This is a genomic window from Paragemmobacter straminiformis, assembly GCF_014243445.1.
GTDB lineage: Bacteria > Pseudomonadota > Alphaproteobacteria > Rhodobacterales > Rhodobacteraceae > Paragemmobacter > Paragemmobacter straminiformis.
Map to the genome: position 1 here is coordinate 219,664 of NZ_JACLQD010000005.1, position 56,115 is coordinate 275,778.

The 56,115-nt window shown below is 65.8% G+C and carries 54 protein-coding genes and 1 riboswitch (2 of these 55 cut by a window edge); of the genes, 29 read left to right on the forward strand and 25 right to left on the reverse strand.

From position 1 onward, the window contains the following. Positions 1–1,020: the 5' portion of a DUF2793 domain-containing protein gene (locus tag H7F16_RS16640; protein WP_185798752.1), read on the reverse strand. Its footprint begins 390 nt before the window's first position; only the first 1,020 of its 1,410 coding nucleotides appear in the window; the start codon lies at positions 1,018–1,020; its stop codon lies off the left edge, out of view. 146 nt (positions 1,021–1,166) lie between these two features. On the opposite strand from H7F16_RS16640, the gene galE reads away from it, so the two are divergent. Then, positions 1,167–2,144: a UDP-glucose 4-epimerase GalE gene (gene galE, locus H7F16_RS16645; RefSeq protein ID WP_185798926.1), complete on the forward strand. Its 978-nt coding sequence runs from the start codon at positions 1,167–1,169 to the stop codon at positions 2,142–2,144. 103 nt (positions 2,145–2,247) lie between these two features. On the opposite strand, the gene H7F16_RS16650 is transcribed toward galE, so the two are convergent. The 9 genes from H7F16_RS16650 to glpD form a co-directional block, all read right to left on the reverse strand. Beyond that, a complete protein-coding gene (locus tag H7F16_RS16650) occupies positions 2,248–3,387 on the reverse strand; it encodes an iron-containing alcohol dehydrogenase (protein ID WP_185798753.1) in 1,140 nt (379 codons plus the stop codon). A 314-nt stretch (positions 3,388–3,701) separates the two neighbouring features. After that, positions 3,702–5,186, reverse strand: a complete 1,485-nt coding sequence (gene glpK / locus H7F16_RS16655) for a glycerol kinase GlpK (RefSeq protein ID WP_185798754.1) — start codon at positions 5,184–5,186, stop codon at positions 3,702–3,704. Positions 5,187–5,339: 153 nt separating this feature from the next. Further along, on the reverse strand, positions 5,340–7,070 hold the full coding sequence (locus H7F16_RS16660; RefSeq protein WP_185798755.1) for an ABC transporter substrate-binding protein: 1,731 nt from the start codon (positions 7,068–7,070) through the stop codon (positions 5,340–5,342). Positions 7,071–7,156: 86 nt separating this feature from the next. Beyond that, entirely contained in the window at positions 7,157–7,558 is a 402-nt protein-coding gene (locus H7F16_RS16665) for a DUF2160 domain-containing protein (RefSeq protein ID WP_185798756.1), read from the reverse strand. A gap of 1 nt (position 7,559) precedes the next feature. Continuing rightward, positions 7,560–8,363, reverse strand: coding sequence for a carbohydrate ABC transporter permease (locus H7F16_RS16670; protein WP_185798757.1), 804 nt, complete (start codon positions 8,361–8,363; stop codon positions 7,560–7,562). Between the two features lie 2 nt (positions 8,364–8,365). After that, positions 8,366–9,238, reverse strand: coding sequence for a carbohydrate ABC transporter permease (locus H7F16_RS16675; protein WP_185798758.1), 873 nt, complete (start codon positions 9,236–9,238; stop codon positions 8,366–8,368). Further along, positions 9,238–10,317, reverse strand: coding sequence for an ABC transporter ATP-binding protein (locus H7F16_RS16680; protein WP_185798759.1), 1,080 nt, complete (start codon positions 10,315–10,317; stop codon positions 9,238–9,240). Before H7F16_RS16680 ends, H7F16_RS16675 begins: the two co-directional genes overlap by 1 nt. Before the next feature lie 11 nt (positions 10,318–10,328). Continuing rightward, the gene (locus tag H7F16_RS16685) at positions 10,329–11,417 is read right to left on the reverse strand and encodes an ABC transporter ATP-binding protein (RefSeq protein WP_185798760.1); all 1,089 of its coding nucleotides are present in this window, start codon (positions 11,415–11,417) and stop codon (positions 10,329–10,331) included. Between the two features lie 7 nt (positions 11,418–11,424). Next, a complete protein-coding gene (gene glpD, locus H7F16_RS16690; protein ID WP_185798927.1) occupies positions 11,425–13,014 on the reverse strand; it encodes a glycerol-3-phosphate dehydrogenase in 1,590 nt (529 codons plus the stop codon). Between the two features lie 297 nt (positions 13,015–13,311). On the opposite strand from glpD, the gene H7F16_RS16695 reads away from it, so the two are divergent. Continuing rightward, positions 13,312–14,076, forward strand: a complete 765-nt coding sequence (locus tag H7F16_RS16695; protein WP_185798761.1) for a DeoR family transcriptional regulator — start codon at positions 13,312–13,314, stop codon at positions 14,074–14,076. Here H7F16_RS16695 and H7F16_RS16700 read toward each other — a convergent pair. The 7 genes from H7F16_RS16700 to rimO all read right to left on the reverse strand — a co-directional run bounded on the left by H7F16_RS16700 (position 14,068) and on the right by rimO (position 19,853). Continuing rightward, positions 14,068–14,676: an alpha/beta hydrolase gene (locus tag H7F16_RS16700; protein ID WP_185798762.1), complete on the reverse strand. Its 609-nt coding sequence runs from the start codon at positions 14,674–14,676 to the stop codon at positions 14,068–14,070. The two genes, H7F16_RS16695 and H7F16_RS16700, sit on opposite strands and share 9 nt — an antisense overlap. Next, entirely contained in the window at positions 14,673–15,617 is a 945-nt protein-coding gene (locus H7F16_RS16705) for a glutathione S-transferase family protein (RefSeq protein WP_185798763.1), read from the reverse strand. Before H7F16_RS16705 ends, H7F16_RS16700 begins: the two co-directional genes overlap by 4 nt. A 2-nt stretch (positions 15,618–15,619) precedes the next feature. Next, complete coding sequence (locus H7F16_RS16710; protein ID WP_185798764.1) at positions 15,620–16,402, reverse strand: VOC family protein; 783 nt, start codon at positions 16,400–16,402, stop codon at positions 15,620–15,622. A 31-nt stretch (positions 16,403–16,433) separates the two neighbouring features. Beyond that, a complete protein-coding gene (locus tag H7F16_RS16715; RefSeq protein WP_185798765.1) occupies positions 16,434–16,853 on the reverse strand; it encodes a DoxX family protein in 420 nt (139 codons plus the stop codon). A 105-nt stretch (positions 16,854–16,958) separates the two neighbouring features. Next, positions 16,959–17,870, reverse strand: coding sequence for a LysR family transcriptional regulator (locus H7F16_RS16720; protein WP_185798766.1), 912 nt, complete (start codon positions 17,868–17,870; stop codon positions 16,959–16,961). A 126-nt stretch (positions 17,871–17,996) separates the two neighbouring features. Next, positions 17,997–18,368 carry a cytochrome-c oxidase gene (locus tag H7F16_RS16725; RefSeq protein ID WP_185798767.1) on the reverse strand — a complete coding sequence of 124 codons (372 nt, stop codon included), beginning with the start codon at positions 18,366–18,368 and terminating at the stop codon, positions 17,997–17,999. Between the two features lie 105 nt (positions 18,369–18,473). Next, entirely contained in the window at positions 18,474–19,853 is a 1,380-nt protein-coding gene (gene rimO / locus H7F16_RS16730; protein ID WP_185798768.1) for a 30S ribosomal protein S12 methylthiotransferase RimO, read from the reverse strand. A 396-nt stretch (positions 19,854–20,249) separates the two neighbouring features. Here rimO and H7F16_RS16735 point away from each other — a divergent pair, with 396 nt between their 5' ends. Then, a complete protein-coding gene (locus H7F16_RS16735) occupies positions 20,250–21,278 on the forward strand; it encodes an NAD(P)-dependent oxidoreductase (protein WP_185798769.1) in 1,029 nt (342 codons plus the stop codon). Between the two features lie 73 nt (positions 21,279–21,351). Next, positions 21,352–23,301 (forward strand): AsmA family protein, encoded by a 1,950-nt coding sequence (locus H7F16_RS16740; RefSeq protein ID WP_185798770.1) that lies wholly within the window; start codon positions 21,352–21,354, stop codon positions 23,299–23,301. 175 nt (positions 23,302–23,476) lie between these two features. Here the strand turns inward: H7F16_RS16740 and H7F16_RS16745 are convergent, their stop codons facing one another. Continuing rightward, positions 23,477–24,340 (reverse strand): DMT family transporter, encoded by an 864-nt coding sequence (locus H7F16_RS16745; protein WP_185798771.1) that lies wholly within the window; start codon positions 24,338–24,340, stop codon positions 23,477–23,479. 338 nt (positions 24,341–24,678) lie between these two features. Between H7F16_RS16745 and H7F16_RS16750 the strand changes: the two genes are divergently transcribed. The 7 genes from H7F16_RS16750 (at position 24,679) to H7F16_RS16780 (ending at position 31,941) form a co-directional block, all read left to right on the forward strand. After that, a complete protein-coding gene (locus tag H7F16_RS16750) occupies positions 24,679–25,470 on the forward strand; it encodes a 3-methyl-2-oxobutanoate hydroxymethyltransferase (RefSeq protein ID WP_185798772.1) in 792 nt (263 codons plus the stop codon). 69 nt (positions 25,471–25,539) lie between these two features. Next, positions 25,540–26,538, forward strand: coding sequence for a LacI family DNA-binding transcriptional regulator (locus H7F16_RS16755; RefSeq protein ID WP_185798773.1), 999 nt, complete (start codon positions 25,540–25,542; stop codon positions 26,536–26,538). Between the two features lie 415 nt (positions 26,539–26,953). Next, positions 26,954–27,958: a sterol desaturase family protein gene (locus H7F16_RS16760; RefSeq protein WP_185798774.1), complete on the forward strand. Its 1,005-nt coding sequence runs from the start codon at positions 26,954–26,956 to the stop codon at positions 27,956–27,958. Positions 27,959–27,995: 37 nt separating this feature from the next. After that, the gene (locus tag H7F16_RS16765) at positions 27,996–28,307 is read left to right on the forward strand and encodes a MocE family 2Fe-2S type ferredoxin (RefSeq protein ID WP_185798775.1); all 312 of its coding nucleotides are present in this window, start codon (positions 27,996–27,998) and stop codon (positions 28,305–28,307) included. Between the two features lie 76 nt (positions 28,308–28,383). Continuing rightward, the gene (locus H7F16_RS16770; protein ID WP_185798776.1) at positions 28,384–29,904 is read left to right on the forward strand and encodes a sugar ABC transporter ATP-binding protein; all 1,521 of its coding nucleotides are present in this window, start codon (positions 28,384–28,386) and stop codon (positions 29,902–29,904) included. Positions 29,905–29,920: 16 nt separating this feature from the next. Then, positions 29,921–30,925 (forward strand): ABC transporter permease, encoded by a 1,005-nt coding sequence (locus H7F16_RS16775; protein WP_185798777.1) that lies wholly within the window; start codon positions 29,921–29,923, stop codon positions 30,923–30,925. A gap of 86 nt (positions 30,926–31,011) precedes the next feature. Next, positions 31,012–31,941 carry an ABC transporter substrate-binding protein gene (locus H7F16_RS16780; RefSeq protein WP_185798778.1) on the forward strand — a complete coding sequence of 310 codons (930 nt, stop codon included), beginning with the start codon at positions 31,012–31,014 and terminating at the stop codon, positions 31,939–31,941. 155 nt (positions 31,942–32,096) lie between these two features. On the opposite strand, the gene H7F16_RS16785 is transcribed toward H7F16_RS16780, so the two are convergent. Further along, on the reverse strand, positions 32,097–33,011 hold the full coding sequence (locus H7F16_RS16785) for a LysR family transcriptional regulator (RefSeq protein ID WP_185798779.1): 915 nt from the start codon (positions 33,009–33,011) through the stop codon (positions 32,097–32,099). Positions 33,012–33,107: 96 nt separating this feature from the next. Here H7F16_RS16785 and H7F16_RS16790 point away from each other — a divergent pair, with 96 nt between their 5' ends. Continuing rightward, complete coding sequence (locus H7F16_RS16790; protein WP_185798780.1) at positions 33,108–34,097, forward strand: aldo/keto reductase; 990 nt, start codon at positions 33,108–33,110, stop codon at positions 34,095–34,097. 210 nt (positions 34,098–34,307) lie between these two features. Here H7F16_RS16790 and H7F16_RS16795 read toward each other — a convergent pair whose 3' ends face one another. The 3 genes from H7F16_RS16795 to fabA form a co-directional block, all read right to left on the reverse strand. Next, on the reverse strand, positions 34,308–35,117 hold the full coding sequence (locus H7F16_RS16795) for an enoyl-ACP reductase FabI (RefSeq protein WP_185798781.1): 810 nt from the start codon (positions 35,115–35,117) through the stop codon (positions 34,308–34,310). A gap of 30 nt (positions 35,118–35,147) precedes the next feature. Next, a complete protein-coding gene (gene fabB, locus H7F16_RS16800; protein WP_185798782.1) occupies positions 35,148–36,377 on the reverse strand; it encodes a beta-ketoacyl-ACP synthase I in 1,230 nt (409 codons plus the stop codon). A gap of 413 nt (positions 36,378–36,790) precedes the next feature. Next, positions 36,791–37,300, reverse strand: a complete 510-nt coding sequence (fabA, locus tag H7F16_RS16805; protein ID WP_185798783.1) for a bifunctional 3-hydroxydecanoyl-ACP dehydratase/trans-2-decenoyl-ACP isomerase — start codon at positions 37,298–37,300, stop codon at positions 36,791–36,793. 215 nt (positions 37,301–37,515) lie between these two features. On the opposite strand from fabA, the gene irrA reads away from it, so the two are divergent. Then, positions 37,516–37,932 carry an iron response transcriptional regulator IrrA gene (irrA, locus tag H7F16_RS16810; RefSeq protein ID WP_185798784.1) on the forward strand — a complete coding sequence of 139 codons (417 nt, stop codon included), beginning with the start codon at positions 37,516–37,518 and terminating at the stop codon, positions 37,930–37,932. A gap of 17 nt (positions 37,933–37,949) precedes the next feature. Here the strand turns inward: irrA and H7F16_RS16815 are convergent, their stop codons facing one another. Together H7F16_RS16815 and H7F16_RS16820 are read right to left on the reverse strand one after the other, a co-directional pair. Next, positions 37,950–38,552, reverse strand: a complete 603-nt coding sequence (locus H7F16_RS16815; protein ID WP_185798785.1) for a glutathione S-transferase family protein — start codon at positions 38,550–38,552, stop codon at positions 37,950–37,952. A gap of 72 nt (positions 38,553–38,624) precedes the next feature. Next, a complete protein-coding gene (locus H7F16_RS16820; RefSeq protein ID WP_185798786.1) occupies positions 38,625–39,494 on the reverse strand; it encodes a hypothetical protein in 870 nt (289 codons plus the stop codon). A 142-nt stretch (positions 39,495–39,636) separates the two neighbouring features. Here H7F16_RS16820 and miaB point away from each other — a divergent pair, with 142 nt between their 5' ends. From miaB to trmB, 11 genes are all read left to right on the forward strand, one after another. Next, on the forward strand, positions 39,637–40,953 hold the full coding sequence (gene miaB, locus H7F16_RS16825; protein WP_185798787.1) for a tRNA (N6-isopentenyl adenosine(37)-C2)-methylthiotransferase MiaB: 1,317 nt from the start codon (positions 39,637–39,639) through the stop codon (positions 40,951–40,953). A 186-nt stretch (positions 40,954–41,139) separates the two neighbouring features. Beyond that, positions 41,140–41,709 (forward strand): OmpA family protein, encoded by a 570-nt coding sequence (locus tag H7F16_RS16830; RefSeq protein ID WP_338402021.1) that lies wholly within the window; start codon positions 41,140–41,142, stop codon positions 41,707–41,709. A gap of 5 nt (positions 41,710–41,714) precedes the next feature. Next, positions 41,715–42,077 carry a hypothetical protein gene (locus H7F16_RS16835; RefSeq protein ID WP_185798788.1) on the forward strand — a complete coding sequence of 121 codons (363 nt, stop codon included), beginning with the start codon at positions 41,715–41,717 and terminating at the stop codon, positions 42,075–42,077. 238 nt (positions 42,078–42,315) lie between these two features. After that, the gene (locus H7F16_RS16840; RefSeq protein ID WP_185798789.1) at positions 42,316–43,332 is read left to right on the forward strand and encodes a PhoH family protein; all 1,017 of its coding nucleotides are present in this window, start codon (positions 42,316–42,318) and stop codon (positions 43,330–43,332) included. Positions 43,333–43,540: 208 nt separating this feature from the next. Further along, positions 43,541–44,047, forward strand: coding sequence for an rRNA maturation RNase YbeY (ybeY, locus tag H7F16_RS16845; RefSeq protein WP_185798790.1), 507 nt, complete (start codon positions 43,541–43,543; stop codon positions 44,045–44,047). 36 nt (positions 44,048–44,083) lie between these two features. Further along, positions 44,084–44,986 (forward strand): transporter associated domain-containing protein, encoded by a 903-nt coding sequence (locus H7F16_RS16850; RefSeq protein ID WP_185798791.1) that lies wholly within the window; start codon positions 44,084–44,086, stop codon positions 44,984–44,986. Beyond that, positions 44,983–46,452, forward strand: coding sequence for an apolipoprotein N-acyltransferase (gene lnt / locus H7F16_RS16855; protein WP_185798792.1), 1,470 nt, complete (start codon positions 44,983–44,985; stop codon positions 46,450–46,452). The genes H7F16_RS16850 and lnt overlap by 4 nt, the downstream gene beginning before the upstream one ends. Positions 46,453–46,483: 31 nt before the next feature. Beyond that, positions 46,484–46,533, forward strand: a riboswitch (SAM-SAH riboswitch). A 7-nt stretch (positions 46,534–46,540) separates the two neighbouring features. Continuing rightward, positions 46,541–47,710, forward strand: a complete 1,170-nt coding sequence (gene metK / locus H7F16_RS16860) for a methionine adenosyltransferase (protein WP_185798793.1) — start codon at positions 46,541–46,543, stop codon at positions 47,708–47,710. 316 nt (positions 47,711–48,026) lie between these two features. Next, positions 48,027–48,491 carry a preQ(1) synthase gene (gene queF / locus H7F16_RS16865; protein WP_185798794.1) on the forward strand — a complete coding sequence of 155 codons (465 nt, stop codon included), beginning with the start codon at positions 48,027–48,029 and terminating at the stop codon, positions 48,489–48,491. Continuing rightward, the gene (locus tag H7F16_RS16870) at positions 48,491–48,934 is read left to right on the forward strand and encodes a VOC family protein (protein ID WP_206682613.1); all 444 of its coding nucleotides are present in this window, start codon (positions 48,491–48,493) and stop codon (positions 48,932–48,934) included. The genes queF and H7F16_RS16870 overlap by 1 nt, the downstream gene beginning before the upstream one ends. 63 nt (positions 48,935–48,997) lie before the next feature. Next, on the forward strand, positions 48,998–49,726 hold the full coding sequence (gene trmB / locus H7F16_RS16875; protein ID WP_185798795.1) for a tRNA (guanine(46)-N(7))-methyltransferase TrmB: 729 nt from the start codon (positions 48,998–49,000) through the stop codon (positions 49,724–49,726). Between the two features lie 4 nt (positions 49,727–49,730). Here the strand turns inward: trmB and H7F16_RS16880 are convergent, their stop codons facing one another. Continuing rightward, complete coding sequence (locus tag H7F16_RS16880) at positions 49,731–50,708, reverse strand: MBL fold metallo-hydrolase (protein WP_185798796.1); 978 nt, start codon at positions 50,706–50,708, stop codon at positions 49,731–49,733. 319 nt (positions 50,709–51,027) lie between these two features. On the opposite strand from H7F16_RS16880, the gene aroA reads away from it, so the two are divergent. From aroA to rpsA, 5 genes are all read left to right on the forward strand, one after another. Further along, positions 51,028–52,374: a 3-phosphoshikimate 1-carboxyvinyltransferase gene (aroA, locus tag H7F16_RS16885; RefSeq protein WP_185798797.1), complete on the forward strand. Its 1,347-nt coding sequence runs from the start codon at positions 51,028–51,030 to the stop codon at positions 52,372–52,374. A gap of 523 nt (positions 52,375–52,897) precedes the next feature. Then, on the forward strand, positions 52,898–53,491 hold the full coding sequence (locus H7F16_RS16890) for a (d)CMP kinase (RefSeq protein WP_185798798.1): 594 nt from the start codon (positions 52,898–52,900) through the stop codon (positions 53,489–53,491). Further along, the gene (locus H7F16_RS16895; protein ID WP_185798799.1) at positions 53,488–54,264 is read left to right on the forward strand and encodes an SDR family NAD(P)-dependent oxidoreductase; all 777 of its coding nucleotides are present in this window, start codon (positions 53,488–53,490) and stop codon (positions 54,262–54,264) included. The genes H7F16_RS16890 and H7F16_RS16895 overlap by 4 nt, the downstream gene beginning before the upstream one ends. Before the next feature lie 163 nt (positions 54,265–54,427). Further along, on the forward strand, positions 54,428–55,090 hold the full coding sequence (locus tag H7F16_RS16900; RefSeq protein WP_185798800.1) for an SDR family NAD(P)-dependent oxidoreductase: 663 nt from the start codon (positions 54,428–54,430) through the stop codon (positions 55,088–55,090). 258 nt (positions 55,091–55,348) lie between these two features. Beyond that, on the forward strand, positions 55,349–56,115 hold the beginning of the coding sequence (rpsA, locus tag H7F16_RS16905; protein ID WP_185798801.1) for a 30S ribosomal protein S1. It continues 913 nt past the right edge of the window; 767 of the gene's 1,680 nt are visible here — the first part of the coding sequence; it begins with the start codon at positions 55,349–55,351; its stop codon lies beyond the right edge, outside the window.

Here is a 56,115-nt window from a genome sequence, read left to right on the forward strand (position 1 = left end):
CCCCGCGCCGGTATTGCGGCGGGTCCATTCGGTGGCGGTGTCCGATTGCAGCCAGCGTTGCAGGATGGTGCCGGCGTCGGGGCGCTGCACGGTCAGCAGGCCGTTGCGCAGCGCCGCGTTCGAGGCGGCGGGGGGCCATGTGCCGGTGGTCAGGGTGTCGGCGGTGCGCCAGTCGCCCGCAAGCGTGCCGGTCGCGTCGAGGCTGGGCAAGAGCGGCGCGGCCGCAGCGCCGAGGCCGAAGGCGCCCGTCGTCAGCAGGCGGCCTGCCGTTCCGTCCTGTGGGGTCGCCTGAAGGGCCGTGCCGGTGACGGGGCCGCCAAGGGTGACCGGACCTGCGAGGATGACCGGGCCTGCGAGCGTGGCCTCGCCCGCAACGGTCATTCCCTGCGGCAAAGAGGGGCGGCCCGTCGCGTCGACCGTCAGCGCGGTGGTAAAGGTGGATCCGTCGGGGCTGACCTTGACCGAAAGCTCGTTCGATCCGGCAAGCCCGATTTCGGCACGCCCCGAATAGCCGCTTTGCCACAGGATCGAGGCGGTGTCGGCAGCCGTGGCCTTGTTCAGCACCATGCGGTGGTCGGTCCCCGCATGGGTGAAGAGGCTGGCCGGAGAGACCACGGCCAGACGGTTGGTGGCATCGGGCGTGGTTCCGATGCCAAGGCGGGGCGTGGTTTCGCTGGCGGTGTCGGCGACATCCCAGATACCGCCCCTGCGGACGAGGGTGATGTTCTCGTCGGTGACGCGGGCGGTCCAGCCGTCGCGCGGTTGGAGGAAAACCCAGATGCCGCCCCAGAAGGCCGCGATGCGACCCGCCTGACCGGACCATGCGCCCGTGGGGCTTGCCGCGACGATGTAGCGGTCGCCTTCGGCAGGTGTGGCGGGCGGGGCGGCAAGGTCGCGGTCGAGGACGGCGAGTTGCACGAGGATGTCGAGCAGGCGCAACGCCTCGTTATGGGTGACGTGTTTCTGGGCCTGCGCGGGCAGGATCAGGGGTAGGCCAAGGATCGGGGTATCGTCGGGCATCGCCGCCTCTCGCTGCTGTGTGGGTTCGGGGCAGGGTAGGGGGCTTTGGTCAGCGCGGGGTTTAGGCAGCGTACGGTGGTGTTGCGGCCTCTCGCCTTTGCGGGGGCGGGGCGCTAGGCTTTGCGCGATTGGAACAGGAGTGGCCGGTGCCGGAACATGTGTTGGTGACGGGGGGCGCGGGATATATCGGCGCCCATGCCTGCAAGGCGCTTGCGGCGGCGGGATATGTGCCGGTCGCCTTTGACAACCTGTCGACGGGATGGGAGGCGGCGGTGCGCTACGGGCCGCTTGCGCGCGGCGATCTGATGGACCGCGCCAGCATAGATGCGGCCTTGGCGCAGTGGAAACCGGTGGCGGTGATGCATTTCGCGGCGCTGTCGCTGGTGGGCGAGTCGATGAAGGATCCGGGGCTTTACTGGCGGGTCAATGTGGGCGGGGCGCTGAACCTGATCGAGGCGACGATTGCCGCGGGGATCGGGGATTTCGTCTTTTCCTCGACCTGTGCCACCTATGGCGATCAGGACGGGGTGGTGCTGGACGAGGACACGGCCCAGCGCCCGATCAACGCCTATGGCGCGTCGAAGCTGGCGATCGAGCAGATGCTGGGGAATTTCCGCGAGAGCCACGGGTTGCGGACGGTGATCTTTCGCTATTTCAACGTGGCGGGGGCGGATCCGGCAGGGGAGCTGGGCGAACACCATGACCCCGAGACGCATCTCATTCCGGTGATGCTGGACGCGATCGGGGGCAAGCGCGGGGCGCTGACGGTGTTCGGATCGGATTATCCGACGGCGGATGGCACCTGCGTGCGCGACTATGTGCATGTGACCGATCTGGCCGATGCCCATGTGCGGGGCTTGCGCTGGTTGCAGGCGGGGCATGGCAGCCGCGTCTTTTGTCTGGGCACGGGGCAGGGCTATTCGGTGCGCGAGGTGCTGGACCATGCCCGCGTGGTGACGAACCGCGCGGTGCCCGTGGTCGAGGGTGCGCGGCGGGCCGGGGATGCGGCCAAGCTGGTCTGCGGGTCGGCGCGGGCAGTGACCGAGCTGGGTTGGCAGCCCGAGCGCGGCCTGGGCGAGATGATCCGCGATGCGTGGCGCTGGTCGCAAAACCCGCTTTACTGAGAGGCGGGCGATTTTTCTGCGAAAAATCGGGGCCGCCGTCCTGACACCTGCGCGCCCCGTGGCTGCGCGCGCATGAGTATTTGGGCAAGGCTGAAGGGGTGGGTCAGCCTGCGGCCTGCAGGATGGATACGAGGTCGGGCAGGTCGAGGGGGACGGGGTTGCCCTTCATCGACGAGGAGGTGCGGGCGGCTTCGGCCACCTCGGCATGGCGGGCGGCGGGCAGGCCCTGCGCGGTGAGCGGGGGGAGGCCGCAGTCCTTTGCCCATGCGGCCAGCGTTTCGGGGGCGGAAGCGGCGCTGCCGCCGAAGGTGGCGGCGACGAGGGTGCAGATCTCTTCGATGCGGCCCGAGGTCTGGCCCGTGCAGCGGGCGCGGTTCAGGCCAAGCGCGGGGCCGAGCAGGACACCGCAGATCGCGCCGTGGGCGGCGGGGGTGATGCCGCCGATCACGCCCGCAAGGCCGTGGACCACGCCGAGGCCCGCATTGGCCAGCGCGATGCCGCCGGTCAGGCTTGTCCATGCCAGCGCATCGCGGGCGGCGGGGTCTTCGGCCTGCATCAGGCGTTTCAGCGCGGCGAGGCCCGTTGCGATGGCGGGGCGGGTGATCGCGTCGGTATAGGGTGTCGCCTTGCACGACAGGTAAGGTTCGATCACCTGCGTGACCGCGTCGAGGCCGGAGGCGAGGGTGACGGCGCGGGGGCAATTGTCGGTCAGGGCGGGGTCGACGATGGCGAGCGCCGCGAACATGGCGTCGTCGCGCAGGCTGACCTTGCGCCCGTGGTCGGGCAGGCCGATTACGGCGTTCTTGGTGGCCTCGGCCCCCGTGCCTGCGGTGGTGGGCAGCGCGATAAAGGGCAGGGGCGGGGTGGCGAGGGGGAGGGCGCGGCCCACGACTTCGAGATGGTCCATCGCCCCGCCTGACGCCGGGATCAGGGCGGCAAGCGCCTTGCCGAGATCGAGTGCCGCGCCGCCGCCGAGGGCGACGACCCAGTGGGGCCGGTGGGCTTTGGCCTGCGCGGTGGCCGCGTTCAGGATGTCGAGCGTGGGTTCATGGGCGCAGGGCAGGGCGAGGATGTCGCAGCCCTGCGCGCGGAGCGCCTGTGCCAGCCATTCGGCGCGGGCGGGGTTTGCGCCATGTACCAGCACGCCGCGCGGCCCGAAGGCGGCGATCAGGGCGGGGGCTTTCTGCGCCTCGCCCCGCCCGAAGAGGATGCGGCGGGGAAGGGCGATGGCGAAGGGGGGCATGGCGGGCCTTTCGGGTTGGTACCTGCCGTGGACGGCGGCTTCTGTCTTAGCGGGAGGGTGCGGTCCGGTCAGGGTGCCTGTCGGGGCAGGCGTCGAGCGGGGGGCTGTCTGCCCCCCGACCCCCGAGGATATTTGCGCGGGTGTGAAAGGGCAAAGGTCGGTGTCCTGCTGCTTTCATGCTCGTTCAAATATCCTCGGGGGGAGGCGCGGCACGCGCCGTGGGGGGCAGACGGCCCCCCTGCGCGGCGGGTGAAGGGCGGGGTTCGGGGGAATTGCAGCCTGCCCTGTGTCGTCACGGGGAAGGGGGTGGCGCGTCATACCGACATGGTGGCGGCGACGGCGCGGCCCCAGCGGGCGTATTTCGCGCGGCGCGTCGCCTCGTCCATGTGCGGGGTGAAGCGGCGTTGCAGCGCCCATGAGCTTTGGAATTCGGCGGGGGGCGGGCAGAGGCCGGCTTGCAGGCCGGCAAGGTAGGCGGCCCCCAGCGCGGTGGTTTCCGTCACCACGGGGCGGTCGACGGGCGCGCCGAGGATGTCGGACAGGAATTGCATCGCCCAGTCCGAGGCCGTCATGCCGCCATCGACGCGGAGGACGCCATCGGCTGCGGCACCCCAGTCGGAGCGCATCGCTTCCAGAAGGTCGCGGGTCTGGTAGCCCACGCTTTCCAGCGCGGCCTTGGCCAGTTCGGCGGGGCCCGAGTTGCGCGTGAGGCCGTAGACCGCGCCGCGGCAGTCGGGCCGCCAATAGGGCGCGCCGAGGCCGGTGAAGGCGGGGACGAGGACCACGTCCTGCGCGGGGTCGGCGGCATCGGCCAGGGGCTGGGTTTCCCTGGCCTCGCGGATGATCTTAAGCCCGTCGCGCAGCCATTGCACGACCGCGCCCGCGATGAAGATCGAGCCTTCCAACGCATAGGTGGTCTGGCCGTTCAGGCGGTAGGCGATGGTGGTGAGAAGGCGGTTCTTCGACGGGACCATATCGGCGCCGGTGTTCAGCAGCGCGAAGCAGCCCGTGCCGTAGGTGGATTTCATCATGCCCGGCGCAAAGCAGGCCTGCCCCACGGTCGCGGCCTGCTGGTCGCCCGCGACGCCGAGGATCGGGATTTCGCGGCCGAAGAGGTCGGGGCGGGTGGTGCCGTAATCGGCGGCGCAGTCCCTCACCTCGGGCAGGAGGGACATGGGAATGTCGAGGAGGGCGCAAATCTCGGCGTCCCATTCGCCGCGCGCGATGTTGTAGACAAGCGTCCGCGCGGCGTTGGTGGCGTCGGTGGCGTGGACGCGGCCGCCGGTCAGCTTCCAGATGAGGAAGGTGTCGACGGTGCCGAAGGCGAGTTCGCCCCGCTTGGCGCGGTCGCGGGCGCCGGGGACATGGTCGAGCAGCCATTTGATCTTGGTGCCGGAGAAGTAGGGGTCGAGCAGCAGGCCCGTGCGGGCGGTGATCATCGGCTCGTGGCCCGCGTCTTTCAGCGCGGTGCAGGTGTCGGCGGTGCGGCGGTCTTGCCAGACGATGGCGCGGTGGATCGGCTCGCCCGTGGCGCGGTCCCAGATCAGGGTGGTTTCGCGCTGGTTGGTGATGCCGATGGCCGCGATGCTGGTGGCCTTGATCCCGGCCTTTTCGATGGCGGCGCGGGCGGTGCCTGCCACGGTGGACCACAGGTCGGACGGGTCGTGTTCGACCCAGCCCGAGGCGGGATAGTGCTGGGGGAACTCTTCCTGCGCGGAGGCGACCACGCGCAGGCCCGCGTCGAAGATGATGGCCCGCGAGGAGGTCGTGCCCTGGTCGATGGCGAGGATATGGGTCATGCTTTGCCCCCTTGGTCGTTTCTTCTTGCTGGTGGAGACACTCGCCCAAGCGCAGGGAGAGGCGCAAGCGGTTTGGCCGCGGGCGGGTGTCTCGACGAGGAAGAAGAGCGAGAGGGGGCGGGCGCCTGTGACGACGCCCGCCCCCCTTTGGCCTTAGCCCTGCTGCCAGGACTTGATCAGCTCGTCATAGGAGATCGTTTCGCCTTGCGGCTTTTCGTTCTCGAGCGGGCCGACCGGCGAGCCGGGTTCGTCGAGCCAGACCTGCGGGTCTTTCTCTTCGTTCAGCTTCGGGCCGATGTCGCCCTGAACGCCGGACTTCTCGATCCGGGCCAGGACTTTTTCCTGCTCGGCGCAGAGGCTGTCGAGCGCTTCCTGCGGGGTCTTGTCACCCGACATGGCGTCGCCGATGTTCTGCCACCACAGCTGCGCCATCTTCGGATAATCCGGGATGTTGGTGCCGGTGGGCGACCATGCGACGCGGGCGGGCGAGCGGTAGAATTCGACCAGACCGCCAAGCTTGTTCGCACGATCGGTGAAGGACTGGTGCTGGATGGTGGATTCGCGGATGAAGGTCAGGCCGACATGGCTTTTCTTCACGTCCACGGTCTTCGAGGTGACGAACTGGGCGTAGAGCCAGGCCGCCTGTGCGCGGTCGACGGGGGTGGATTTCATGAGAGTCCACGAGCCCACGTCCTGATAGCCGACCTTGGTGCCTTCGGACCAGTAAGCGCCGTGCGGCGAGGGGGCCATGCGCCACTTGGGCGTGCCGTCCTCGTTCATCACGGGCGTTCCGGGAACGACCGACGCCGCGGTAAAGGCGGTGTACCAGAACATCTGCTGGGCAATCGCACCCTGAGCCGGAACCGGGCCGGCTTCGCCGAAGGTCATGCCCTGCGCTTCCGGGGGCGTGTACTTCTGCAGCCATTCGATGGCCTTGGTCACGGCGTAGACGGCTGCCGCGTCGTTGGTGGCACCGCCACGCGCGACGCACGAACCGACCGGACGCGAGTTCTCGTCGACGCGGACGCCCCATTCATCGACCGGAAGGCCGTTGGGTTCGCCCTTGTCGCCCATGCCGGCCATCGACATCCACGCGTCGGTGTAGCGCCAGCCCAGGCTCGGGTCTTTCTTGCCGTAGTCCATGTTGCCATAGACGCCGGTGGCGGGGCCGCCCATGTAGGACATGTCGCGGCCGGTGAAGAATTCGGCGATGTCCTCGTAGGCGGACCAGTTCAGCGGAACGCCGAGGTCATAGCCGTATTTGGCCTTGAAGTCGTCCTTGGTCTTCTGGTCGTTGAACCAGTCGTAGCGGAACCAGTAAAGGTTCGCGAACTGCTGGTCGGGAAGCTGGTAGAGCTTGCCGTCCGGAGCGGTGGTGAACTTCGTGCCGATGAAGTCGGCCAGATCGATGTTCGGGTTGGTGACGTCCTTGCCTTCGCCGGCCATCCAGTCGGTCAGGTTGCGGACCTGCTGGTAGCGCCAGTGGGTGCCGATAAGGTCGGAGTCGTTGACATAGGCGTCGTAGATGTTCTCGCCCGACTGCATTTGCGTCTGAAGCTTCTCGACGACGTCGCCTTCGCCGATCAGATCGTGGGTGATCTTGATGCCGGTGATCGCGGTGAAGGCCGGAGCCAGCACTTTGGATTCGTATTCATGGGTGGCGATGGTTTCGGAAACCACCTTGATATCCATGCCGGCATAGGGTTTGGCGGCATCGATGAACCACTGCATCTCGGCTTCCTGATCGGCGCGCGACAGGGTCGAGAGGTCGCCGATTTCAGTGTCGAGGAAGGCCTTTGCGGCCTCCATATCGGCCCAAGCGGGGACCGAACCCATCGCCATCATCGCAAGCGCGAGGGCGGTGGTCGTGTGACGAAGTCTCATTGTAATCTTCCTCCCAGAGTTGATTTCGACTTCAGTTTGCCTTTCCGGCGGGTCTCCTACCCGCGTCGGTCAGGGGTCTTTCCCGTCTAGACCCAGCGGAATACCGCGATGGCGTAGACGAGGCAGAGGGCCAGCGCCCACCCGAGGGTGGGGCCGATCAGGAAGAGCCAGCCGAGGTTGATGAAGGCCGACCCGAGAAGGGTGATGAAAAGGCGGTCGCCGCGCGTCGTCTCGATCCGCAGCACGCCGGTGCGCGGGGTTTCGGGATAACGGATCGCCAGCAGCGTGAAGGCGATGAGCAGGCAGGCGATGATGAAGAAGAACAGCGCGACGGGGAAGGTCCAGGCCATCCAGCCGCCCTCGATCATCGGGTCGAACCAGAGAAAGCCGTCCTCGTCGCGCGGGGTGGCATAGACCAGCAGGCCAAGGATCGCGGCCAGAACGGCGGCGGTGGTGGCGTAGATCGTGTTCCAGCGGGTGGCGGTCATCTCATACCCTCCCGAGGGCGAAGCCCTTGGCGATGTAGTTGCGGACAAACCAGATCACCAGCGCGCCGGGGATGATGGTCAGCACCCCGGCCGCAGCCAGCACGCCCCAGTCCATGCCCGAGGCCGAGACCGTGCGTGTCATGGTGGCGACGATGGGTTTGGCGTTGACGGATGTCAGCGTGCGCGAGAGCAGCAGTTCCACCCAGCTGAACATGAAGCAGAAGAAGGCGGCGACGCCGATTCCGCTTGCGATGAGCGGCATGAAGATCTTGAGGAAGAAGCGCGGGAAGCTGTAGCCGTCGATATAGGCGGTTTCGTCGATTTCCTTGGGCACGCCGCGCATGAAGCCTTCGAGGATCCAGACCGCGAGGGGGACGTTGAAGAGGCAATGCGCCAAGGCCACGGCGATGTGCGTGTCGAACAGGCCGACCGAGGAGTAGAACTGGAAGAAGGGCAGCGCAAAGACGGCGGGCGGCGACATGCGGTTGGTCAGCAGCCAGAAGAACAGGTGCTTGTCGCCCATGAAGCTGTAGCGCGAGAAGGCATAGGCCGCGGGCAGCGCCACGAGGATCGAGATGACGGTGTTCATCACCACGTAGATGATCGAGTTGACGTAGCCCATGTACCAGCTCGGGTCCGTCAGGATGACCTCGTAGTTGCGGAAGGTCAGGTTGGCGGGGAAGTAGGTGAAGGTCGAGGTGATCTCCATGTTGGTCTTGAGGCTCATGTTCACGAGCCAGTAGATCGGGACCAGAAGGAAGAGGAGGTAGAGGGCCATCACGAGGCCATTGCCGCGCAGACGCATGGTTATCTCCCCTCGGCTTTATCAAGGTTGGTCATGACGGTGTAGAACACCCACGAGACGAGCAGGATCACGAGGAAATACATGATCGAGAAGGCGGCGGCGGGGCCGAGGTCGAATTGGCCGATGGCCATTTTGACAAGGTCGATCGACAGGAAGGTGGTCGAGTTGCCCGGTCCGCCGCCGGTGAGGACGAAAGGCTCGGTGTAGATCATGAAGCTGTCCATGAAGCGCAGCAGCACCGCGATGAGCAGCACCCCCTGCATCTTCGGCAGTTCGATGTAGCGGAACACGCTCCAGCGGCTGGCCTGATCGACGCGGGCGGCCTGATAGTAGGCCTGCGGGATGGATTGCAGGCCCGCATAGCACAGCAGGGAGATCAGCGAGGTCCAGTGCCAGACATCCATGATGATGATGGTCACCCAGGCGTCGATGGGGTCGTTGGTGTAGTTGTAGTCGATTCCGAAGGCCGCGAGCGTGTGGCCCAGAAGGCCGATGTCCACCCGCCCGAAGATTTGCCAGATCGTGCCCACGACGTTGAAGGGGATCAGCAGCGGCAGCGACATCAGCACAAGGCAAAGGCTGGCCCAGACGCCCTTTTTCGGCATGTTGAGCGCGATGTAGATGCCAAGCGGCACCTCGATGGCAAGGATGATCGCCGAGAAGAGGACCTGACGGCCAAGGGCCGCGTGGAGGCGGTCGGAGGAGACCATCTCCTCGAACCATGCAAGGCCGTTCCAGAAGAACTGGTTGTCGCCGAAGGTGTCGTTGACCGAATAGTTCACCACCGTCATCAGCGGGATGATGGCCGAGAAGGCCACCACCACCAGCACGGGCAGGACGAGGAACCACGCCTTGTTGTTGAGTGTCTTGTCCATCAGGCGGCCCTTTCCGGTGCGACGCGCCAGTCGTCGGCGTAGACGTTGATGCGGTCGGGCGTGAAGGTCACATGGGTAAGGCTGGCATCGACGGCCATGCCTTCGGGGGCGATGACGTTGACGGTGTTGCCGCCCACCTCGCCCCGGATGATGCGGTGGCGGCCCACATCCTCGACCCGTTTGATGGTGATGGGCAGGCCCGCGCCTTCGGTCAGCACGGCGTATTCGGGGCGGATGCCGATCTGCGTGCGGCCTTTCACATGGCCGTAGGCCGCACCGAGCGGGACGGTCGAGCCCATGACATGGGCGTGGTTGCCGTGGATCTCGGCGGGCAGCAGGTTCATGCCGGGCGAGCCGATGAAATAGCCGACGAAGGTGTGTTGCGGCGTTTCGAACAGTTCTTCGGGCGTGCCCATCTGGACCACGCGGCCGTCATACATGACGACGACCTTGTCGGCGAAGGTCAGCGCTTCGGTCTGGTCGTGGGTGACGTAGATCATCGTATGGCCGAATTCGCGGTGCAGCTGTTTGAGCTGGGTGCGAAGTTCCCATTTCATATGCGGGTCGATCACGGTCAGCGGTTCGTCGAAGAGGATGGCGTTGACATCCTCGCGCACCATGCCACGGCCGAGGCTGATCTTTTGCTTGGCGTCGGCGGTCAGGCCGCGCGCCTTTTTGTCGAGCATCGCCTCCATCCCGATCATGGCCGCGATCTGGCCGACGCGGCCCTTGATGTAGGCGGCGTCCATGCCACGGTTGCGCAGCGGGAAGGCGAGGTTCTCGCGCACGGTCATTGTGTCGTAGACGACCGGAAACTGGAACACCTGCGCGATGTTGCGCTGGGCGGTTTCGGCATCGGTCACATCGGTTTCGCCGAACAGGACGCGGCCCTGGCTTGGGCGCAGCAGGCCCGAGATGATGTTGAGAAGCGTGGTCTTGCCGCAGCCGCTGGAGCCGAGCAGCGCATAGGCGCCGCCGTCGTCCCAGACGTGGTCCATCTCCTTGAGCGCGAAGTCGGATTCGGATTTGGGGGCGGGGTTGTAGCTGTGGGCGAGGGTCTTGAGGGTGATCTTGGCCATGTGCGTTCCCCTTATGCCGCTGTCGCGTAGGACGCGGGTGCGGCAAGGCGGCCCGAGGCGTCGAAGATATAGGCGTGGGCGGGGTCGAGCCAGAGGCTGACATTGGCCCCCGGTGTCAGGTCATGCACGCCATGCACGAGGGCGACCCAGCGTTCGGGACCATGCGTCAGGTGCAGGAAGGTTTCCGAGCCGGTGATCTCGGTCACGCCGAGGGTGCAGGGAAATTCAACCGCAGAGCCGGAATGCACGTTCAGGTGCAGGTGGTTTGCGCGGAAACCGGCGGTGTAGCGGCCATCGGGCAGGCTGGCAAAGACACCGTCGGCGGGGGCGTTCGCGTTGCCGCCGAAGTTGATGCGGTGGCCTTCCTTGTAGCAGGCGGTGAAGTTCATCGGCGGGTCGCTGAACACGCGGGCGGTGGTGGCATCGGCGGGCTGGCGGTAGACATGGGGCGTCGCGCCGAACTGGGTGACGCGGCCTTCCCACAGGGTGGCGGTGTTGCCGCCCAGAAGCAGGGCTTCTTCGGGTTCGGTGGTGGCATAGACGAAGATCGCGCCGGATTCTTCAAAGATGCGGGGGATTTCGGCGCGCAGCTCTTCGCGCAGCTTGTAGTCGAGGTTGGCAAGCGGTTCGTCGAGCAGGACGAGGCCCGCCCCTTTGACAAGCGCGCGGGCGAGGGCGCAGCGCTGCTGCTGCCCGCCGGACAGTTCAAGGGGTTTGCGCCCCAGCATCGGCGTCAGCTTGAGCATCTCGGCCGTTTCACGCACGGCGCGGTCCACCTCGGCGGTGGATTTTCCCATCAGGCGCATGGGAGAGGCGATGTTGTCATAGACGCTCATCGCGGGGTAGTTGATGAATTGCTGGTAGACCATCGCGACCTTGCGGTCCTGCACACGCTGGCCCGTCACATCCTGCCCGTGCCAGAGGATGCGGCCCGAGGTCGGCACGTCGAGCCCCGCCATGAGGCGCATCAGCGAGGTCTTGCCCGAAAGCGTCGGCCCGAGCAGCACGTTCATCGTGCCCTTTTCGAGCGCGAGGGTCGTGGGGTGGACATGCACCTGCCCCTTGACCGACCGGCTGACGGATTGAAGTTCCAGAGCCATTATCCCCTCACTCTGCTGCGGGGCTGATGGCCCCGTCTTTTTGGGCAGACTGCGCGTTTGCCTGCGTTGACATGTAAGCGTCGAGTGCCGCGATCTGTTCCTGCGCCAGTCGCAGGCCAAGCTTGGTGCGGCGCCAGACGACATCGGCGGCTTGGGTTGCGAATTCATGGGCCATGAGCCAGCGCACCTCGGCCTCGGTCAGGGTCGCGCCGAAGTCCTGGCCAAGATCGGCGGCCGATTTTGCCGCGCCAAGGATGCTTGCCGCTTCGGTGCCGTAGGCGCGGATCAGGCGGGCGGCGTGGTAGTCGGACAGGTAGGGATGCGCCGTCTTGAGCGCCGCGGTCAGGGCGGGGACGCCATCGACCGGAAAGTTGCCGCCCGGCAGGGGGACACGCGCGGTCCAGGGCGCGCGGGCGGCGGGGAAGAAGGGGGTCAGCTTTTCCAGCGCGGATTCGGCAAGGCGGCGATAGGTGGTGATCTTGCCGCCGAACACGTTCAGCAGCGGCGCGCCGTTGCCATCAAGCGAGAGGACATAGTCGCGCGTGGCGGCGGTGGCCGATTTCGCGCCGTCGTTATACAGCGGGCGGACGCCGGAATAGGTCCAGACCACATCCTCCTTGGTGACGGGTTTGGCGAAATACTGGCTGGCGAAGGCCAAGAGGTAGTCGCGCTCCTCGTCGGTGCAGACGGCGTCTTTCGGGGCGCCCTGATGGTCTTTGTCGGTGGTGCCGATCAGGGTGAAGTCCTGTTCGTAGGGGATGGCGAAGATGATGCGGCCATCGGTGCCCTGAAAGAAGTAGCAGCGGTCGTGGTCGTAGAGTTTGCGGGTGACGATATGCGAGCCGCGCACGAGGCGGACGCCTTCGGTCGAATTGATGCGGGCGACGTTGCGGATCACGTCCTCGACCCAGGGGCCGCCCGCGTTGACGAGGGCGCGGGATTTGTAGGTGGCGCGGCCCTCGGGTCCGTCGACGGTGATGGTCCAATGGTCGCCCGAGCGGTCGGCGCTGAGGACACGGGTGCGCGTCAGGATGGTGGCCCCGCGTTCGGCGGCATCGCGGGCGTTGAGCGAGACGAGTTTGGAATCCTCGACCCAGCAATCGGAATATTCGTAGGCATGGGCAAACCGCTTTTGCAGCGGCGCGCCCGCGGCATCGCGCGTGAGGTCGAGCGTGCGGGTGGCGGGCAGGATCTTGCGTCCGCCCAGCGTGTCATAAAGGAACAGGCCGAGGCGGATCAGCCATGCGGGGCGGCGGCCCTTCATCCACGGCATGATGCGCGACAGAAGGCGTCCGGTGGGGGTGTCGCCCTCGAACCGCATGTCGGGGTGATAGGGCAGCACGAAGCGCATGGGCCACGAGATGTGGGGCATGGCGGCAAGCAGGGTCTCGCGCTCTTCCAGCGCCTCGCGCACCAGACGGAATTCGAAATACTCGAGATAGCGCAGGCCGCCGTGGAACAGCTTGGTCGAGGCGGAGGACGTGGCCGAGGCGAGGTCGGATTGTTCGGCAAGCACCACCGACAGGCCACGGCCCGTGGCGTCACGGGCGATGCCGCAGCCGTTGATGCCGCCGCCGATGATGAAAAGGTCCGCCATGTCGGGCGGGGTCTGTCTGGTCACGCCGGTTTCCTCCCTAGCGGGTGTAACGTGGTCCGAATCGAAGCGATTGGTCAACGCATTTTTTCGCTTTTGTGCGATTCAGCGAAAAAGCGAACATTTTCGCGCTTGCAGCATCGCTAAGCCGCTGATTTCACGGGAATGTGAGGGCGTGCGCGCATCTTCGCGCTGCGCTGCGGCGTAAGGAAGGGCTGTCTTTTCGGACTTGATTGCCCAGTAAGCTTGAATAACTGTGGCTTATTGTCCCGCGCGGATAAGTGAAAGAAAGGGAACATCGTGGCGCTCAGCTTCCGGCAAAGCGAAATCCTCGAGCTTGCCCGCGCCGAGGGGCGCGTGGTGGTCGAGGACCTTGCCCAGCGCTTTGACGTGACCTTGCAGACCATCCGGCGCGATCTGACCGAATTGGCCGATCTGGGCCATCTTGACCGTGTGCATGGCGGGGCGGTGCCCAAGACGGGTGTGGCGAACCTTGGCTATGAACAGCGGCGGCGCATGAACGAGGGGGCAAAGGCGGCCATCGCCCGCGCCTGCGCGGCGGCGATACCGGAAAACTGTTCGCTGATCATGAACCTTGGCACGACCACCGAGGCTGTCGCCTGCGAGTTGCTGGGGCATCGCAATATCACCGTGGTGACCAACAACATGAACGTCGCCAATACGCTGGCCGCCAATCCGGGATGCGAGATCATGGTGGCGGGGGGCGCGCTGCGGCGGTCGGACGGCGGGCTGGTGGGAGAGTTGACCACGCAGTTCTTCGAGCAGTTCAAGGTGGATTATGCGGTGATCGGGGCTTCGGCGCTTGATCGGGACGGGGATCTGCTCGACTTCGATCTGGCCGAGGTGCGGGTGTCGAAGGCGATCATCCGGCAGGCACGCAAGGTGTTTCTGGTCTGCGACCATTCCAAGCTGGACCGCTCCGCCCCTGCGCGCCTCGCCTCGCTGTCCGAGATTACCGTGCTGTTCACCGACCAGCCCCTGCCGCAGGAGTTGGCGCGGAAATGCGCCGAATGGGGGACCGAGGTGGTCGTCGCCTCAGACTGAGGCGGGTTCCATCCAGCGGGCGAGAAGCGTCCGTGCGGCGGCAAGGCCCTGCGGTCCGGGGGCGTGGCCCACGCGATCCTCGAGGATGAGGTCGGCATCTGCGCCTGCGGCGGCAAGGGCTGCGCGGGCGGCCCGGGCCTCGGAGGCGGGGATGACGCTGTCTTGCAGGCCGTGGGCGATGAGGATCGGGCAGGCCGCCGGAGCAAGGGGCGGGGCCGAGGCGAGACGGCCGGAAAAGGCCACGAGCGCCCCCACCTGCCAGCGGCCCGTGGCCACGGCATCAAGCGCCATGATCGCCCCCTGGGAAAAGCCGATCAGGGCGACGCGGGCGGGGTCGGATATTCCATGCGCGGCCATCTGGGCACGCAGCGTTTCGTCGAAGGGCGCGCGGGCGGCTGCGATGCGGGCGGGGCGGTTTTCGGCCGTGACCCCGGCCACGCTGAACCATTGCCGCGCGGGGCCTGCGGGCGATGCGTCAAAGGCAAAGGGGGCATCGGGGGCGGCAAAGGCAAGGCCGGGCAGGGCCAGATGGTCGGCCATCCACGCGATCGAGGAGCCGTGCGCGCCGACGCCGTGCAGGAAGATGGCAAGATGGGTCATGTGGTGATCCAGTCGAGTTGCGGGCCAAGGGGAACGATGCCGTTCGGGTTCAGCGCCTTGATCGAGTAGTAGCCGCGTTTGATGTGGTCGATGCTGACGGTCCCGGCCACGCCGTTCAGGCGGTAGACGCGGGCGACATAGGCCGAAAGCGCGGGGTAATCCGCGATGCGGCGCAGGTTGCATTTGAACAGGCCGTGATAGGCCGCGTCGAAGCGGGCGAGGGTCACGAAAGCGCGGATGTCGGTTTCGGTGAAGCGGTCGCCGTGCAGCCATTCGCGGCCATCCGACAGACGGGCTTCCAGCATGTCGAGCGTGGCAAAGACCTGCGCGAAGGCTTCGTCATAGGCGAGCTGGGTGGTGGCGAAGCCCGCGCGATAGACGCCGTTGTTGAGCGTGTGGTAGATCGCGTCGTTCAGCGTGTCGATGTCGGCGGCAAGGTCGGCAGGGTAAAGGTCGGGGCCGCTGGCAAGGGGGCCGAAGGCGGTGTTGAACATGCGCAGGATCTCGGCGCTTTCGTTGTTGACGATCTGGCCCGTGGCCTTGTCCCACAGCACCGGAACGGTGGCGCGGCCGTTCACGCGCGGGTCGGCCTTGGTGTAGATTTCGTGCATGAAGGCCGCGCCGTTGACCGGGTCTGCCCCTGCCGCGATGCGCCAGCCTTCGTCGGTCACCCCGGGTTCGGTGACGGTGACCGAAATCACGCTGTCCAGCCCCTTGAGCTTGCGTGCGATCAGCGTGCGGCTGGCCCAGGGGCAGATGAGTGCCACGTAAAGGTGGTAGCGCCCCGCTTCCGCCCTGAAGCCGCCCTTGCCCGTCGGGCCTGCGCTGCCGTCAGCGGTGATCCAGTTGCGGAAGGTCGAGGACTGGCGGACGAAGCCGCCCTTTTCGTCCTTGGCCTGAACGGGGTCCCATTTGGCGGTCCATTTTCCATCGACGAGCATGGTCAGTTCTTTCCGGTAAATTCGATCTCGATGCCCCACGGGTCGGTCACGCGGGTTTGGGCGGGCAGGGTGTCGGCGCGAAGCGTGAAGCCGTTCAGGCCGGTTCCGCCCTCGCGTTTGCCGGCGCCACGGCTGTTCCAGATGTTGGCGCCGATGTGGTGGTGATAGCCGCCCGAGGCCATGAAGGCGGCGCCGGGGTAATGGGCCATCACCTCGAAGCCGAGGTCGCCTGTGTAGAAGGCTTCGGCATCGGCCACGTTGCCGACTTGCAGGTGGATATGGCCGACGGTGGTGCCGACGGGCGCGCCCTGCCACGGCGATTTGGCCGAGGCGGCGAGGTCGTCGATATCGAGCGGGTCGGTGGACATCTTGATCTTGCCGTCCGCGCCGCGCCAGCTGGCACGGGGGCGGTCGGAGTAGATTTCGATGCCGTTGCCTTCGGGATCGGCGAAGTAGATCGCTTCCGAGACGAGGTGATCAGAGGCGCCCTGCACCGGAAGGCGCGAGGACGAGGCATGGTGGACCCATGCGCCAAGGTCGGCGCGGCTGGGCAGAAGGAAGGCGGTGTGGAACAGCCCGGCCTCGCGCGGCGAGGATTTGCGGGCTGCGCGGTCGGCGGTCAGCTCGAGCAGGACGCGCGAGCCTGCGCCGAGGCGGGCCGTGGTGCCGTCGCCGCCCAGCTTTTCAAGGCCGATGGCGCGGGCGTAGAAGTCGCTGACCTTGGTCAGATCGTTCACGGTAAGCCGGACAGTGCCGATTTCAAGCGGGGCGGCGGCGGTGGACATGTGCGTATTCCTTGCGATGTGGCCAGTGGCCTCAGGATTTCGAGACAGAGTAGGCGCCGTCACCCAGCAGGGCCAGAGCCCAGAGGGTGATTGCCCAGAAGGCGGGGAATTCCCAGCCGCCGTTCGGGTTCGAGAAGAAGAAGCCGTTGGCGAAGTGGGGCGCGTAGATCGAGCCGAGCAGGATCACCGACAGGCCAAGCGCCACGAGGCGCGTCTTGAAGCCCGCGATCAGGGCGATGCCGCCGAGGAGTTCGGCCGCGATGACGAGATAGGCGAGGACGCCCGGCAGCCCGAGCGATTCGAAGAAGCCGACGGTGCCGGGAATGGTGAAGACGAAGATCTTGAGGCCGGCATGCAGAAGGAACCAGACGCCCGAGGTCACGCGCAGAAGCGTGGCGGCGAGGTCGGCATTGCTGGCGGCGGTGGCGGGGCGGGAAAGCGTGGCGGTCATGGGAAGGACTCCGGTTGGTTTGTTTCGATGGGCTCTAGATGGCCCAATTCCGTTCCGGTTATAATCCATGATGTTGGCAGGATATTCCTTCCCTATTGGAAGCAATCAATGCGCCAAAGCCGCCCAGTCGGTGACGTTGCGGTAGCGGTCGGCCAGAAAGTCGACCAGCACGCGCACCTTGGCGGCAAGGTGCCGGCCGGGCGGGTAAAGGACGTAGATGCCGCCGAAATCCTCGGCATAGGCAGCCAGAAGCGCCCTTGTGCGCCCGGATTTGACGCTTGCTGCGGCGACGAAATCGGGGACGTTGGCGATGCCGAGGCCCATTTCGGCCGCGCGCAGGCAGGCTTCGGCGTTGGAATAGCGCAAACGGCCGCGCAACGGCACCGAGAGCGGACCCTGGGGCGTTTCGAACCGCCATTGCAGCGGGTCGCGGAAGTTGGTGTCGATGATGCAGTCATGCGCGGTCAGGTCGCCGGGATGCTGCGGCGTGCCGCGCCGCGCGAGGTAGGCGGGCGAGGCGACGGGGACGGTGACCATGCCGCAGAGCTTGCGCGCGATCAGGCTGGAATCGACGGCGCGGCCCGCGCGGATCGCGGCGTCGAACCCTTCGTCGACAAGGTTCACCACGCGGTCGGTGAAGCTGACGTCGAGTTCGATTTCCGGATAGGCGGCGGCAAAGTCGTTCAGCGCGGGCACGAGCTGGACGATGCCGAAGGTGAGGGGGGCCGTGAGCTTCAGCCTGCCGCGCGGACTGGCGCTGCTGCTTTTCACCAGCGCGTCGAGGTTGTCGAATTCGTCGAGGATGCCGCGCAGGCGGTCGAAGTAGGCCTGACCCACCTCGGTCGCGGAAAGCGCGCGGGTGGTGCGGTTGAGCAGGCGCACGCCAAGGTCGGCTTCAAGTTTCGAGACGAGTTTGGAGGCCTGTCCCGACGAGGTGCCGATCCGGGCCGCCGCTGCGGCGAAACTGCCCGTCTCCATCACCGCGACGAACATGCGGTCGCAGTCGAGCCTGTCCATTGCTGTCGCCTCCGCAGGGATGGGGGCGATTTTCGCGCCTTTGCTTCCGTTTGGGAAGCGGAAAAGGGCCGGGGGTGACCCGGCCCTTGTTGGATCTTGCCCTGTCGCGCCGCGCGGTGCCGCGGCTCAGGCGTTCTTGAACACGTTGATCGCCCAGCAGGCCACGCCCAGAAGGACGGTGACTTCGGCAATGGGGAAGATGATGCCGATGCCTTCGCCGACCATGCCGCTCATCAAGAGGAACAGGCCGACGAGCAGCACGAGGGCGCCGATCTGGTGCAGCCAGAAATGCGCCTTGGCAAGCGTGCCGCCCGCAAGCGCGGGGATGACGCGATAGGCGACCCCGAAGAGGGTCATCAGCGTGAAGCCGAGAAGGTTGATATGGGCATGCACGGGGGCAAGCGAATGGTCGCCCGATCCGCCCATGTAGCTGCCGAGGATGATGCCGACGAGAAGATAAAGGCTACCGATGACGATGAAATTCCGAGAGATGTTCATGTCCCTAGTCCCTGTTGACGGCGGATCAGCGCCCGCCTGTCCTCAATTATAACTAAAGGACATAGGAATTCATCCGAATTCCAGTGGAACTCCACGAAAGGCAGGTCAGGCGCGGCGGCCCCAGAGGTCGTATTCGCCGGCCTCCTCGACCGTGACGGCTAGGATGTCGCCGGGGGCGAGGGTTTCGAAATCCTCGTCGATGTAGAGGTTGCCGTCGATCTCGGGCGCGTCGGCCATGGTGCGGCAGGTGGCGCCTTCGTCGTCGACCTCGTCCACGATGACTTGCAGGGTGCGGCCGACCTTGGCTTCGAGCTTGGCTTCGGAAATGGCTTGCGCCTTTTGCATGAACCGCTCCCAGCGCTCTTGCTTCAGTTCTTCGGGCACGTGGTCGGGCAGGGCGTTCGAGCGGGCTCCGGCGACGTTTTCGTATTTGAAGCAGCCGACACGGTCGAGTTGCGCTTCATCCAGCCAGTCGAGCAGGGTCTGGAATTCGGCCTCGGTCTCGCCGGGGTAGCCGACGATGAAGGTGGAGCGGAGCGTGATGTCGGGGCATTGGGCGCGCCATGCGGCGATTTCGTCCAGCGTCCGCGCGGCGGCGGCGGGGCGGGCCATGCGCTTGAGGGTATCGGGATGCGCGTGCTGGAAGGGGATGTCGAGATAGGGCAGCACCAGCCCCTCGGCCATCAGCGGGATCAGGTCGCGCACATGGGGGTAGGGGTAGACGTAATGCAGGCGCACCCATGCGCCCAGCTTGCCCATCTCGCGCGCGAGGTCGGTGATATGGGCGCGCACCTCGCCGCCTTTCCAGGGCGACAGGTCGTGGCGGCGGTCAACGCCATAGGCCGAGGTGTCCTGGGAGATGACGAGAAGTTCGCGCACGCCCGCTTCGACCAGCTTTTCCGCCTCGCGCAATATCGCATGGGCCGGGCGGCTGACGAGTTTGCCGCGCATGTCGGGGATGATGCAGAATTTGCAGGCGTGGTTGCAGCCTTCGGAGATCTTCAGATAGCTGTAGTGCCGCGGGGTGAGGGTGACACCCGTTGCCGGAAGCAGGTCGATGAACGGATCGGGCGCGGGCGGCACGGCGGCGTGGACCGCGTCGAGCACCGCCTCGTACTGGTGCGGTCCGGTGACGGCGAGCACCTTGGGATGCGCGCCGGTGATGTATTCGGGTTCGGCGCCAAGGCAGCCCGTGACGATGACGCGGCCGTTTTCCACCAGCGCCTCGCCGATGGCATCAAGGCTTTCGGCCTTTGCGCTGTCGAGAAAGCCGCAGGTGTTCACGATCACCGCATCGGCACCCTTGTAATCGGGGCTGATGGCATAGCCTTCGGCGCGCAGGCGGGTCAGGATGCGTTCGCTGTCGACGAGTGCCTTGGGGCAGCCCAGAGAGACCATGCCGATGGTCGGCTGGCCTGCGCGCCGCGTGTCGGGCACGAAAGCGCGGGCAAGGTCGGGGCGGAGGTTCGGCGGGTTGTCGGTCATGGCGTGCCTTTAGCAAGGCGGGCGTCATAACGCAAAGGCCGCGCTTCGGAAAGAGCGGTGATCTGGCGGCGCGGCGTGCCGCCGCACGCCCCTTTGCGCTGACGCGCGCGAAGAGGGGGGCTTTGCGCCCCCCGCCGCAGTCCGCTGGCGCGGCCCGCGGTCCCCCCCGCAGGATATTTGGGCGAGTATGAAAGCGGCAGGGGCGTCCCTTTTCCTCTTGCCGCGAAATATCCTCGGGGGGTGAGCCGCCCTGCGGGGCGGCGAGGGGGGCAGACAGCCCCCCTGCCTTCGCGCGCGGCAGCGCTTTTGGCGTGCGGCGGCACGCCGCTCTGCCGGATTGGCGGTTGATGGCGGGCGGGCGGCACCGTAGCGTCCGGAAAAAGAGGAGTGTTCGCCGTGACCGATAGCCGCCCGCTGATCCTGTCTTGCCCGCTGCCGCGCAGTCTGGAGTTGATCTTCGCGCCCGATCGTCTTGCGGCGTTGCGCGCGGGCTACCGGATCGTCGAGACGACCGACGAGGACCTGCCCGGCCTGCCCGACGCGGTGCTGGCCGAGGCGCGCTACATCATCGGCCAGCCGCCGCTGGATATGGCCACGCTGGCGCGGCTTGCATCGCTGCGCTGCATCTTCAACGTGGAATCGAACCTGATCAACAACATGCCCTATGACGAGGTGTTCCGGCGGGGCATCCATGTCGTGACCACGGGGGCGGTCTTTGCACAGCCGGTGGCCGAGATCGGGCTTGGTTTTGCGCTGTCGCTGTTGCGCAACATCCACGGGGCGGATGCCGATTTCCGTGCGGGGGCCGAGCTGTGGGGCGGGGATGGCAACGCTGCGGCGCGTTTGCTGACCGGGGCCGAGGTTGGGATCATCGGGTTCGGCGATCTGGGCCGGGCGGTGGCGCGGGTGCTGACGGGCTTTGCCCCGCGCCTGCGGATCTATGACCCGTGGCTGCCCGCGTCGAAACTGCGCGATGCGGGGGCGCGGCCTTGCGGGTTGGACGAGGTGCTGTCGCAATCCGACGTGGTGTTCTGCACCGCCGCCGTGACCAGCGAGAACCGCAGTTTCCTTGGGGCCGAGGCTTTCGCCAGCATGCGCAAGGGGGCGGCTTTCCTGCTTTTGTCGCGGGCGGATGTGGTGGATTTCGCGGCGTTGATGGCGGCGGTCCGGTCGGGGCATATCCTTGCCGCGTCGGATGTCTTTCCCGAGGAGCCTTTGGCGGCGGACCATCCGGTCAGGTCGATTCCCGGTTTCCTGCTCTCGGCGCATCGGGCGGGGGCCCTTGACATCGCCTTCAAGCGGATGGGCGAGATGGTGCTGGAGGATCTGGCCCTGCTCGACCGCGACCTGCCGCCGATGGTGTGCAAGCGGGCCGAGCGCGAGACCGTGGCGCGGTTCCGGTCGAAGCCCGTCACGCGCAACTGATGCGCTTGCCTGCGGCGGGGATGCGCGCCTAGGGTAACGCGGATGGGGCCTTGCCCCGTGGCGGGAGATGTGGATGCACTGGCTGTTTCGTCTGGGTTCGGCCCTTGTGGTGCTGGTCTTGCTGGCCTTTGGGGTGCTGGCCTTGATCCCTTCGGAGCAGGTGGCGCGGCTGGCGACCGACCGCTTCGCCGAGGTGACGGGACGGCAGTTGACCATCGAGGGATCGGTGAAGCCGAGCCTTTGGCCGGTGCTGGGGGTCGAGACGGGGCGGGTGACGCTGTCGAATGCCGACTGGTCCGACGAGGGGCCGATGCTGGTGGCCGAGGGCATGTCGATCAAGCTGGATCTGCAGGCCCTGATGGGCGGCGAGGTGCGGATCACGGGGTTCGAGTTGCTGCGGCCCGAAATCCTGCTCGAGCGGTCGGAAGAGGGCGTGCCGAACTGGGTGTTCGGCGGGGCGAATGGCGGCACGGCCAGCGCCGGCATGGCGGGGGCAGACAAGCCCTTTACGCTGGATCTGGCGGTGATCCATGACGGGGCGCTGGGGTATCTGGACCATGCGACGGGGCAGGCTGTCCAGTTGAGCGGGCTTGAGGCGACCTTGAGCCTGCCGGAATATGACGGCCCCCTGTCGGTCGCGCTGAGTGCCGAGACCTCGGGGCAGGCGTTGTCGGTCGAGGGCCGTCTGGGCGATTTCAGGACGCTTTACGAGGGCGGGGTGGCGCCCGTGGTCCTTGATGCCCGTCTGGGTGCGGCGTCGCTGTCTTTCGACGGGCGTGGCGGCGGGCAGCCCTTTGCCGCCGAGGGGGCGGTCGAGGCCGATCTGGGCGATCTGGCGGCGGTTGCCACGGTATTGGCGCTGGAGCCGCCCGCCCTGCCCGAAGGGTTCGGCGCGCGGAAGGTGGCGGTTGCGGGCAAGGTCACGCTGAGTGCCGAGCGTGACTGGTATCTGCGCGGCGGGCGGATCACGCTGGATGACACGGTGCTGACCGGCGACCTTGACGTGACGACCGGGGGCGAAAGGCTGCGGGTGGCGGGCAATCTGGCGACCGGCGCGCTGGCCCTTGGGTCAGAGGGCGCCGGAGGCGGGTCGGGCGGCGGGACGGGTGCGGGCGGCTGGTCCGGGGCGCCGCTGTCGGCCGAAGGCTTGCGCGCCGTGGATGCCGATCTGGGGCTTGCGGTCGACGACCTGCGGCTGGGCGCGCTGCGTCTGGGGGCGGTGCGGTCGCATGTGACGGTGGATGCGGGGCGGGCGGTGGCCGATCTGGGGCGCGTTTCGGCCTATGGCGGCACGCTGGCGGGGCAGGTTGTCGTCAACGCTCGCAAGGGGCTGTCGGTGGGGGGCAGGCTCGATCTGGCGGGGGTGGCGTTGCAGCCGTTGCTGACCGACGCGATGGGCTATGACCGGCTGATCGGGACGGGAGACCTGACGCTCGACTTCGTGGGTGCGGGTGGATCGGTGGCCGAGATCATGCGGCGGCTTGACGGGCAGGGCAGCGTGACGCTGGGGCCGGGCGAGGTGCGGGGCATCGACATTCCGGCGATGCTGGCGACGCTGAACGCAAGCCAGATGGGGCCGCAGGAAAAGACGGTCTTCGACAGCCTGTCCGCGTCGTTCCAGATCGAGAAGGGGGATCTGTTCAACGAGGACCTGAAACTCTCATCGCCCTATGTGCGGGCGACGGGGGCGGGGCGTGTGGGGCTGGGCGCGCGCGATTTCGACTATCGGCTGAAGGCGATGGCCTTGCAGGGCGAGGACGGGGCCGACCGGATCACGGTGCCGATCTGGATCACCGGACCCTGGGCCGCGCCCAAGGTGGCGCTGGATGTCGAGGCGCTGGCGCAGGAAAAGCTGCAAGAGCAGGCCAAGGCCGCCGAGGACGAGTTGCGGCGGCGGGCGGCCGAGGAACTGGGCCAGCAGGAGGGCGAGACCCTCGAGGATGCGGCAAAGCGCAAGCTGCAAGAGCAGGTGGACGAGCAGGCGGGCAAATTGCTCGAACAGTTGCTGGGCGGGGGGAATTGAAAAGGCGCAGCCGGCGCGCGACGCATTCCGGCGGGGAGGACATGGCAGGCGGGGCGGCGATCTGGCGGCGTGGGGGGGGGGGGCGGCTCTCGGCCCAGTGCGGACGTTAACTGATTTCTGCAAAGCACGAAAACCGCTATGTGATAAATGTCCGGCGTTCTGTCGTCTTACCCGATCACGCCTTGCGCCGGACCGCGGCCCAGACACCCGAGATGCAGACCAGAGCCATGCCGGCCAACGCCATGCCGTCTGGAATATGGTCGAAAGCAAACCAGCCAAGGCCCGCAGCCCAGACGAGGTGCAGGTAATTTACCGGAGCTAGCAAGCCTGCGGGGGCCTCGCGATAGGCAGCGGTGAAAAGGAAGTGGCCGAGGGTGGCGAGACTGCCCAAGATTAGCATCAACCCCAGATCCTGTGCTGTGACCGGCAGGACCGGTGGGGTGAAGGATGCGCCGATGACGAAGCAGATCGTCCCGAGCAGGGCGGTGTGCCACAGAAGTGCCGCCGTGCTTTCGGTTCGGGACAGGAGCCGTGTGAGGATATGGTAGGCGGTGCCGAAGCCGACGTTTACGAGCGCCATCGTCACTCCCCACGGATCGAGTCCCCCACCGGGGCGCAGGATCAGTAGGACGCCGGCGAACCCTACCATCGCGCCGAGCCATCCTGCCACTCCTACCTTTTCGCCTAACACGGGCGCGGAGAGCAGGAGCACGACGAAGGGGGCGAGATAGACAATAGCGACAGTTTCCCCGACCGGCATCACGCGTAGGGCCAAACCCATCGTCAGGGATGCCATCGCAAGGCAGAGTCCGCGGAGTGTGACGAGCCAGTGCCGTTCTACTCTCCAGAGGCGCTGCCCCATTCGAGGCCAGAGGATAAACGTGACCAAGGCCAGATTGACAGCGTAACGCACGGCGACGACCGGGGCGACCGGATGGCGCATCGTCAGGTGTTTGGTAACAACGTCTGAGGCAGCGAATGCAAACGTCGCCATGACGACCAAGACGATGCCCTTCAGCGGACGCGCGGATGTGTTCATCGGTCCGGTTATCCTTTTTCAGCAAGCGGCAGATTACGCACTTCCAGTCCATCGGGACGTATTGGTCAAGTGCGGGGAATGGGCGATTAATCAGGACAATTCCTGCCTGTGACCCTGCCTATGTATCGGCGCGATTCGAGAACGTTCCGGTAGCAAGATCGCCTCGGCTCAGGATGTTGCAGCCGCCACGGGGCAGTAGCATCCGCCAGATGGTGGCAGCTCGCAATCGTAATGAAATGAGGCTTTCTGATGCAAACATTCTCGTAACGCGGAGATTTCCATTGCAAGCGCGGGGCGCTCTCGCCAGCCGTTGCGCGGTATGCGCGAGGGAGGCTGGAATGGCTGCGAAAACGAATGTTCACGATCTGCTTCGGGCTAAGGGAAGCCGGAAATGGGTGCAACTGCACGTCGACAGCGCGGCAGAGGCGGCGGCTGCCGAATCGGCGGGGATCTTGGTTCTGTCCTGCGAGGCGGATCATTCTCTGCCTGCGATCAGGGCTGCGGCACCCTCTGCGCTGATCTCGGCGGGGATGCCGCATGGCACCTCGGCCACGCCGGATGAAGCTGTGCGCGCTGCTTTCGGTGCGCTGCGGGCGGGGGCGGATGCGATCTATTGTTCGCACTCCCCGAGGTTCATCGAGGCGATGGCGCGCGAGGGCATTCCTGTGACCGGCCATGTCGGGCTGGTGCCGAATCTAGCGGCCTGGACGGGCTTCCGTGCCATAGGGCGCAAGGCAGACGAGGCGTTGGCGGTGCTGCGAAAAGCCAAGGACATCGAGAATGCGGGCGCGGCTTTTCTAGAAGTTGAGGTGGTTCCGGTTCAACTGGCGGACCACATTACGCGTGGCACGGCGATGGTAACGATGGGCATGGGCTGTGGGTCGGTTTGCGACACGCAGTATCTGTTCTCTTGCGATGTGCTGGGCACGAACACCGGTCATTACCCGCGCCATTCCAAGCGCTACGCCGATTTCGCGCGGCTGGAGGCGGAGTTGCAGGAGAAGCGCGTCGCCGCCTTTTGTGCCTTTGTCGGAGATGTAGAAGCTGCCGGCTATCCGGAGCGTAGTCACGAGATCTGGATGGACGAGGAGGAGTTCGAAGCCTTTGCCAAGGGCGCGACGCGTCTCTGACCTTGCCGATGTGAGGCGCTTGAGGCATTCTTTCTGCAGAATGCCTCATCCATCCTGCTGGAGGATTTCATGCGCCGCGTGACAGTGGCTGACATCATGCGCGAGACGGGCCTGTCGCGGGCCACGGTAGACCGAGTGCTTAACGGGCGCGCGCGGGTGCATGACCGGACGCGGGCGGTGGTCGAGGAAACGATGGCGCGGTTGCGGTCGGGCGGCGAGGCTGTCCCGAAGCCGCTGGTCGCGGACATTGCCCTGCGCGTCGGGCGGGGCATGATGGGCCAGATGCGCGCGGCCTGGACGAAAAGCGGAGCGCAAGGCGCCTTTCACGACCTGCACGGGGCGGACGAGGCGATGGTGCTGCGCTGCATCGAAGGGCTTTGCAAGGATGTGTCGCGCCCGCTGATCGTGACGGCCAAGAATTCGGACCGGTTGGTGGCGGTGCTGTCGAATGCACGGGCCAAGGGCAAGCGGGTGATCGCGCTGGTGTCGGACCTACCGCCGGACGCGCGGAACAGTTTCGTTGGCGTCGACGACCGCGCGGCGGGTCAGACGGCCGCGTTCCTGATCGGGCGGATGCTGGGGGATCGGCCCACGACGGTTGGCGTAGTCCTTGGAAACATTGCCTTTCGCTGTCACGAAGACCGTGAGATCGGGTTCCGCACGGGGCTTCGGGCCAATTTCCCAAAGGTGGTGATTTCGGGCGAGGCGCAGGGCGAGGACAGTGCCGATCTGACGCGTAACGCGGTCAGTCGTCTGTTGGCGGATCATCCCGCGCTTGGGGCCATCTACAACGTGGGCGGCGGCAATGCGGGCATGGTCGATGCCTTGCGAGGGGCGGGGCGGGCGGCGGATATGCTGGTCGTGGGGCATGAGGTGAATCCCGTGACGATGCCGCTTTTGCGATCCGGTGCGATGGATTTTGCCATTGCGGGAACGCCTGCCGATCTGCTTGGCGGGGCTCTGCAATGCGCTGTCGATCCGAGCGAGGACGCGGCCAAGGGCGTCCGTCATCTGGATTTCGGCGTCTATACCCGCTTCAACATGCCGTCGTTTACCACGGGCGCATAGGTCGGCGCAGGTCTTTCACGAATCGCGACCGACCCTTTGCGGGCGTTCATTGGCGCTGTTTGTCGTGTCTGGGTCATTCTGCATCATGCCGCTTGGCAGGTGCAAGCGGTGTCCACTTCACCCAGCATGAAATGATGCAAAGTGAAGCAATTTTTGCGGCAGAATGAATATTCTGTTTGGCTTCACTCCGGAATGTTGTCACCAATAGATCACGAACAACGCGACGGCTTCTGGCTGTCAGAGGAATGATCCGCCCAGCGGGAGACGGGGCGGAGTGAATAGGGAAAACATGAAGGGGCGTCGGGGTGGTCTTCTGCCCCCGCTACTGTCATGGCCGGACTTCCTCCCAGGAAGGTCTCCCAAGAAAAGACGGTCGGGCGGTGCGCCGCCCGACCGAACTGAAGGGAAGGCGATGATGGACGACACGAAATATGGCACTCGGAACAAGCGCGGGGATTTTACGCCGAACGAGCCGCTGGAACATGCACCGTTGTTCGCCTTTCCGCCGAGGCCCTTGGCCCTGCTGAAATGGCTGCCGAGCTATTTCCTGCCATGGAACGTCCTGTGGCTGGCCAGCGCCGCCGCTTGGTGGGCATGGGTCGTGCCGGAAGCCGAGGTGATGAAATCCCTGCACTGGGGCTGGGTGCTTTGGCTTTTCGCGGTGAACTGCGTTGCCGTCTTTGTCTTCTACGGCGGAATGGAGTTGCAACTCTATGTGCGCCGCACGCAAGGAACCCGCTTCAAATACAATGCGAAATGGCCGGCGGACCACAAATCTTCTGCCTTCATGTTCCAAAGCCAGACCATCGACAGCCTGATCCGTGCATTTGGCACCGGCGTGCCGATCTGGACGGCGTGGGAAGTGCTGGTGCTGTGGGCATGGGCGAATGACATCGGGCCCTGGGTCGGGCTGATGGATAATCCGTGGTATCTGGCCGCTGTCTGGCTGATCCTTCCGGTGATCCACGAGTTCCATTTCTTTCTGATCCACCGACTGATCCATACGCCATTTCTTTATAAGTGGGTGCATTCGGTTCACCACAACTCGGTCAACCCGAGCCCGTGGTCGTCGCTGTCGATGCATCCGGTCGAGCATCTGCTTTATTTTGCGACCGCCGCCTATCACTTCATCATCCCGTCGCATCCGCTGCTTGCCATCTATCAGCTGCATTTTGCGGGCTTCGGGGCGGTGGTCGGCCATATCGGTTTCGACAAGATCGAGATGGGCGAGGACAAGGGTTTGGATAGCCATGCCTTTGCCCACTACCTGCACCACAAGTATTTCGAGGTGAATTACGGCGACGGGCTGATCCCCTTGGATCGCTGGTTTGGCACCTGGCACGACGGGTCGAAGGACGGTGATGCCCGGATGCAGGCCCGATACGAGCGCCGCAAGGCCAAGGCCAACGCCCGCGCCTGACACTTTTCACATCACAGCCGAGACGACGGAGATGACCATGAGCGAATGGACCGCTGCCTGCATGCTTGACGATATCGAAGTCGAAGGCGTGCGCCGTTTCGATGTCGGAGGGCGGACCTTTGCCGTCTATCGGTCAGCCGAGGACGAGGTCTTCTGCACCGACGGGCTTTGCACCCATGAGGCGGTCCACCTGAGCGAGGGGCTGGTCATGGATTATGAGATCGAATGCCCCAAGCATTCCGGCGTCTTCGACATCCGCACCGGCGAGGCGAAGCGGCTGCCTGCCTGCGTGAACCTGCGGACCTATCCCGCCAAGCTGGAGGGAGGGCGCGTGCTGATCAGCGTTTGACGGCCCGACAGGACAGGAACGGACACCCGAAGGGAGCGGCTGCCCTGCAGCCGTCGGGTCAAGGGAGGATAAGGGAATGAACGAAACCACCGCCAATGCGCCGCCCGTCGTCGAGATGCGCGGGATCGAGAAATCCTTCCCCGGCGTGCGCGCCCTGCAATCGGTGCGCTTCGACCTGCGTGCGGGCGAGGTGCATGCGCTGATGGGCGAGAATGGCGCGGGCAAGTCCACGCTGATGAAGATCTTGACTGGCGTCTATCAACCCGACGGGGGCGAGATCCTTGTCGACGGGCGGTCCGTTGCACTGCGGACTCCGCAGGCGGCGCAGGCCTTGGGCATCAGCATCATCCATCAGGAATTGTTCCTGATGAACCATCTGAGCGCGGCACAGAACATCTTCATTGGGCGAGAGCCGAGCAAGGGTCTGGGCATCTTTGTTGATGAAGCGAAGATGAAGCGGGACGCCGCCGCGATCTTCCGGCGCATGAAGGTCGAGATCGACCCTGCCGGAGAGGTGGGTCACATGACGGTGGCCCGCCAGCAACTGGTCGAGATCGCCAAGGCGCTGTCCTACGACGCGCGCGTACTGGTGATGGACGAACCGACATCGGCGCTGAACGAGACGGAGGTCGAGCATCTGTTCGCGGTGATCGACGACCTGAAGGCGAACGGGGTGGGGATCGTCTACATCACCCACAAAATGGACGAGGTGAAGCGTATCGCGGACCGCGTCACGGTCATGCGGGACGGGCAGTATATCGACACGCTTCCCGCCGCATCGACGCCCATGTCGACCGTCATCCAGCTGATGGTCGGGCGGGAATTGGCGGATCAACACCGCGCCACGGGGCAGGGGACAGCAGACGAGGTTCTGCGCGTTACCGGCCTGAACCGCGGAAAGGCCGTGCGTGATGTCAGCTTCTCACTGAATAAGGGTGAAATCCTTGGTTTCGCTGGCCTGATGGGCGCGGGGCGGACCGAGGTGGCGAGGGCGATTTTCGGGGCGGACCCAATCGACAGCGGCGAAATCCGCGTCCATGGGCAGGTGCAGCGCATCGCCAGCCCCGCCGATGCCGTGGAAAACGGGATCGCTTATCTGTCCGAGGATCGCAAGCACTTCGGCCTCGTCACGGGCATGTCAGTCCGTGACAACGTGACGATGGCGAGCTGGGGCCGCTTCATGCAGGGCGGATTCATGCAGGACGCGGCTCTGGGCAAGGTTGCCGAGGACTATGTCCGCAAGCTTAAGGTCAAGACGCCCCACATCCATCAGGAAACGCGTCTCCTGTCAGGCGGCAACCAGCAGAAGGTGGTCATTGCCAAATGGCTGCTGCGGGATTGCGACATCCTGATCTTCGATGAACCGACGCGTGGCATCGACGTGGGGGCCAAGGCGGAAATCTACCGCCTTCTCGAAGAGCTCGCCGCAGGAGGGAAGGCGATCATCGTGATCTCGTCCGAACTGCCCGAGGTGCTGCGCCTGTCGCACCGCATCGCCGTCATGTGCGAGGGGCGCATCACGGGCGAGCTGAACGGCCGCACGGCTACGCAGGAAGACATCATGACGCTGGCGACACAGCGCGCCAACGCGGCGTGAACGGGGGATTACCGAAATGACCGATACGACACTCGATACCGGAAAGGCCGCGAAGTCCGGCTTCGTCACCACGGCAGCGCTGCAAAAGGCAGTGGCCTTCGTCGTGCTGATCGCGCTTCTGGCCTTCTTTGGCCTGTTCGCGCCGAACTTCGCCACCGGCGGCAACATGGTTGGCATCATGCAGGCAACCGCGGTCAACGGCGTGCTGGGCGTGGCCGTGACCTTCGTAATCATCTCGGGTGGGATCGACCTGTCGATCGGTACCATGATGACACTGACAGCCGTGACGGCAGGGATCATCCTGACCAACCTCGGCATGCCGCTGCCGTTTGGTATCATCGGCGCGATAGCCGCCGGTGCTTTCATGGGCGCGGTTTCGGGCTGGACCATCGCCAACCTGAAAATCCCGCCCTTTATCGCGACGCTCGGGATGATGCAGATCGCACGCGGGCTGGCGCTCGTGTTTTCTGAAGCGAAGCCGATCTATTTCAACGACACACCCAGCTATCAGTTGCTTTCCCCGGTCAGTTCCATCTCGGCCCTCATTCCCGGGATCGAGGTTCCGAATGGCGTGATGATCATGTTCATCGTGGCCATCATCTCGTCGGTCGTGCTGACGCGCACCATTGTCGGACGGATGATCTTTGCCCTCGGGTCGAACGAAGAAGCGGCACGTCTGTCGGGGATCAAGGTCAACCGCTGGAAGATCCTGACCTATGCCATCTGCGGCGGGATCAGTGGGATCGCGGGGCTGATCGTGTCCTCGCGGCTGAACTCGGCCCAACCGGCCCTTGGGCTCGGCTATGAACTCGACGCCATCGCGGCAGTCGTGATCGGCGGCACCTCGCTTTCGGGCGGGCGGGGAACGGTGATGGGGACGATCATCGGGGCTTTCATCATGAGCGTGCTGACCAACGGTCTGCGGGTGATGGGCGTGCAAGAGGAATGGAAGATTGTCGTTACCGGCGTGATCATCATCGTCGCGGTCTTCATCGACATCTTCCTGCGGAAAAAGGCTTGAACCGGCGCGAACGCGACTATCCGCCAAGCTTTTGACGACCCCGGCGGCCATGGCGGCCACGGGTATTACCACCAAGGGAGTGAGACATGAAAAAAACCCTTCTGACTTCGGCACTGGCGCTTGGCCTTGCCTTCGGTGCGGCACCGTCCTTTGCCGACACCTACTTTCCGATCATCGCCAAGGGCTTCAGCCACCAGTTCTGGCAGGCGGTGAAGGCCGGTGCCGAAGAGGCCGCCACCCGCAACGGCGTGACGATCACCTTCGAAGGCCCGAACACCGAAGCCGAGATCGACAAGCAGACCGACATCCTGAACGCGGCCATCGCGAAGAACCCGCAGGGTCTGGGCTTTGCTGCGCTGGACAGCCAGGCGCAGATTCCGGCTCTGCAAAAGGCCGCCGATGCGGGCATCCCGATCGTCGCCTTCGACTCGGGCGTTGACAGCGACCTGCCGCTGACCACGTGCTCGACCGACAACATGGCAGCTGCGGCGGCTGCGGCGGACAATCTGGCCAAGGCCATCGGCGAAGAAGGCAAGATCGCTGCCGTGATCCACGACCAGACCTCGGCCACCGGCATCGGTCGCCGTGACGGGTTCCTGAACCGCATCAAGGAAGCCTATCCCAACATCGAAGTTGTCGATGTCCAATATGCCAACGACGCGCTGAAGGCAGCGGACAACGTCAAGGCGATGCTTCAGGCGAACCCCGACATCAAGGCAATCTTCGCGTCGAACGAAGGGTCGGCCATCGGTCTGTCGGTTGCCATCAAGGAAACCGGAGCCAAGATCGTCGGCGTAGGCTTTGACTCGGGGAAAACTCAGAAGGACGCCATCAATGACGGCACCCTCTTGGGCGCAATCACCCAGAACCCGGTCGGCATCGGCCAGTGCGTCGTGGACAGCCTCGTAAAGGCAACCAAGGGCGAAGAGCTGCCGAAGAATATCGACACCGGCTTCTACTGGTATGACAAGTCGAACATGGGCGACGCGAAGATCGCGGCGGTGCTTTACGACTGATCCTGTTCAAGGATCGGCGTGCCCTCCTCCGCTGTGCGGGGGAGGGTTTTCTATTGTCTGGAACGGGGTGGGGCCTTGCTGTGAGGGGGGGGGCGGCTTGCCGGTTGCCCCAAGGGCGACATGGTGGACATGGCCCGCTTGAGAGGGCCAGGCTTTTATTCAGCCCTTTCGACAATCCCGTCACGGGTGCGGAGCGCGTCGATGATCACGCGGAAGGCGGGAGAGATGTGGCGGCGACTGGGATAGTAAAGGTGGAGGCCTGCGATGGGTTGGCTCCAGTCATCAAGCACCAGTTGCAGCGCGCCCGATGCCAGATAGGGCGCGACCGCCGCTTCGGGCAGGAAGGCGATGCCGAAGCCGTCGAGCGCTGCTTGCAGGCAGGCGTTGACCGAGTTGAAGGTGACCTGGCCCGAGACCCGAACCCGCATCTCCTCGCCCGCTTTAGCAAATTCCCATGCGTAAAGCCCGCCGCCGGTGACCATCCGCAGGTTGATGCAGCGATGGGTGACAAGGTCTTTTGGCGTCATCGGGGGCGGGTTTTGGACGAAATAGGCCCGCGTCGCTACGGCGACCAGCCGCCCGTCCGGCGTGATCCGCACGGCAACCATGTCCTTTTCCACGCTTTCGCCAAGCCGCACGCCCGCGTCGAAACCGTCTGCCACGATGTCACGAAAGCCGTGGTCGATAGAGAGTTCCAGATTGATTTCGGGGTAAGCGCGCAGCACGGGCGCAAGCGTCGGCCATAGCACGCGTTCGGCGGCATATTCGCTGGCAGTGATGCGGACATTTCCCGCAGGGCGGTCGCGCAAGGCCGAGAGTTGGGCAAGTTCGGCATGGATGTCGTCAAAGCGGGGCGCGACCGTGTCGAGCAGGCGCTGCCCCGCTTCGGTCACCGAAACGCTGCGGGTCGTGCGCGTCAGAAGCCGCAAGCCAAGTGCTTCTTCCAGATGTCGGATCGTCTGGCTGAGGGCCGAGGCGGAAACGCCGATCCGTGCCGCCGCCCGCGTAAAGCTGCGCTCGCGGGCGACGACCGCGAAGGTGGCAAGCTCGTTCATCGTATAGCGTTGCATTGTGAAGCCTGACTTCATTCCAGATGCACATTATAGGGGATAATCGCAAGGAAAACGCCAGCCTATAAACGGGGTGTTCGATAGAGGAGACGCCCCGTGCAAACCCGAATGCTTGGAAATCTGGAAGTGTCGGCCATCGGCCTTGGCTGCATGGGGATGACCTCGGCCTATGGTCCTGCTGCGGAGGAGGGGGCGATGATCGCCCTGATACGTCGCGCCCATGAGCTTGGCGTCACCCATTTCGACACAGCCGAGGCCTATGGCCCCTTTGCCAACGAGCGGCTTGTGGGGCAGGCCTTGGCCCCGATCCGCGACCACGTGGTGATTGCGACAAAGTTCGGCTTCAACATCGACCCCGATACGGGCGCGCGGGGCCCGGGAACCAACAGCCAGCCCGCACAGATCCGGCGCGTGGCCGAGGATGCGCTGAAGCGGTTGCGCACCGACCGGATCGACCTGTTCTATCAGCACCGCGTCGATCCCGCGGTGCCGATCGAGGATGTGGCGGGCACCGTCAAGGACCTGATCGACGAGGGCAAGGTGCTGCATTTCGGCCTGTCCGAGGCGGGCGTCCAGACCATCCGCCGCGCCCATGCGGTGCAGCCGGTGGCGGCGGTGCAAAGCGAATATTCGCTGTTCTGGCGCGAACCGGAAGTTGACCTTTTCCCCGTGCTGGACGAGTTGGGGATCGGTTTCGTGCCCTTCACTCCGCTCGGGGCAGGTTTCCTGACCGGCAAGATTGACGAGACGACGACGTTTGATCCGACTGATTTCCGCAACCTCGTGCCGCGTTTGGCCCCTGAGGCACGAAAGGCCAACATGGTCTTGGTCGAGATCGTCAAGGACCTCGCCGCAGCCAAGGGGGCGACACCCGCGCAGATCGCGCTCGCATGGCTTCTGGCGCAGCGTGACGCGATTTCGCCGATTCCGGGCACGACGAAGCTGCACCGGTTGGAAGAAAACCTCGGCGCTGTGGCGGTTATGTTGACCCCGACGGATCTTGTCGACCTATCGGCGGCATTGGACGGGATCGAGGTGCAAGGCGCTCGATTGCCGGAGTTGGTGCTGAAGATGTCGGGCCTTTAACCTGGCGAGAAGGAGGACAGCGCGAACGGAAACGCGACTGTCCGCTTTCCGCCCAAAGCGCCTGTGACGCGCCATAGCAAAGCCCGCCGCAACGTCGCGGCGGGCTTTGTTTGGTTTGCAGGCAACGGCCCGGTTTCCGGCCCTGCCGGACTGCGCCGTGCCCGGCGGCCCTGCCGTTGGTGCCATTCCGGGCTGCCCTGCGGTGGCGGGTCAGGCCTTGTCGGCGGCGCCGTTCATCTGGTCGGGCTGGGGCATGCCGAGGACGTGGTAGCCGCCGTCGACATGCACGATCTCGCCCGTGGTGAAGGCGCCGTAGGCCGAGGCGAGCCAGACGGCGGTGCCGCCCACCGCTTCGAGCGTGGCGTTCGAGCGCAGGGGCGCGTTCGCTTCGGTATGGCGATAGGTGGCGCGGGCTCCGCCGATGGCGGCCCCTGCCAGCGTTTTCATCGGGCCTGGAGAGACCGCGTTGACGCGGATGCCCTGCGGCCCAAGGTCGTTGGCGAGGTAGCGGACCGAGGATTCAAGCGCCGCCTTGGCCACGCCCATGACGTTGTAATTCGGCGTGACGCGGTTCGAGCCGCCGTAGGTGAGCGTGATCAGCGTGCCGCCCGACGGCATCAGTTCGGCCGCGCGGCGCGAGACGTCGATGAAGGAGAAACACGAGATCGCCAGCGAATTGGAGAAGTTGCCACGGGTCGTGTTGATGAAGCGGCCCGTCAGCTCGTTCTTGTCGGAATAGGCGATGGCATGCACGAGGAAGTCGATCGTGCCCCAGCGGTCTTTCAGCGCGGCGAAGCAGGCGTCGAGCGAGGTGTCGTCGGTCACATCGACATCGACCATGAAGTCCGATCCGACCGATGCCGCGAGGGGGGCAAGACGTTTGCCGAAGGCATCGCCCTGATAGGAGAAGGCGAGTTCCGCGCCCTCGTCCGCCATCGCCTTTGCGATGCCCCATGCGATGGAGCGTTCATTGGCGACGCCCATGACAAGCCCGCGCTTGCCCTTCATCAGATCGGCCATGTCCCTGTCCCTTTTCTACGGTCTGTTGGTTCAGCCGTTGTACTTGCTCATCACCAAGGTCGCATTGGTGCCGCCGAAGCCGAAGCTGTTGGACAGGACCGAGTCGAGTTTGACGCCCGTGCGCAGTTCGGTGACGATTTCCGACGGGTCGAGCGCGGGGTCCAGCGTCTTGACGTTGGCCGACGCCGCGATGAAATCGCCGTTCATCATCAGCAGCGAGTAGATCGCCTCGTGTACGCCGGTGGCACCAAGGCTGTGGCCGGTGAGCGACTTGGTCGAGGCGACGGGCGGGGTCGAGCCGCGGCCGAAGACGCGGCGGATCGCCTCCATCTCGGTGACGTCGCCCACGGGGGTCGAGGTGCCGTGCGAGTTGATATAATCGATCTTGCGCCCCTGCGGCAGGGTCGAGAGGGCGAGGCGCATGGAGCGTTCGCCGCCTTCGCCCGAGGGGGCCACCATGTCATGGCCGTCCGAGGTCGCGCCGTAGCCGGTGACTTCGGCATAGATCTTCGCGCCGCGCGCGAGGGCATGGTTCAGTTCCTCAAGAACCACCACGCCGCCGCCGCCCGCGATGACGAAGCCGTCGCGCGTCGCATCATAGGTGCGCGAGGCGGTGTCCGGCGCGTCGTTGTATTTCGACGACATGGCCCCCATCGCGTCGAAGAGGCAGGACAGGGTCCAGTCGAGTTCCTCGCCGCCGCCAGCGAAGACGATGTCCTGCTTGCCGAACTGGATCAGTTCCGCGCCGTTGCCGATGCAATGGGCCGAGGTGGAGCAGGCCGAGGTGATCGAATAGTTCACGCCCTTGATCTTGAAGGGCGTGGCAAGGCAGGCCGAAGTGGTCGAGGACATGCCCTTGGTCACGCCGAAGGGGCCGATGCGCTTGGGCGAGCCGGTTTCGCGGACGATGTTATGGGCCTTGAAGAAGGATTTGGTCGAAGGCCCGCCGCTGCCCACGATGATGCCGGTGCGTTCGTTCGAGACATCCGACGGATCGAGCCCCGAGTCCTTGACCGCCTGATCCATCGCGATGAAGTTGTAGGCCGCCCCGTCGCCCATGAAGCGCAGGTCGCGCTTGTCGATGTGGTCTTCCAGTACGATCTGCGGCTGGCCGTGGACCTGGCTGCGGAAGCCGCGTTCGGCGTATTCGGGGGCAAAGACGATGCCGGAGCGGCCCGCGCGCAGCGAGGCTTCCACCTCGGCCGCCGAATTGCCGATGGGCGAGACGATGCCGATCCCTGTGATGACGACGCGACGCATGGGGCCTCCGATCCTGTAGCTTTGGATTGTCTCTAAGGGAGAGGGGGGTTCTGGGCAAGGGGGATGGGGGGCGTGGGGGGGAAGGTGCCCTGTTCCCGTAGGGTGCGCAGTTGCTGCGCACCTTTGTCACGCAGTCGCAAAATGGCGGGCAGGGTGCTGATGTGATTGCTGCGTACTCGGAATAGAATAAGGCCTTGGTTGTCCATTGGCGGGCGGACATCGCTTTGCCGGGGAAGGCGGCGCTTGCGCGGCGTGTCGCCAGATCACGCCGAAAGACGCTGCTCTGGCAGGGTCGGCAGTGCAATCGGGATGCGCCACGGATGCGCCGGCTATGGGCGGTGTGAAAAAGGTGCGCAACGCGTGCGCACCCTACACGACTTTATGAAGGGCGCGCGTTGCTTTTGCGCGCCCCTTCAGCTTTCGCTCAGCGCCACCTTCATGTCCTTGACGATGTAGATCACGTCGCCGTCCGCCTCGACGATGCCGTCGGCCACGCCCATCGTCAGGCGGCGGGTCTGGATCGCCTTGGTGAAGTTGACGCGATAGGTCAGCATCTTGCGGTCGGGGCGGACCATGCCGGTCAGCTTCACCTCGCCCACGCCGAGCGCGTAGCCGCGCCCCTGCCAGCCGCGCCAGCCGAGGTTGAAGCCGGTCAGCTGCCAAAGGCCGTCAAGCCCGAGGCAGCCCGGCATGATCGGGTTGCCGGGGAAGTGGCAGTCGAAGAACCAAAGCCCGGGCGTGATGTCGAATTCGGCCACCACATGGCCCTTGCCATGTTCGCCGCCATCTTCCGAAATCTCGGTGATGCGGTCCATCATCAGCATCGGCGGCGCGGGAAGCTGGGCATTGCCGGGGCCGAACAACTCGCCACGGGAACATTTCAAAAGCGCCTCGCGGTCGAAGCTGGTCGGGTAGGCGGCCATACTGGTTCCTTTGCAGGTGTCTTTACGATCTTGTGATCGGTGTATCATCCGCATGGAACGGGAAGCAAGAGAGGCGGGTTGCCCGTCCCAGACCAACCCCTGACCCGTCCCTGACCTGTCACGGGACGATCCGCCACAGAGTTGCGACCGATTTTCATTTGTAAAGACGGGGTGCGGGCCGCTATATACAGCCGGACAAGGCAAAGGATGGGCTTATGGCGGTGACGGCACGGCAACGCGGGACGGATTGGCTGGCAACGGCCGGACTGCGCCCGACGCGGCAGCGGCTGGCCCTTGCCGAATTGCTGGTGGGCGATGGCGAGAACCGCCATGTCACGGCCGAAAGCCTTTATGCGCTGTCGGCCAATTCGGGCGAGAAGGTCTCGCTTGCCACGGTCTACAACACGCTGCGCGCCTTTTGCGAGGCGGGGTTGATGAACGAGGTCGTGGTGGACGGGTCGAAAAGCTATTTCGACACGCGCATGGATGACCATCCGCATTTCTACTGGGAAGACAGCCACGATCTGACCGATGCCCCCGCCGATGCCCTGCGGATCGAGGGATTGCCCGATGCGCCCGCCGGAATGCGGGTTTCGCGCGTGGATGTGGTGATCCGGCTGAAGCGGGCCTGAGGCTTCGGGCAAAGCCTTTATGCGGGCGGTGTCAGGCGGAAGGCGTCGGTCGGGGCCAGACGGTCGAGCATAGCGAAGAGTTTCGGAAAATCGGCCCGCGGGGCAAGATCGGGCATGTCGAGGCGGATGCCGTCGAGTGCCGCGATGGCCGTGACATCGGCCTGCGTCAGGCGGTCGCCTGTCAGGTAGGGACCTTGCATCTGTGCTTCAAGCGCGGCCAGCCCCTGACGGATCTGCGCGTTCAGACGGTCGAGCCACGGCTGCCAGACATGGGTTTCGGGGCGGCGGTGGGTTTCGTAATAGGCGGCGACGTATTTCTCGGCCGTGGCGAGGGCGAGGGCGGTCAGCGCCACGACGCGCCGCCGGTCCGGGCCGTGGCGCGGGGTCAGGGCGGCATCGCCTGCCTGTTCGTCGAGATAGTCGATGATCGCGCTTGAATCGGTGATGGCGCTGCCATCCGCCAGCACCAGCGCGGGAATGCGCCCCAAGGGGCTGAGCGGTTCGAGCGCTGCGTGATCCTCGGTCCCCAAGGGCGATTGGGTGAAGGGCATGGCGTAAAGGTGCAGCGTGATGCCGACACGCCGCACGAAGGGCGAGCCGTAGTGACCGACAAGTTGCATGGCGTTTTCCCCCGTTGCGTTGCGCGGCAGAAAAGCACGGCGGGCGCGGCGGGCCAAGGGGCTGCTAGCGGGTCAGAACCACTGGCCCGGCTCCATCAGGCCAAGGTCCATGAGTTGCTGGCTGTGCCAGAGGAATTCGGTCGAGTTGTGCCAGCGGAAATTGTGGATGTCGTAGCGCGAGCCGGGATTGGTTTTCAGCGCCTTGGCCGTGCGGAAGGAACAGACCGTGGCTGTCAGGTTGTTGTGCCACGGACAGGCATAGGTGTTCAGCTCTTCGTCGTCGAAGGTGAAGTCGGGCAGCAGGGTCAGGCCGCGGCGGGTCTTGAAGATCGAGATGCGGTCGATCTTGCGGCGCGTCCAGGGCACATGTTCCTCGAACCGCCAGCGCAGGCCGCCGTAAAAGTCGAGCTGCCGCTCTTTGGGTTGCCAGTTGCGCGCGGGGTCGGTGCGGGCAAGGGCATAATAGCCCGAGCGGTCGAGATGGGCATCCTCGAGGCTGACGGCATTGGGATGGCGCGCCAGATCGCCTGCGTAGAGGTCGACGACATAGGTGAGCATGGCGTCGCGCCGTTCCTCGGCATGGAAGGCGAGCATCTCGCGGATGTTGCGCGTTTCGCAAAAGGGGTGGAACAGGTATTCGGCGTTGAAGCAGTAGTAGAGCCAGAGGTCGGGAAAGGCCTCGTTCACGCGGTTCACGGCAAGGACGAGGGCGTTCTCTTCGTGGACCGGATGGTCGATGCGGACCAGCTCGCCCTCGAGCTTGGCGTCGACTTTCTGGTCGGGGGTGGCCAGCAGCAGCACGGTCGGGAACCCGGCCGAAAGGTGATGGCGCAGGGTGGTGTCGATTTCGACCTCGTCCTCGGCAAGGATCACGGCGACCGGCCCCTTGGGCGGGGTGCGGCGGTGGGCTTCGAAGTAGGCGTCGAGACTGGCGAAGCGCATGGGGTATCCGGGCAATGGCAACGGCGGCGAAGTTCCGGCGATTTTCGCGGCTTTGCAAGCCCCATGCCCCGCCGATCATTGCGCGGGGAGCGGTTTTGCGTATATGAGGCCGGGTTTCCACGGCAGGAATGGGGCGACGGGCATGGCTGAAGCGAAGAAGCTGTTCATCAAGACCTATGGCTGCCAGATGAACGTCTATGACAGCGAGCGCATGGTCGAGGCGATGGGTGCCGAGGGCTATGTGACGACGGATTCCGTGGAAGAGGCGGATATGGTGCTTTTGAACACCTGCCACATCCGCGAGAAGGCGTCGGAAAAGCTGTATTCGGACCTTGGGCGTCTGCGTCCGTTCAAAGAGGCCAAGCCCGATCTCAAGATCGGTGTCGCGGGCTGCGTGGCGCAGGCCGAGGGTGACGAGATCATGCGGCGGATGCCGCTGGTCGATCTGGTCGTCGGGCCGCAAAGCTACCACCGCCTGCCCGAGATGAACCGCAAGATGCAGGCGGGCGGCAAGGTGGTGGACACCGAATTCCCGCCCGAGGACAAGTTCGCCCACCTGCCCGAGCGCAAGGCGCTGCGCGGGCCTGTCGCCTTTCTGACGGTGCAGGAAGGCTGCGACAAGTTCTGCGCCTTTTGCGTGGTGCCCTACACGCGGGGGGCCGAAGTCAGCCGCGCCGCCGCCCGGCTGTTGGCCGAGGCGCGGGGGCTGGTCGAAAAGGGCGTGCGCGAGATCACGCTGCTGGGGCAGAATGTGAACGCCTATCACGGCACGGGCGAGGACGGGGATTGGGGCCTTGCGCGGCTGGTGCGCGAATTGGCCCGGATCGACGGTCTGGAGCGCATCCGCTACACCACGAGCCACCCCAACGATATGGAAGACGACCTGATCGCCGCCCACGGAGACGAGGGCAAGCTGATGCCCTATCTGCATTTGCCGGTGCAATCGGGGTCGGACCGCATTCTCAGGGCGATGAACCGCAAGCACGGGCGGGACCAGTATTTCCGTCTGGTCGAACGGATCCGCGCGGCACGGCCCGACATCCTGCTGAGTTCCGACTTCATCGTGGGCTTCCCCGGCGAGACGGATGCCGATTTCGCCGATACGCTCGACCTGATCCGTGCCGTGGGCTTCGGGCAATCCTACAGCTTCAAATACTCGGCCCGTCCGGGCACGCCGGCGGCAGAGAAGCCTGCCGTCGCGGCCGGCATCGCGGATGAGCGGTTGCAGGAATTGCAGGCGCTGCTCTTGGCGCAGCAACGCGCCGCGCAGACGGCCATGGTCGGCCGCGAGGTCGGGGTGCTTTACGAAAAGGCGGGGCGCATGGCGGGGCAGATGGTGGGCAAATCGGACCACCTTCATGCCGTGCATGTGGTCGATCCCGATGCCCGCGCGGGCGATCTTGTGCGCGTGCGCATCACCGAATCCGGCCCCAACTCGCTGGGCGGCGTCAGGCTGTAAGGCGGCGCGTCTTTTCCCGAAACGGCGACAATCGCGCCCGAGTCCCCGCTTTGTTTCCGCAAAGCCATGCGCTTTCGCATGCCTTGCATCCGTGGGGATGGATTTCGCTTTACAGAGCCTAAGCGCGAAGGCAAATCTGCCGTTGTGTTACGTGCTTGGTTTTTTGGTTAACGAGGGAGCTTCGGCGTGTACGAGTATTCCAAGGCAGCGCGCTTTGTCGCCGCCGTAATGCTTTGCCTTTTCGGGCTGCTCGGTGCGACGGAAAGTTCCGCGCAAGAGCAACCGCAGGTCACCGGTCGCATCGAATGGGGCATCTGGCTCGACCGCGACGGCTGCCAGCACTGGTATTCGGACGGTGGCCTCGAGGGCTATATGGTCGAGAGGGTGCGCCCGTCTGACGGCAAGCCCGTCTGCGTCAAGGTCAACACCTGTCTGGTCGAGAACACCGACACGCTCTTTGCCACCGACAGCGCCCATCTGACAGCGGATGGCGCGGCGCGGTTGCGCGGGTTCTTCCAGGGATCGGGGGCCTATGGCTACGCGGTCTATGGCCATACCGACAGCCGCGCCTCGGACGAATACAACATCCGCCTGTCGCAACGCCGCGCCGCGGCCGTGGCGGCGGTGGCGCGATCGGTCGGTGCGGTGGTGGAGCGCGAACAGGGGTTCGGCGAGCGGCAACCCATAGCTTCCAATGACTCGGCGGAAGGCATGGCGCGCAACCGCCGTGTCGAAGTCGTCTGCTACAGATGGTGAAACGAATGCGTAACACGACGATCCCCGCAGCGGTGCTGCTTTGCACGGCGCTTGCCGGTTGCGGGATGACACTTTCGCGCAGCAACGGGCCGGGTGGAGAGCCGCCGTTGCTGGCCGAACCGAAGGATCACACGCTGTTCGGGCTGGATTCGCAAAAGGGGCGCGGGCTGAACGACGGGCAGGCGGCCATCGCCTATGATCCCGACGGCTGTCAGGTCTGGATCATCGACGACGGGGCCGAGGGCTATTCGAGCCGCCGCCGCGATCCGGTCTCGGGCCTGCCGGTTTGCGACAACCGCGTGAAACCCGGATATGTCGTGGGCGATCCGCGCGTGAACCGCGTGCCGGACCTGCGCCCGCGCGGCTGACACCGCCGGTGACGGCGACAGATCACACAAGGGCCGCGGCGCGATGCTGCGGCCCTTGTGTCATGGCGAAGACCTGCCCCATCGGTGCCGGGCGGGTGTGTCACGGGGTTTGCACAATTCTTGGGCAGGGTGGGGCGCAGCGCGGAATGATGACCGCGCGGCATATATGGTGCTTGCCTTGTGTCCGAACGCGGATCATCATCAAGATATGGCGAACGTAGTCTAGAAGGAGACCTCCTTGGGCATCAGCGCGCTGACCCCCCCGACCCGTTCCGAGGACGTTGTGGAAACGACCCTCGAATTCCCCGACAACCGGCTTCTGATCGACCTGTGCGGCGAGTTTGACCGCAACCTCGCGCAGATCGAGCACCAGATGGGGGTCCATATCCTGCGGCGGGGCAACCGGCTTGCGGTGATCGGGGAAAAGGCGGCGCGCGAGCAGGCGGCGGCTGTGCTGCGCTCGCTTTACGCGCGGCTGGAATCGGGGCGCGGCGTGCAGGCGGGCGATATCGACGGGGCGATGCGGATGGGCCGGCCGATGCCCGACCGCGCCTTGGCCGAGGGCGAGCAGATCGAACTGTTCAACGCCGGAATGGAGCTGCGCACCCGCAAGAAGCCGATCGAGCCCCGGACCGAGGCGCAGAAGGCCTATGTCGCGAACCTCTTCGCCAATGAACTCGGCTTCGGGATCGGGCCTGCGGGGACGGGGAAAACCTATCTGGCCGTGGCCGTGGGCGTGACCATGTTCATCTCGGGCGCGGTCGAGAAGATCATCCTCAGCCGCCCTGCGGTCGAAGCGGGCGAAAGGCTCGGCTTCCTGCCCGGCGACATGAAGGAGAAGGTCGATCCCTACATGCAGCCGCTTTACGACGCGCTGAACGATTTCCTGCCCGCAAAGCAGGTGCAGAAGCTGCTTGAGGAAAAGCGCATCGAGATCGCGCCCCTTGCCTTCATGCGCGGGCGGACGCTGTCGAACGCCTTTGTCGTTCTGGACGAGGCGCAGAATGCCACGACCATGCAGATGAAGATGTTCCTGACCCGTCTGGGCGAGGGCAGCCGCATGGTCATCACCGGCGACCGCACGCAGGTCGATCTGCCGCGCGGCGTGCCGAGCGGGTTGCAAGAGGCCGAACGCATCCTCAAGGGCGTGAAGGGGGTGACGTTCAACTACTTCACCTCGAAGGATGTGGTGCGCCACCCGCTGGTGGCGCGGATCATCGAAGCCTACGAATCGGACGAGACGCACCAGTCCTGAGGGGCGGGGCGAAGGGCATCGCGCCTTTCGCCCGCTTCCTCTTGCCGCAAATATCCTCGGGGGGGAGGCGCGGAACGCGCCGTGGGGGGGCAGACAGCCCCCCCTCTCTCCGAGCGGTGTGTCGCGCGGTGGCTTGTGCGGTGGTGTCCGGTGCGGCGGCTGTGCCGGGCGGTTTGTGCTTTGCCTGTCCGCGATGTAGAAGGCGCGCATGAGCGAACTTGTCGACAGTGTGATCGAGGATGCGCGGTGGGAGGCTTTCGGCCTTGCACCGCTGGCCGAGCGGGCCTGCGTGGCGGCGCTTGCCGATCTGGGCCTGCCCCCCACGGGGTTTTCGGTCGTGGTCATGGGCTGCGACGATGCGCGGATCGCCGAGCTGAACGCGGATTTCCGTGGCAAGCCGCAGCCGACGAACGTGCTGTCATGGCCATCCGAAGAGCGCGCCGCCGAGGTCTTTGGCGATGCGCCCGACCTGCCCGAGGCGGGCGAAGCGGATGACCCGGTGGAACTGGGTGACATCGCCATCGCCTACGAGACCTGCGCGCGCGAGGCGGCCGAACAGGGAAAGCCGATGGCGGACCATGTGACCCACCTTCTTGTGCATGGACTGTTGCATTGTCTGGGGTATGACCATGTCGACGATGCGGATGCGGCGGTGATGGAAGCGACCGAGGTGAGGATACTTGCCAGCCTCGGGCTTTCGGACCCATATTCATGAGGCCCCGCGTGACTGGGGTGTGTTGGACAAGGACCGATGGGCAGTAGCAACGACGGGTCGTCACAGGCGACCCAAGGCGGGGATGAGGCAGAGCCAGCGCAACGCGGGTTCTTCGGACGGCTGTTGGACGCTTTCGTTCCGGGCGGCGAGCAGGGCGAGGGTGACGGGGGGGGCGCGCGGCCTGCCTCGGCCGGATTGCCGGGCCTTGGCGCGTTGCGGCGTCTGCGTGTCGACGATGTGGCGGTGCCCAAGGTCGATATCGTCGCGGTGCCGTTGGACATCGGCAAGGACGAGCTTGTCGCCGTGTTCCGCGAACACGGGTTCAGCCGGATTCCGGTCTACAAGGGCACGCTCGACCATCCGCAGGGCTTGGTCCTGCTCAAGGATCTGGCCTTGCAGCACGGGTTCGGCACGGCGGGACGCTGGTCGCTGAAGCGGTTGCTGCGCCCCGTGCTATACGCGCCGCCCTCCATGCCCATCGGGGTGCTGCTGCAAAAGATGCAGCGCGAGCGGGTGCATATGGCGCTGGTGATCGACGAATATGGCGGGGTCGATGGTCTGGTGACCATCGAGGACCTGATCGAGACGGTCATAGGCGAGATCGAGGACGAGCACGACGAAGAGGAAAGCGTGTCGTGGAAAGAGGAAAAGCCCGGCGTTTTCCTGTGTCTGGCCAATGCGCCGCTGGAAGAGATCGAAGCCGCCATCGGCCTGCGCCTGCGCACCGACGAGGATGACGAGGAGATCGACACGCTGGGCGGGATCGTCTTTCTGCGCACGGGTCGCGTGCCCGCGCGGGGCGAGATCGTGCCGCATGAAAGCGGGGCCGAGTTCGAGGTGGTCGAGGCTGACCCGCGCCGGATCAAGCGGGTGCGGATAAGGCTGCCTGCGGTGGTCGATGCGGCCTCGGCGGCGGCCGAACAGGCGGCGCTTGAGTGAGACGTCTGGGCTGGCCGGGATGGCGTAGCCTGTGGCCTGCCGCCGTGGCGGGTGCCTTTGCCGCTTTGGGGCAGGCGCCGCTGGGCTGGTGGTGGGCGGCCCTGCCCGCCTTTGCCGCGGTCGTGGCGCTGGTCGCACGGGCGGGGCGCGGGGCGGGTTGGGTCGCCTGGGTCGCGGGGGCGGGGTATTTCGCCGCGGCACTGAACTGGATCGTCGAGCCCTTTCTGGTCGATGCGCAGGCCTATGGCTGGATGGCGCCCTTTGCGGTGGTGTTCCTGTCCTTTGGTCTTGCGCTGTTCTGGGCGGTGGCCGGGGCCGCCTCGGGGCTGTTCGCGCAGCGCGGGCTGGGGTTCGCGCTGACGCTGACGCTGGCCGAGCTGGCGCGGGGCTATGTGCTGACGGGCTTTCCCTGGGCGCTGCCGGGGCATGTCTGGATCGGCCATGCGCCGGCGCAGGTGGCGGCGCTGGCCGGTGCCAACGGGTTGACACTGTTCACGCTGGTCGCGGCGGCGCTGCTGGCGATGCGGCGGCCTGGCCCGGCGCTTGCCGCGCTGGCGCTGGTCGGCGCGGGTTGGGGCTATGGCGCATGGCGTCTGGCGCTGCCGGAACCTGCGGCGCGGGCGGGGGTGGTGCGGCTGGTGCAGCCCAATGCCGAGCAGAGCCTGAAATGGGACCCGGTGCAGGCAGATGTCTTTTTCCGCCGCCTGATCGGGATGACGCAGGCAGGCGCCCGGCCTGACCTGACGGTCTGGCCCGAGACGGCCGTGCCCTATCTTCTCGAGGATTATCCGCAGGTGGCCGTGGCCATCGCCGATGCGGGGCGCGGCGCGCCGGTGGTTTCGGGGATCCAGCGGGTCGAGGGGTGGCGGTTCTGGAACTCGCTTGCGGTGATCGGGCCGGATGGGGCGGTGGGGCAGGTCTATGACAAGCACCATCTGGTGCCCTTTGGCGAATATATCCCCTTTGGCGATCTGGCCTTCCGCTGGTTCGGCCTGCGGGCCTTTGCCGCCCAGCAGGGCAACGGCTATTCGGCGGGCGAGGGGCCGAAGGTGCTGGACCTCGGGCCTTTGGGCAAGGTGCTGCCGATCATCTGCTACGAGGCGGTGTTCCCGCAGGACCTGCGCGCCGCCCCCGAGCGGGCCGACTGGATATTGCAGATCACCAATGACGCATGGTTCGGCACGCTGACAGGTCCGTGGCAACATCTGGCGCAGGCCGAATTGCGCGCGATCGAGCAGGGCCTGCCGCTGCTGCGGGTGGCGAATACGGGGGTCACGGCGGTGATCGACGCGCGGGGTCGGGTGGTGCAAAGCCTGCCGATGGGCGAGGCGGCGAGCCTCGACGTCACCATTCCGGGACAAATGGCAGCCCCGCCCTATGCGCGGTTCGGCGAGGGGCCGGTGCTGGTGTTGCTGGCAGGACTCGGGGCGGCACTTCGTCTGGCCGGGCGGCGGAAGTCTGCTTGACGCGCCAAGGGGGGGCGTCTAGCAACGGGGCGAACTGTCACAACGGCTTCCTGGCGTGACAGGGATCACCCCAATGGAGCACGTCCCCATGACCCGTATGAACTATGTTTTCACCTCCGAATCCGTTTCGGAGGGGCACCCCGACAAGGTGTGCGACCGCATTTCCGATGCCGTTCTGGATGCCTTTCTGACCGAAGAGCCGAACGCGCGTGTTGCCTGTGAAACCTTTGCCACGACCAATACGGTCGTCGTCGGTGGGGAAGTGGGTCTGTCGAACGAGCCGGCCACCAAGGCGATGCTCGCCCGGGTCGAGGGCATCGTGCGCGATTGCGTCCGCGACATCGGCTACGAGCAGGAGAAGTTCCACTGGAACACCCTGAAGGTGCATAATTTCCTGCACGAGCAATCGGCCCATATCGCGCAAGGCGTGGACCGTGACGGCGCGGGCGATCAGGGCATCATGTTCGGCTATGCCTGCCGCGAGACGCCCGAGCTGATGCCCGCGCCGATCCAGTATTCCCACGCCATCCTGCGGCGTCTGGCCGAGGTGCGGAAATCGGGCAAGGAAAAGACGCTTGGCCCCGATGCCAAATCGCAGCTTTCCCTGCGCTACGAGGATGGCAAGCCGGTCGAGGTGACCTCGATCGTGCTGTCGACGCAGCATATGCTGGAAAGCCAGACCAGCGCCGATATCCGCGCCATCGTGGAACCCTATATCCGCGACGTGCTGCCTTCGGGCTGGATCAGTGAAAAGACCGAATGGTGGGTGAACCCCACGGGCACCTTCGTCATCGGCGGTCCCGATGGCGATGCGGGCCTGACGGGGCGCAAGATCATCGTGGACACCTACGGCGGTGCCGCCCCGCATGGTGGCGGCGCGTTCTCGGGCAAAGACCCGACCAAGGTGGACCGTTCGGCCGCCTATGCCGCGCGCTATCTGGCCAAGAACGTCGTGGCCTCCGGCCTTGCGGATCGCTGCACGCTTCAGGTCTCCTATGCCATCGGGGTGGCCAAGCCCCTGTCGATCTATGTCGACACGCATGGCACGGGGCAGGTCGATTCGACCGAGATCGAACGCGCTGTCGCGGAATGCATGGACCTGACGCCGCGCGGCATCCGCACGCATCTGGGGCTGAACAAGCCGATCTACGCCCGCACCAGCGCCTACGGCCATTTCGGCCGCGCGCCGGAAGCGGATGGCGGATTTTCGTGGGAAAAGACCGATCTGGTCGAGGCCCTGAAGAAAGCCGTCAAGTAACACCGCAGCAGCTGGCGGTATCGCGGCGCGCGGGGCAACCTGCGCGCCGCTTCGCTTCGGGCCGCGACGTCTTGCGGAAATCCAGGGGGGCTGTCCGCCCCCCTCGCGGCTGCGCCGCTCACCCCCCGAGGATATTTGGGGCAAGAGGAAGCGGCAAAGCCGGGTTCTGTCTTTCACCTTTGCCAAAATACTCTCGGGGGGAGGCCGCAAGGCCGTGGGGGGCGGAAAGCCCCCCTTCGCGTTTTGCAGAAAGGGGCGGCGTTTGCGTTCGGGCGGCTCTGTGCTAGGGCGGGAGGGATGAGGAAAGGACGCCGCCATGACTGCAACCGACGTTTCCGGCCTGACGCAGCTTGGCGCTGCCACGGGCCTGCCTGACAGCCCCGAGACCGCGCTGCTGGAAAAGGTTCCGGCAGGCCATGCGGGGACGCTTTACGTGGTGCGCTTCACCGCGCCCGAGTTCACCTCGATCTGTCCGATGACGGGGCAGCCGGATTTCGCGCATATCGTGATCGACTATGTGCCCAAGGACTGGCTGGTCGAGAGCAAGTCGCTGAAGCTTTACCTGCACAGTTTCCGCAATCACGGTGCCTTCCACGAGGATTGCACGCTCGATATCGCGAAGCGGCTGGTGGGGCTGCTCGATCCGGTATGGCTGCGGATCGGGGCCTATTGGTATCCGCGCGGCGGGATTCCGATCGACGTGTTCTGGCAGACGGGGGCGGCACCCGGGGGGGTGTGGATTCCCGATCAGGGCGTGGCGCCGTATCGGGGGCGCGGCTGATGGGGATCGGTGCGCCGCCCGTGGTCTGGGCCAATGGCATGTCCGAGATGATGGTGACGGATTATCCCGTCTCGCTGGCCTTCTGGACGGAGCTGCTGGGGTTCGGCCTTGCCTTCGAGCGGCCGGCGCAGAAGCTGGCCTGTCTGGTGCATCCGGACGGGGCGCAGGTGATGGTCTACCAGCGCGATGGCGATTGGGAGACGGGGGCGATGGAGCGGCCCTTCGGGCGCGGTCTGGTGGTGCAGGTCTATGTCGCCGATGTCGATGCGGTGGCCGCACGTGTGCGCGCGGCGGGGCTGCCCTTTTACGTAGCACCGCGCGAGAAGTGGCGCGACTGGGGCGACCGTCTGGGCGGGCAGCGCGAGTTTCTGGTGCAGGATCCGGACGGTTATCTGGTCATGGTGGTGCAGCGGATCGGCGAGCGGCCCCTGCCGCAGGACTGAGCCGCAGGCTTGACCGCGCGGAGGCTAGGGTCTAGGCCCCTGCGGCTGAAAAGGATGCCTGCCATGACCGATGCGCCCGAAGAGACCGAAGCCGGAGCCACCCCCGCCCCCGAGCGGCGCAATTTCTATGGCCGCGTGCATGGCAAGACCCTGCGCGGCAGCCAGAAGACCTATCTGGCCGAGGATCTGGGCAAGCTGTCGCTTGGCGGCGTAACGGTTGACGAAAATCCGGCGCGCGCGCCGCTTGACCCTGTGGCGGTGTTCGGGGACCGTCCGCTGTGGCTCGAGGTCGGGTTCGGCGGGGGCGAGCATCTGGTGCATATGGCGGCACGCTATCCGGATATCGGGATCATCGGCTGCGAGCCTTTCGTGAACGGGATCGCGATGCTTCTGGGCAAGATCCGCTCGGCGGGGGTGACGAATTTGCGCATCCATCCGGGTGATGTGCGCGATCTGTTCGATGTGATGCCGGATGGCTGTTTCGGGAAGGTGTTCCTGAACTATCCCGATCCGTGGCCCAAGGCGCGGCATCACCGGCGGCGGTTCGTGACGCAGGGCTATCTGCAGGCGCTGGCGCGTGTGATGCGGCCGGGGGCCGAGTTCCGTGTGGCGACCGACATTCCCGATTACGTGCGCCAGACGCTGGAAGAGGTGCCGCAGGCGGGCTTTGTGCTCGAGCGGCAGGCAGGGCAGGGGCAGGCGTGGGAGGACTGGATTTCCACCCGCTACGAGCAGAAGGCCCTGCGCGAGGGGCGCGCGCCGCATTACCTGACCTTCCGCCGCAAGGGCTGAGGGTTCAGGCGGGGATCACCCAGACATCGCCGGGGTTCAGGGTGCGAAAGCGCGCGCGCGGGATGGCGCGGGCGGCGAGGGCTTCGGCCAGAAGGTCGGGCGGGGCTTCGCGGGATTCGTCGGTCAGCTGGAAGGTGCCCCAGTGGTGGCCGATGGCATGGGCTGCGCCAAGCAGCGCAAAGCCTTCGGCGGCCTCGTGCGGGTCCTGATGCTGGTCGCGCATGAACCAGCGCGGGGCATAGGCGCCCACGGGCAGGATGGCGAGGCGGGGCGCGCCGTGCCGGTCGCGGATGCGGGTATAGGGGCGGCCGCCGTCAAAGCCGGTGTCGCCGATGTGCAGGATGCGCCCTCTGGGCGTGTCGAGCAGGAAAGACGCCCAGAGCGCCATCGACCGGTCGCGCATTCCGCGCGCGGACCAGTGGTGGCAGGGTTCCAGATGCAGCGTCAGATGGGCAAGCGGCAGGGCATCGCCCCAGTCGCCCGTGGCCATGCGCATGTCGGGGATCGCCTTGGCCACGATGCTGTCGTTGCCGAGCGGGGTGAGGAGCAGCGGGTCATGGCTGGCCTTCAGGCGGCGCAGCGTGGCAATGTCCAGATGGTCGTAGTGGTTGTGCGACAAAAGCACGGCGTCGATCTCGGGCAGGTCGGAGAATGCGATGCCGGGGGCGGCCACGCGTTTCGGGCCGGCGAAGCGGACGGGGCTGGCGCGGTCGGACCAGACGGGATCGGTCAGGATGTTCAGCCCCGCGACCTGAACCAGCATCGTGGCATGGCCGACCATCGTGACGGTCAGGTCATCGACACGCGGCGCGGGCTTGGCCGGCGTCACGGCGACCGAGGCGGGCCAAGGCTGCCGTTCGCCGTTCCTTTGCCAGCGGAGCATGTCGCGAAAGCCCTTGGGTGGCGCGCCTTCGGGATTGAAGAAGCGCAGGCCGTCGAAATGGTCGGTGACCGGGCCGGAATGGTAGGGATTGCGGGGCATAGCGGGCCTTTCGGTTGACGCCTTGCATATGGTGCAGCACAGGGCGGGGTCAAAGGCAGGATGCGATGCCCCCCGGCCTTCCCTGAAGGGCGTTGCCCCGCAAGGCGGAAGCGATGGCGCTTTGCGGCTTCCTCTTGCCCCAAATATCCTCGGGGGGAGGGGCGCTTGCGCCCCGTGGGGGGCGGAAAGCCCCCCTTCTGCGGTCGGGCGGGGCACGGTCGGGCGGCCTGCGGTTGGTATGGGCGCGGTTGGAATGGGGCGCTTCCCCTCTGCTTTGCCTTGGGCTATCAGGCGTGCCGATGCATTCGGGAGTGACGAGATGTCCGCACATGGTGAAGCCCAGCCGATGACCGCCCACAAATCCGGCCCCCTCAAAGGGCGGGCCGAGGTGCCGGGCGACAAGTCGATCAGCCATCGTGCGCTGATCTTCGGCGCGATGGCCGTGGGCGAGACCAGGGTGACGGGGCTTCTGGAAGGGCAGGACGTGCTGGACACCGCCAAGGCGATGCAGGCCTTTGGCGCAGAGGTGACGCGGCACGGGCAGGGCGAATGGTCGGTGCATGGCGTGGGCGTGGGCGGGTTCCGCGAGCCTGCCGATGTGATCGATTGCGGCAATTCGGGAACCGGTGTGCGCCTGATCATGGGCACGATGGCGACCACGGCGATGACGGCGACCTTTACGGGCGATGCCTCGTTGCGCAAGCGCCCGATGGGGCGGGTGACGGACCCGCTGTCGCTGTTCGGCGCGCGGGCCTACGGCCGTGCCGGCGGGCGTCTGCCGATGACGGTGGTGGGGGCCGCGAACCCCGTTCCGGTGCGCTACGCGCTGCCCGTTGCCAGTGCGCAGGTGAAAAGCGCCGTCCTGCTTGCGGGGCTGAACGCGCCGGGCCAGACCGTGGTGATCGAGAAGGAACCCACGCGCGACCATTCGGAGCGGATGCTTCTGGGTTTCGGCGCCGCCCTGACGGTGGAAAAGACCGCCGAGGGCAATGTCATCACCCTGACGGGGCGGCCGGAGTTGCGGCCCCAGACGGTGGCGGTGCCGCGCGATCCGTCCTCGGCCGCGTTTCCGGTCTGTGCGGCGCTGATCGTCGAGGGGTCGGACATCATGGTTCCGGGGGTGAGCCAGAACCTGACGCGGAACGGGCTTTACCTCACCCTGGTCGAGATGGGGGCCGATATCGAGTTCCAGAACCCGCGCGAAGAGGGCGGGGAGCCCGTCGCGGACCTGCGGGTCAGGTTCTCGCCCGGCCTGAAAGGCATCGAGGTGCCGGAGGAGCGCGCGCCGAGCATGATCGACGAATATCCGGTTCTGTCGGTTGTCGCGGCCTTTGCCGAGGGCAAGACGGTGATGCGCGGCGTCAAGGAGTTGCGCGTCAAGGAAAGTGACCGGATCGACGCGATGGCGCGGGGGCTCGAGGCTTGCGGCGTCACGGTCGAGGAGGACGAGGATACGCTGATCGTCCACGGTCTGGGTGCGGGCGGGGTTGCGGGCGGGGCGACGGCCCGGACGCATCTCGACCACCGCATCGCGATGAGCTTTCTTGTCTGCGGCATGGCGTCGAAAAAGCCGGTCTCGGTGGATGACGCCTCGCCCATCCTGACCTCGTTCCCGATCTTCGAGGGATTGATGACCGGGCTTGGCGCGACGCTGCGGCGCGGGTGACGATTTTTCTGCGAAAAATCAGGGGGACCCTCGGGCCCCCCTCGCCCCTGACGGGGCTTCACCCCCCGAGGATATTTGCGGCAAGAGGAAGAGGGCGGATGCAGGGCCGGGGCGGTGGCGCGCGGGGTCGTAGGGCTGTGGCGGGGCCGGTCCTTTTCGCCTGTGCAGGTGCGGCGCGGGCCGGGCGTTTTTACCACCGTTTCGGCGGCCCGTTGATGCAGGGAGAGCCTGCGCCTTTGGCCGGGCTGCGGCTGGTGGACCGCAAGGCGCAGGCCAGCCCCCGTGCCGCGCCGGACGGAGGGTGCAGCGTGAGCGTGCAGAACAAGGGCGGTGCGATGTCGACCATGCCCGATACCGACAGGCCGAATGACGGGGGCTATCCGGTCTTTCCGGGACTGACGGGCGATCTTCCGGTCGGGCGGGGCGGTCGCCGTTGCCCGGGGGGGCCGTTTCGTGATGCTGGTTGCGGCAACGGGGGAATCGCTTCGCTGCGAGGCGGTGCAACGAGAATGGAAAACCGGTCATGATTTTCACGGTGGCGATCGACGGGCCTGCTGCGGCGGGCAAGGGAACCATCGGACGGGCTGTCGCGGCGCGGTTCGGTTTCGCGCATCTTGACACCGGGCTGTTGTATCGGGCGGTCGGGGCCAAGGGGGGCGATCCCGTGGCGGCGGCCGAGGGGTTGGTGCCTGCCGATCTGGAGCGGTGGGATTTGCGGTCGCTGGAAGCGGGGCAGGCCGCGTCGAAGGTGGCGGCGATTCCGGCGGTGCGGGCGGCTTTGGTCGCCTTTCAGCAGCGGTTCGCGCGGGCCGAGGGGGGCGCGGTGCTTGACGGGCGGGATATCGGCACGGTGATCTGCCCTGCGGCGGAGGTGAAGCTTTACGTCACCGCCAGCCCCGAGGTGCGGGCGCACCGGCGCTGGCTCGAGGTGGGGGGCGACGAGGCGCGCGTGCTGGCCGAGGTGCTGGAGCGCGATGCCCGCGACATGGGGCGGGCGGATGCGCCCTTGCGGGCGGCCGAGGATGCCGTTCTGATCGACACCAGCGCGATGCCGGTGGACGAAGCGGTGGCGCGGGCCATATCGGTGGTGGCAGAACGGATGGAGGGCTTGCGATGAACGGGATGCGGTTGCCGGAACTGGACGGGAAGGTCGTGCTGGTCACGGGGGCTTCGACGGGGATCGGGGCGGCGGTGGCGCGGGCCTTTGCGGCGCAGGGGGCGCGGGTCGGCCTGCATTACAACGCGAGCGCGGATGCCGCCGAGACCCTTGCGGGCGAGATCGAGGCGGCGGGCGGCACGGTGCGGCTGATCCGCGCCGACATGTCGAACGGTTCCGGATCACGCGATGCGGTCGAGCAGACGGTCGCGGCCTTCGGGCGGCTGGACGGTTTGATCAACAACGCGGGCGGCATGGTGCGGCGGGTGCCCTATGCCGAGGCGACGGAACAGGACTATGACGACATCATGGACCTGAACGCGCGGTCGGTGGTGGTGGCAAGCCAGGCCGCCATCGGGCCGATCAAGGCGGCGGGCGGCGGGTTCATCATCAACACCACCAGCATCGCGGCGCGCAACGGGGCCAGCGGCGGGGCGGGGCTATACGGGTCAAGCAAGGCCTTCGTGCATAACGTCACGCGGGGGATGGCGAAGGAGCTGATCCCCTTTGGCATCCGCGTGAACGCGGTGGCGCCGGGGGTCATCACCACGCCCTTTCACGAGCGGTATTCGACCAAGGCGCAGCTCGACGCGGCCTTGGGCACGATTCCGGCGGGACGGCTGGGCGTGGCCGAGGACTGCGTGGGGGCTTACCTGTTCCTCGCCTGCGCGTCGCTGTCGGCCTATGTCATCGGTCAGGTGATCGAGGTGAATGGCGGGCAGTTGATGCCCTGAGCTGCGGGGTCGGGCCTTTGGGGCCTTGCCATCGGGTCGGGACTGCGGGGGTTTCACACCCCCGCGCCCCCGTGGGATATTTAGGCGAATGTGAATGTGAATGTGGAGGGTGCCTTGCGTCACGGGATGCGCGGCACGCGGGAAGGTACGGAAAGGTTTGCCGATGGATATGCTGATCACAGGGGCCAATCGGGGGATCGGGCTGGCCTTGGCCACCCATGCCGCGCGGGGCGGCGCGGGGGTTCTGGGCACCTATCGCGGGCCGCGCGCGCCTGGCGTCTCGGGCATCGAATGGCAGGGGCTGGAAGTGACCGAGCCTGCCTCGCACCGGGCGCTGGCCGAGCGGCTGGCGGGGCGGCCCCTTGGTCTGGTGGTCTGCAACGCGGGCATCTACCGCGACGAGGATGACCAACTCGAGACGGGATTTCCCGCCGCTCTCTGGGCAGAAACGCTGGCGGTGAACGTGACGGGGGTGTTTCTGACCATCCAGTCGCTGCTGCCGAACATCCGCGCCGCGGGCGGCAAGATCGCCATCATCGCCTCGCAGATGGGGTCCGACACCAAGGCGCCGGGGGGGAGCTATATCTACCGCGCGTCAAAGGCGGCGGCGCTGAACATCGGGCGCAATCTGGCGACCGATCTGCGGGCCGAAGGGATCGCCGTGGGCATCTACCATCCGGGCTGGGTGCGCACCGAGATGGGCGGGGCGGGGGCGGATATCTCGGAGGAGGAGGCGGCGACGGGGCTGCTTGCGCGCTTTGCGCATCTGTCGCCGGCCACCACAGGCTGTTTCGAGTGCTGGGACGGCAGGCCGCATCCGTTCTGAACCGGGCGTTCTGAACCGGGCGTTCCGGACCGGGGCGCGCGCTGCGGTGGGCGCGCGGGCCGGTTGCCGCGTGGCCGGGCAGGGTTTTGCCAACATTCCTTGCGTGTCGGGCGTGAAGCCTGTATAGGCCGCCCATCCTGAAGGGCAGGAGCGTCAGTGCCGGTTTTCCGGAGCTTTGCGCTTTTCCCGAACGGGCCACCAAAGACCGGCGGAGACAACCGCATGGCCAGCAACATCTGATAAAGGAAAAACTCGCACATGTGCGCCAAAGCATCCATGGATGAATTCGAAGCCCTTCTGAAAGAGTCGTTCGAAATCGACACTCCCGAAGAAGGCACCGTCGTCAAAGGCAAGGTCATCGCGATCGAAGCGGGCCAGGCCATCATCGACGTCGGCTACAAGATGGAAGGTCGCATCGACCTCAAAGAATTCGCCAATCCGGGCGAGAACCCCAGCATCGAGATCGGCGATGAAGTCGAGGTTTACCTCGACCGCGTCGAGAACGCCCGTGGCGAGGCTGTCATCAGCCGCGAGAAAGCCCGCCGCGAAGAAGCCTGGGACCGTCTGGAAAAGGCATATGCCTCGGAAACCCGCGTCGACGGCGCGATCTTCGGGCGCGTCAAGGGCGGCTTTACGGTCGATCTGGGCGGCGCTGTCGCCTTCCTGCCCGGTTCGCAGGTCGATGTGCGCCCCGTGCGCGATGCCGGCCCGCTCATGGGCATGAAGCAGCCGTTCCAGATTCTGAAGATGGACCGTCGCCGTGGCAATATCGTTGTCTCGCGCCGTGCGATCCTTGAAGAATCGCGTGCCGAACAGCGTGCCGAAGTCATCGGCAACCTGACCGAAGGCCAGTCGATCGACGGCGTCGTGAAGAACATCACCGAATACGGTGCCTTCGTCGACCTCGGCGGCGTTGACGGCCTGCTGCACGTGACCGACATGGCATGGCGCCGTGTGAACCACCCGTCGGAAATCCTCGCCATCGGGGAAACCGTCAAGGTTCAGGTCATCAAGATCAACAAGGA

Bases quoted from the DNA above. Each gene is read 5' to 3' on its own strand.
- H7F16_RS16700 (WP_185798762.1), bottom strand. From the start codon at position 14,676: ATGACCCATCTTGCCATCTTCCTGCACGGCGTCGGCGCGCACGGCTCC.
- H7F16_RS16890 (WP_185798798.1), top strand. From the start codon at position 52,898: ATGATTTTCACGGTGGCGATCGACGGGCCTGCTGCGGCGGGCAAGGGA.
- fabA (WP_185798783.1), bottom strand. From the start codon at position 37,300: ATGGCCGCCTACCCGACCAGCTTCGACCGCGAGGCGCTTTTGAAATGT.
- H7F16_RS16780 (WP_185798778.1), top strand. From the start codon at position 31,012: ATGAAAAAAACCCTTCTGACTTCGGCACTGGCGCTTGGCCTTGCCTTC.
- H7F16_RS16745 (WP_185798771.1), bottom strand. From the start codon at position 24,340: ATGAACACATCCGCGCGTCCGCTGAAGGGCATCGTCTTGGTCGTCATG.
- H7F16_RS16880 (WP_185798796.1), bottom strand. From the start codon at position 50,708: ATGCCCCGCAATCCCTACCATTCCGGCCCGGTCACCGACCATTTCGAC.
- H7F16_RS16660 (WP_185798755.1), bottom strand. From the start codon at position 7,070: ATGAGACTTCGTCACACGACCACCGCCCTCGCGCTTGCGATGATGGCG.
- H7F16_RS16720 (WP_185798766.1), bottom strand. From the start codon at position 17,870: ATGGACAGGCTCGACTGCGACCGCATGTTCGTCGCGGTGATGGAGACG.
- H7F16_RS16740 (WP_185798770.1), top strand. From the start codon at position 21,352: ATGCACTGGCTGTTTCGTCTGGGTTCGGCCCTTGTGGTGCTGGTCTTG.
- H7F16_RS16835 (WP_185798788.1), top strand. From the start codon at position 41,715: ATGCGTAACACGACGATCCCCGCAGCGGTGCTGCTTTGCACGGCGCTT.
- rimO (WP_185798768.1), bottom strand. From the start codon at position 19,853: ATGACCGACAACCCGCCGAACCTCCGCCCCGACCTTGCCCGCGCTTTC.
- fabB (WP_185798782.1), bottom strand. From the start codon at position 36,377: ATGCGTCGCGTCGTCATCACAGGGATCGGCATCGTCTCGCCCATCGGC.
- miaB (WP_185798787.1), top strand. From the start codon at position 39,637: ATGGCTGAAGCGAAGAAGCTGTTCATCAAGACCTATGGCTGCCAGATG.
- H7F16_RS16725 (WP_185798767.1), bottom strand. From the start codon at position 18,368: ATGAACATCTCTCGGAATTTCATCGTCATCGGTAGCCTTTATCTTCTC.
- glpK (WP_185798754.1), bottom strand. From the start codon at position 5,186: ATGACCCATATCCTCGCCATCGACCAGGGCACGACCTCCTCGCGGGCC.
- H7F16_RS16715 (WP_185798765.1), bottom strand. From the start codon at position 16,853: ATGACCGCCACGCTTTCCCGCCCCGCCACCGCCGCCAGCAATGCCGAC.
- H7F16_RS16775 (WP_185798777.1), top strand. From the start codon at position 29,921: ATGACCGATACGACACTCGATACCGGAAAGGCCGCGAAGTCCGGCTTC.
- H7F16_RS16665 (WP_185798756.1), bottom strand. From the start codon at position 7,558: ATGACCGCCACCCGCTGGAACACGATCTACGCCACCACCGCCGCCGTT.
- metK (WP_185798793.1), top strand. From the start codon at position 46,541: ATGACCCGTATGAACTATGTTTTCACCTCCGAATCCGTTTCGGAGGGG.
- H7F16_RS16785 (WP_185798779.1), bottom strand. From the start codon at position 33,011: ATGCAACGCTATACGATGAACGAGCTTGCCACCTTCGCGGTCGTCGCC.
- H7F16_RS16815 (WP_185798785.1), bottom strand. From the start codon at position 38,552: ATGCAACTTGTCGGTCACTACGGCTCGCCCTTCGTGCGGCGTGTCGGC.
- H7F16_RS16685 (WP_185798760.1), bottom strand. From the start codon at position 11,417: ATGGCTCTGGAACTTCAATCCGTCAGCCGGTCGGTCAAGGGGCAGGTG.
- H7F16_RS16760 (WP_185798774.1), top strand. From the start codon at position 26,954: ATGGACGACACGAAATATGGCACTCGGAACAAGCGCGGGGATTTTACG.
- H7F16_RS16675 (WP_185798758.1), bottom strand. From the start codon at position 9,238: ATGGACAAGACACTCAACAACAAGGCGTGGTTCCTCGTCCTGCCCGTG.
- H7F16_RS16705 (WP_185798763.1), bottom strand. From the start codon at position 15,617: ATGCTCGTCGATGGAAAATGGACCGCCAAATGGGACCCCGTTCAGGCC.
- H7F16_RS16670 (WP_185798757.1), bottom strand. From the start codon at position 8,363: ATGCGTCTGCGCGGCAATGGCCTCGTGATGGCCCTCTACCTCCTCTTC.
- H7F16_RS16850 (WP_185798791.1), top strand. From the start codon at position 44,084: ATGGGCAGTAGCAACGACGGGTCGTCACAGGCGACCCAAGGCGGGGAT.
- trmB (WP_185798795.1), top strand. From the start codon at position 48,998: ATGACCGATGCGCCCGAAGAGACCGAAGCCGGAGCCACCCCCGCCCCC.
- queF (WP_185798794.1), top strand. From the start codon at position 48,027: ATGACTGCAACCGACGTTTCCGGCCTGACGCAGCTTGGCGCTGCCACG.
- ybeY (WP_185798790.1), top strand. From the start codon at position 43,541: ATGAGCGAACTTGTCGACAGTGTGATCGAGGATGCGCGGTGGGAGGCT.
- H7F16_RS16820 (WP_185798786.1), bottom strand. From the start codon at position 39,494: ATGCGCTTCGCCAGTCTCGACGCCTACTTCGAAGCCCACCGCCGCACC.
- H7F16_RS16795 (WP_185798781.1), bottom strand. From the start codon at position 35,117: ATGGCCGATCTGATGAAGGGCAAGCGCGGGCTTGTCATGGGCGTCGCC.
- H7F16_RS16870 (WP_206682613.1), top strand. From the start codon at position 48,491: ATGGGGATCGGTGCGCCGCCCGTGGTCTGGGCCAATGGCATGTCCGAG.
- aroA (WP_185798797.1), top strand. From the start codon at position 51,028: ATGTCCGCACATGGTGAAGCCCAGCCGATGACCGCCCACAAATCCGGC.
- glpD (WP_185798927.1), bottom strand. From the start codon at position 13,014: ATGGCGGACCTTTTCATCATCGGCGGCGGCATCAACGGCTGCGGCATC.
- H7F16_RS16750 (WP_185798772.1), top strand. From the start codon at position 24,679: ATGGCTGCGAAAACGAATGTTCACGATCTGCTTCGGGCTAAGGGAAGC.
- H7F16_RS16680 (WP_185798759.1), bottom strand. From the start codon at position 10,317: ATGGCCAAGATCACCCTCAAGACCCTCGCCCACAGCTACAACCCCGCC.
- H7F16_RS16895 (WP_185798799.1), top strand. From the start codon at position 53,488: ATGAACGGGATGCGGTTGCCGGAACTGGACGGGAAGGTCGTGCTGGTC.
- H7F16_RS16755 (WP_185798773.1), top strand. From the start codon at position 25,540: ATGCGCCGCGTGACAGTGGCTGACATCATGCGCGAGACGGGCCTGTCG.
- H7F16_RS16710 (WP_185798764.1), bottom strand. From the start codon at position 16,402: ATGTCCACCGCCGCCGCCCCGCTTGAAATCGGCACTGTCCGGCTTACC.
- irrA (WP_185798784.1), top strand. From the start codon at position 37,516: ATGGCGGTGACGGCACGGCAACGCGGGACGGATTGGCTGGCAACGGCC.
- H7F16_RS16900 (WP_185798800.1), top strand. From the start codon at position 54,428: ATGGATATGCTGATCACAGGGGCCAATCGGGGGATCGGGCTGGCCTTG.
- H7F16_RS16770 (WP_185798776.1), top strand. From the start codon at position 28,384: ATGAACGAAACCACCGCCAATGCGCCGCCCGTCGTCGAGATGCGCGGG.
- H7F16_RS16765 (WP_185798775.1), top strand. From the start codon at position 27,996: ATGAGCGAATGGACCGCTGCCTGCATGCTTGACGATATCGAAGTCGAA.
- H7F16_RS16650 (WP_185798753.1), bottom strand. From the start codon at position 3,387: ATGCCCCCCTTCGCCATCGCCCTTCCCCGCCGCATCCTCTTCGGGCGG.